This window comes from Pseudomonas sp. P116 (genome assembly GCF_020149425.1).
Lineage (GTDB): Bacteria > Pseudomonadota > Gammaproteobacteria > Pseudomonadales > Pseudomonadaceae > Aquipseudomonas > Aquipseudomonas anatoliensis.
The window spans coordinates 57,672-115,342 of record NZ_JACVHB010000007.1; the positions used below are offsets into that span (position 1 = coordinate 57,672).

The following is a 57,671-nucleotide window of genomic DNA, read 5'->3' on the forward strand; positions in this document are numbered from 1 at the left end:
GTTCAGGGCGTTCTCCACGCGCAACGGCAGTGAGGCGGCGGCCGGGTCATCAAGGCTTACATCATTGGATTGCCCGGATTTGTCATGCCAGCGCGAGACCCGATTTTGCGCATCAAGAGTCATGTGCACCGCATCGGCGCCATCGAGCCACAGCACCAGCCCATCGGTGACCGGCAGCTCGGCGGACGCCTGCGCACTGGCGCTCAACATCAGCCAAAGCATTGCCCGTAAGGTTTGCCTGAACATGGCTAAGTCCTTCCCTGAATCAGACAACCGTTATTTGCCGGCGAATGCCAACATCGGTGCAGGTTGCGGGTGGTAGCCGTCCGGGTTGTTCGACTGCCAGCGCCAACTGTCCGTGAGCATTTGCCCCAGGTTGCGTTGTGCGCTCCAGCCCAGCTCGCGGCTGGCCTTGCTCGCATCGGCCCAATACTGCGCGACATCCCCGGCGCGCCGGGGTGCAAAGCGGTAGGGAATGCTGACCCCGGTGGCGTCCTCGAAACCGCGGATCAGTTGCAGCACGCTGTAACCGATGCCGGTGCCGAGGTTCCAGATGTGAATGCCATGGTCGCCATGAAGTCGTTCGAGGGCCTTGAGGTGACCTTCGGCCAGATCGACCACGTGAATGTAATCGCGCACACAAGTGCCGTCGACGGTCGGGTAATCGTTGCCATACACCATCAATTCACTCATCCGGCCGGTCGCGACCATCGTCAGGCACGGCAGCAGGTTATTCGGTATGCCGTTGGGCGCCTCGCCGATCATTCCGCTTTCGTGGGCACCGATGGGATTGAAGTAGCGCAGCACGGCGATGTTCCAGCGTGAATCGGAACACGTCAGGTCGGTCAGTAACTCTTCGGCCATCAACTTCGAGCGGCCGTAGGGGTTGGACGGTTTGCCGGTACCCAGGTCTTCGCCGATGGGCGTGCACGCCGGTTCGCCATAGACCGTCGCCGAGGAACTGAACACCAGATTGAACACGTGCGCACGCGCCATTGCCTGGCACAGCGTGAGCGTGCCGGTGACGTTGTTGGCGTAATAATCCATGGGTTTGCGCACGCTTTGCGCCACGGCTTTGAGCCCGGCGAAATGCATCACGGCGTCGATGGCGTAGTCGCTGAAAATCTCGTCGAGCAGGCGTGAATCGAGGATGTCGCCTTCGATGAATTCGATCCGCGTGCCGCTCAGTGACTCCAGCCGACGGATCGATTCGACACTGCTGTTGCTCAGGTTATCCAGCACCAGCACGCGGTGGCCGGCCTCCACCAGTCTCAACGCAGTATGGGAACCGATGTAGCCGGCGCCCCCGGTGATCAGGGTAGTTTTGCGCATGACGATGTGCTCCAGAGAGGCAACGGTGCTCACCGGGTGGTGAACACCAACTTGAATTCATGCGGCCAGCGCGGGTGCAACACGCTGTAGGCCAAGGCGTAGGTCAGCCCGCCGGCGGCGATATTGGCGATCAGGTGCAGATAGCCCACCAGCCCCGAATGGCTTGATACCCACATCACGACAGCAGCCATCACCAGCGTGGCGATCACGCTGCGGTAGGCGGATTCGAAGAAGGTGCGCCAGCCATAACCGATCGCGGTGTTCAGGCCGATGACCTGCAACGGTGTGATCGCGACCATACGGATCAACAGCGCAATCGCCGCCGCCATGCCGCCATACACAGGCCCGAGGAGGTAGACCAGCGCCAGCGCCAGCAGGGTGGTGAGCACTTCAGCCTTGAGGGTCAGGTAGGTGCGATTGACGGCGACCAGCGCCGTCGTTGCATAGAGGGCCAGATTGCCCAGCGCGGCGGTGCAGGCCAGCACTTGCAGGAGCCCGACGGCGTCGGCCCATTTGGCGCCGAAGATCAGCAGGATGATGTCTTCGGCGGTCAGCGCGATGCCGACAAACAACGGCGTCAGCAAAAAGCCGCTGATGGCCGTGGTGTCGCCGATCAGCCCGACCAGCCGTGACGGTTCGCCGCTGCGCCGGGCGAAGGCTGGCAGTGCATAGCTCATCAGGCCGTTGTAGATGGCGGATCGCGGCAGGTCGATGATGCGCATCGCCAGGTTGAACATGCCGACCGCGTGCGCGCCGGCGGTGATGCCCAGCACCACGTTGACCCCGCGTTGCAGGGTTTGCGAACTCATGACGTTGATCGCCACCGGCGTGCCCGTGCGCAGTAGATCGAGCAACAACGGCCCGTCGATGGCGAAGGGAATACGCCGCCGATCGCCGCGCATCAACACCACCATCGACACCAGATCCATGATCAGCGCCTGGGCAATCACCGCCCACGGGCCGAAGCCCAGCAGCGCCACGACAATCCCGGCGCCGCCGCCGACGACTTTACCCAGCAGCGTGCGCGAGGCCAGCAATTTGAAGTTACCACTGCGGCGCATCTGCGCGACGTAGACCCGCGCCATCATGGTGAACAGAATCTTCACCGAGGCGATGGCCGTCATCCATTGCAGGGCGGGCAATGGGGTGTACAGCATCACGCCCAGCGAGATGATCAGGATCGACGCCAGGCTGATCAATACGGAGAACCAGAATGCGGTGCTGATGTGCTTGTCTTCCAGGCGTTCGAGCCTGACCAGCGGGTCTTCAAGCACCGAGGAGTAGAGAATGCCGACCACCTCGACGATGGCGATGATGATCGTGCCGATGCCCAATTCGGTCGGCGTGAGCAAATGCGCATATACGACAAAGGTGATCATCGACAGGAAAATCAGGCCGAATTTCTCGGTAAAGATCCAGATCAAGGTAGTCAGGCGCTGGTTGGCCATGGCGGGGCCCCGGACTCAAGCCGTCCTGCGCAGCGTCTTCGCCAAGGCGTAGACGTAGCGCAGGGTCGGTTTGCCGCGGGAGAAAAACAGCGTCTGCCAAGAATGATCGAGCATGTTGCGGAACACATTGATCACATGTGCGTGGTCGCCGCGCCGGGACGAGGCGCAGAGAAAATCGGCGTGGTTGGCCAGGACGAAATCAATGCGCTGCTGCTTGCTCATGTGCGCGCCGTAGCGGGCGAGGTAGAGCTCGATAAATTGCACTTTGTACGGGTAATACTTGCGCGGCTGCGCGGTGATGTTGCCGTTGTTGACGCTGCGCCGCAGCAACACCTCGGGCACGGTGTGGATCTCCCACTGCTCGGCGATCCGCGTCCACAGCAAACGGTCTTCGGCATAGCGCAGCGTCTGATCGAAGCCTTCCAGCGCGATGATTGCGTCACGCAACACCAGCACGCCGGAGGTGCCGTTGATCACGTTCTCGCGCATGAAATCGGCAAAATGATTGCCGCCCTTGCGCCGGTCCTCCAACTGTTGCGTGCCGTCGCTGAATTCGCTCATCTGGTAGCAGTCGATCAGCCCGACCTGACGCCCTTCACGCGTGAGTTGCTCATACAAGGCAAGTTGCTTGTGCAGTTTTTCCGGGTGCCATTGATCATCGGCATCAAGGAACGCGATAAAGCGCTCGGTGGCGCTGAATACGCCGCGATTACGCGCGGCTGCCGGGCCCTGATTGGTCTGTTGCAGCAGGACCAGTTCAAACGGTGCGACGTAATCCGTGACGATTTGCGGGCCCTCGTCGCTTGAGCCGTCGTCGATGACGATCACCTTGTCCGGACGGCGGGTTTGCAGGCTAAGGGAGTCGAGCGCCGGACCGATGCTGGCGGCAGCGTTGTACATCGGGATGATCACGCACACCGATCCTGACGTGGGCACAGAGCTGTTCAACATGATGAGAACTCCTTGGCCCGCGCACGGGAGCGCGGGGCGGCGTAGGCATTGGCGCGCGGCAGTGGCGCAGGGCGTTTGACGTGGTGATGGCGGAACGACAGGGCGAGGGCGCAGAACACCAGAAACTCGGCCGAGCGATAGTTGGGGATCACGTAGGCGACGTAGTTGGTGACCGCGAACAGGCCAATGATCACCAGGGCGCAGGCGTGATAGCGCGCCGAATGCTCGGCGGTAATCGCCCGGTAATGCTTGGTCAACGTCTGCGCGAACAGCAGGATCAGCGCGATCAACTGAATCAGGCCGCCATTGAGCAAAGTCTCGACATAGCCGCTGTGGGCGTTGCCGATGTAGCCCCAACGTTTGATGAATCCGCTCGCGTCGGCACTGCTCCAGAACGCGCCGAAGCCGTAGCCCTTGAGGAAGCGATCATCGATCAGCGGCCCCAGCAGCTCCCAGATAAGGGTGCGGTCGGTGAGTGACGGATCACGGCCGACCAGTTCCAGCAGCAGCGTGTAATTGCCGTACAGAAACACGCAGATCAGCCCGTACACCACGGTCGCGACGAAAAATGCCGTCAGCGAACGGTTGATGCGCAAGCGGATCAAGGTGAGGAAATACCAATAACTCGCGGTGCCGGCGACGATCAGCGCGATGCCGGTGGCAGACTGCGCCAGACAAATGGCGATCAAACAGAACGCGGCGTAGACGATGGCCAGTGGATTGCGCTGACGGATCATCGGCAGCAGTAAAAGAATGGCGATGGCGTTGATCCGCGCGCCGGCATTCTTCTCGGAAAAAATACCCTTGAACGCACCGTCTCGTATGCCGCCGCTGATGAAGGCGATGTCGGGGCGGATCACCGCGAAAATCAGACCCATCAGTGCCGCCGCACCAATCACGCAGCCGAGCATGAAGGCGATTCTTTCAAGGCTGTAGTGCCAGGCGATGAAGCCTGCGAAAAACACCACGCTGATCATCGCGATGAAGCGCTTCAGGCTCAGGGTCGGGTCGTCGGACCAACCGATTGACGCGGCCACGCAGACCAGAAACGCCAGCAGAAAAGCGTTTTGCCGGTAGAAGCTTTTGCTCAGGAACACCTTGTTGCGGATAAAGAAGAACAGCGGCACCAACAGCGTGATCAAGCCGCAGACCTGGTTGGCGACGTTACCTTCCAGATCTTTCTGCGCGTCATCCAGACTCGCGGCGCTGCCCATGCCGAGAAAGAACGTGAGGATCTGCACGTAGAACATCACGCCAAACAGGACGAAGCCGTCACGCAGCGTCGAATAGCGGACTTGAAGTCTGTTCATGGCGCTGGACTCCCGAGCAACGCCGTCAGGTAGGTTTTCACCGCGCGACCACTGACGAAGCGTGCGGCGGCATCGATGCGCCGTTGTCGGTTGAGGTCGCGGGGCAGGGCCAGCTCCAGGCTGATGGCCTGCGCCAGCGCCGCCGGATCATCGACATTGACCAGCGGCGCAACGCTGCCTTCGGCGAGAATCTCTTGTGGCCCATAAGGGCAGCGCGTCGACACCACCGGTGTACCTGTCGAGAGCGCTTCGACCAGCGCATTCGGACTGCCCTCGAAGCGTGACGACAGGACGAAACAATCCGCCGCGCCAATCTGCGCCAGCGCATCGCTGGCATAACCCGGCAGGTCAAAACGCTCGGCGACCCCCAGGGCATTGGCTTGCGCCAGCAGTTCGGCGCGCAGCGAGCCTTCGCCAAAAATGATCAGCCGGGTATTGCGATCGGGCAGTCGGGCGAAGGCATCGAGCAACGTATCGAAACCTTTTTGCCGGGCCAGGCGTCCCACCGCGACGATCACTTGCAAGGTGTTGTCCAGCAGCCAGGGATGGCTGGCGGGCGCCAATGGGCGCTCGCGAAAGTCGTTGTCGAGCACCGGGTTGTCAGCAGTGGTCACATCCCGCATGCGGGCCAGCGTGGTGTCGACCAGATCCTGAGCGACACCGCGCGAGACGCAGATCACCGGGTTGGGAATCAAGCGGTACAACAGTGGAGCCAACAGGTAAGCGAAGCGCACGTGCAGCGCCGGATTCACGTGTTTGTCGCGGGAGAAGGCGTTGCGCTCGCTGACATGCAACCGCGCCAACGTGCCCGACAGCGTGGCGGCGGCGATGGCTATCACGTTGACGTGGGTGAGGGCGGCCAGTTGCGCATCGAAGCGATTGCGCCGCAGGAACCGCGTCAGCGCCGGGACGGCGGCGACGCTGCGAGGGCTGTGCAGCGAGACTTGTTTGACCCGCGAATCGAGCCCCGCCAGATTCACGCCGCCGCCAGTGAGCATCAGCAGCGTCACGTCGTTGCCGGCCTCGACCAGCGCACCGGCCAGACGCGCCATCATTTTCTCGGCGCCGCCCGCACTGAGATCCTGAAGAATGATCAACAGTTTTTTCATTGATTCCACACCTGATAGTAAGCCTGCGCCGCGTGCTGGCTGGTGTAGGGAAGCACCGCGTCCGCGACCGCTTTGCCGAGGGCGGACTTGTTGCTGTTGAGGTTTTGCAGCATGGCCTGCGCCAGCGCCGGCACATCGTTGACCCGCACCAGTTGCCCGACGCGACCGTCGTCGAGCAACTCACGCGGGCCGGTGGGGCAATCGGTGGCCAGCACTGGCGTGCCGAGGGCAAGGGCTTCGACCAGCACGGTCGGCATGCCTTCATGCAACGAGCTGAGGATCAGCAGGCGTGCCTGGCGGATCAGCGGGTATGGATTGGCGAGGTGGCCGGTGAAGTGGACCTGGCGCGCGATGCCCAGGCGTCGCGCCTGTTCTTCGAGTTCGCCACGCAGCGGGCCGTCCCCGGCAATCACCAGATAAGGCACCGTGGCCTGACGCGCTGCCAGCGCATAAGCTTCCAGCATTATGTGGAAGCCTTTGAGTTCCACCAGCCGACCGACGCCCAACCAGTACCGCGCCGGCACATCGGCGGGCAACGGCGCTTGCGCAGCTTTGAGCAATTGCTCGGTGACCACCGCATTTGGGCAATAGCGAATCCGCTGGCGGCCCCAGGGCATCAGGCCGGTCAGCGCCTGACGCAAACCGAGCGACACCGCCACCACTTTGCCGCTGCCGCACAGGTACAGCGCGTACAACAGGCGCAGACTGCGCACGCCGGTGTGTTGTTCGGAACAATCGAGGTCGGTGTGCCGGGTGTAGATGACCTTGCACGGCGTCCCCAGCGTGGCGAGCCAGGTGCACAGGTTGGCCTGCTCCTTGGCGCCGATCAGGTGCGTGACCTTTTCGCGCAGAATCAACCGGCGCAGCAACACCACCGAATGCAGCAGGCCGGTAACACCGCTGCCGCCGCCGGCAATCGTCGGCACCTCGTCGCTGTCCGGTCGTTCGCCGTTCATGATGAAGAAACTGACGCGTCGCCCGTCCTTGAGAAATTGTCCGGCCAGCCGTTGCTGCACGCACTCGACGCCACCACCGGTCTTGAAATCTTTGAGTGTGAAGAGGATATGCATGGTCATTCCCGGCGCTCAGGGCGCAGTGATATCGATCGCGACTTTGTGCCGGACGATCAGCTCGGCCAGCTGCAAGAAGTTGCGTGGGTAGTCGAGCAGGTAGCGTTTGATGGTGTGCGGCTCGCGGTACATGCGATAGAACGCGCGCAGGTGCAGGCGGTTGATGGCGGCGGGGTAGTAGCACTCGCTGGCGCTGGCTTCCTGACGAATGAAACCGCCGCAGGTGAAGGCCACTCCGGCAAAACCGGCGTTCAGCGCATCGATCACGAAGCGCTCCTGCAAACCGGCGCCGAGCCCGACCAACAACAGGTTCGCTGCGCTGGTGCGGATGTCCGCATGCAGGTTCGCCGCTTGCGCCTGATTGAAATAACCGTTGTGCGCGCCGGCAATAATCAACCGCGGATAGCGCCCGCGCAGCTTGACGATGAACGCCTCAAGCTCGGTTTGCGTGGCGCCGACGATGTACACCGTCAACTGCTGCTGTTCGGCATCGCGCAACACCGGGTCGGCAATCGAGGTGAAATCAAAACTGACCCGCTGCACCGGTTGCCCGGTGACCCGCGACATGAATCCCGACATCAGCATGCCGTCGCAGAAGTAGGCGACGGAGGGCGGCGGCTGGCGGATGAAACTGCCAATCGAAGCGAAATTGATAAACGAAAATGCCCGGTTGCCCATCAGCAGATTCGGCGAGTAATGCCCCATCAAGGCGAGCCGGATCATGACGCATCACCCGGTTCAAGCGCCTGCTGGGTCTGGCGGCCGACCGAGATATAGGTGAAGCCGCGCGTGCTCATGCGTTGCGGATCGAACAGATTGCGCCCGTCGAAAACCAGCGGTTGCTTGAGTTGGCGTTTGAGCAGGTCGAAGTCGGGTGCGCGGAACAATGTCCACTCGGTAACGATGATCAGCGCGTCGGCATTTTTCAGCGCCGCTTCCTTGGTGCCGGCGAGGCTGAAGTCATCGCGGGCGCCGTATAAGCGCTGCGCTTCTTCCATGGCTTTGGGATCGTAAGCCTGGACGTTGGCGCCTGCCCGCCACAGCGCTTCCATCAGCACGCGGCTCGGCGCCTCGCGGATGTCATCGGTGTCGGGTTTGAAACTCAGGCCCCACAACGCGAAAGTCTTGCCCTGCAGCGCACCGTTGAAGTGATCGGATATCTTGCGAAACAGCGTGGTTTTCTGTTCGTTGTTGCGCGAGTCGACGGCTTTGAGCAACCGCGCATCGATGTCGACACCCTCGGCGGTGTGGATCAGCGCCTTGACGTCTTTGGGGAAACACGAGCCGCCGTAGCCGATGCCGGGGTAGATGAACTGATAACCGATGCGCGGATCGGAGCCGATGCCGTGACGGACCATCTCGATGTCGGCGCCAAGTTTTTCGGCGAGATTGGCCATCTCGTTCATGAAGCTGATCTTGGTCGCGAGCATGCAATTGGCGGCGTACTTGGTCAGCTCGGCGCTGCGCACATCCATCACGATGATCTTTTCGCGGTTGCGGTTGAACGGCTCGTACAACTCGCGCATTACCTCTTCGGCACGCGGGCTGTCGGTGCCGATGATGATCCGGTCGGGGCGCATGCAGTCGTCGACCGCGCAGCCTTCCTTGAGAAATTCCGGATTGGACACGACATCGAACGTCACGTCGGCGCGGTCGCTTTCTTGCAGTGCCTCGGTGATGCATTCGCGCACCCGGTCTGCGGTGCCGACCGGCACGGTGGACTTGTCGACGATGATCACGTGGCGTTGCAGGTTCAGGCCGATGGTGCGCGCCACGCTCAGCACGTGGCGCAAGTCCGCCGAACCGTCTTCGTCGGGCGGCGTGCCCACGGCGATCAACAGCACGTCGCCGTGGCGCACCGCTGCACCGAGGTCGGTCCCGAAGCGCAGGCGCCCGCCCTGATGGTTGTCTCGCACCAACGTCCTCAGCCCTGGCTCGTAGATCGGCAGCGTGCCGCTTTCGAGGGCTTGCACCTTGGCGGCGTCCACATCCACACACAGCACGTCGTGCCCGACCTGCGCCAACGCGGCGCCCTGAACCAGTCCCACATAGCCGATGCCGAATACGCTCACATTCATGGGTAAACCTCGGTAGGTCGTGTTGACGGCCCGGGAACCGGGCGCGCGCGGTTAGTAGATGTTTTTGGAGAACAGCGAGAGGGGGGTCTTGAGCAGAATCTTGATGTCGAGCCACAGCGACCATTGGTTGATGTAGTTCAGGTCCTGGGCGACCCGCAGCTGCATCTTTTCCAGGGTTTCGGTTTCGCCACGGTGCCCGGTGATCTGCGCCAGCCCGGTGATGCCAGGCTTGAGGCGATGGCGGGCCATGTAGGCGCGCACCTTGCCGGTGTAATAGATGTTGTGGGTGACGGCATGCGGCCGCGGACCGACCAGCGCCATGTGCCCGAACAACACGTTGAACAGTTGCGGCAGTTCGTCGATGGAACTGCGGCGCAGGAAACGTCCCAGTGGCGTCACGCGGTCGTCGTTGCGGCTGGCCTGGCGCACCTCGTGCTCGTCGTGGACGCGCATCGAGCGAAACTTCCAGACCTTGATCACTTCACCGTCGCAGCCGTGGCGGTTTTGCTTGAACAGTACGGGCCCGGGGGATGAGCATTTCACCGCAATCGCCACGCCCAGTAGCAACGGGCTGAGCACCACCAGCGCCATGGCGGCGAGGCTGCGCTCCAGCAAGTCCTTGCAGAACAGACTGCCGGGGTGCGAGGTGATGAGGCTTTCGTTGAGGTAGATCGCCGGCATTCGCTCGATTTCCGAAATCGAGTGGTTGAGCAAGACCATGCTGCCGAAATCGGGAATCCACACCACGTCGACGTTGATGTCGAGCAGGTCGATGTACAGCGCTTCGATGGTGGCGGCGTCGGCCATCGGCAAGACGATGTAGACCCGACGGGCTTCGAGGCGAGTGATGATTTCACGGATGTCGTCGACATGCCCCAGCAGCGGCAGAATGCTCGGTGCCGGGCGCACCAGCGGCGTGGCGGAAACAAAGCCGAGCAACAAAGTACGGTCGGGGTGAATAAGCTTTTTCGCCAATTCATGCGCTGTTGAACACGTACCGATGATCACTGAGCGACGGTCGTTGCGGCTCAGTCGCGTATACAGTCGTACGACGAAATGCAGCGGCAGGAAGCTGCACATCTGCACCACAAATCCGCCGATCGCCCAGACCAGCATCACTTGCCGTGAATACAGGGCGCTGGTCTGCGTGACAAACGCGATGGTGCTCAGCGCCGCCAGCAAAATCAGCCAGCCGGCCAGCAAACGGGTGAGCCCGGCCAGCAACCCATGGCGCTTGTGATAGACCTGCATGAGGCTGTACGTCGGCACCGATCCGAGAATCGTCAGGATCATCAGCACCCGGTATTCGCTGGGCAGGCTGCCGACCCGCCATTGCACCAGCACGATCAGCAACAGGTTGACCAAGGTCATCGCGCACAGCCACTGGCCCCAGAAAGTCAGGCCACGGCGGTGGGCCATTTGAGCGGTATTGAGCGGCGTCATCGACTCGATCTCACAAAAAAAGAACGAACGGGCCCCTGAGGCGAGGGCGCTAGCGCTCTCGCCACCAAGGCTGTGTTAAAAATTCAAGTGTTAGCGGGGGGCGAAGTCGTAGTCGTAGAAGGAGCGCGAATGGCTGTGGCCGTATTTTCGCGCCTTGCGCAAATCGACCTGGTTGAGCACCACGCCGAACACCGGCGCCTGGCTTTGCTGAAGTACCGCGAGGCCTTTTTGCACCTGCGCGACCGGTGTGCTTTCGGCTTTCACCACGTAGATGACGGCGTCCGAATGCTTGGCCAGCAACAGGGCGTCACTGACCATTTCCGCCGGTGGCGAATCGATGATGATGTGTTGATACCGGCCCTTTAGCGCCTCCAACATGCGCCCCAGGCGCGGCGAACTGAGCAGATCCTGCGCCGGCGGCCGGTGAGTGGATCCATATTGCGCACGGGCCGAAGGCAGGCGCGGGGCGTCGAACGGGTCAAGCGGGGAGAGCGTCAGGCTGCCGGCCGGCAACATGTCGAGATTGCCCACGGTACGGATGCAGTCTTCGAGTTTGGCGGTGCCTGCGATCACATTCGCAAGGCCGGGGTTTTCCGGTGGGAAATCGAAGTTCAGCGACAGTGTCGGTTGACGCATGTCGGCGTCGATCAACAGCACCCGCTCAAGCGACGTCAGCGAGCAGGCGAGGTTGTTGGCGATGGTGCTTTTGCCTTCACCGGCCACCGACGACGTGACCAAAACCACCTGCGCCGGCGCCTCGGTGTTTTGCAGCATGAGCCAGGTGCGCAGGTTGCGGATGGTTTCGCAGAATCGCGGGTTGTCGTTGTCTTCGAACAAGCGCGCCAGTTGCCGACGGCTTTTCTTCATCACCAACGGCACCACGCTGAGCAGCGGCACGCCGAGGGTGCTTTCGATGGTTTCATCGCTCTTGAAGGTGTTGCTCAGGGTTTCCAGCAAAAAGGCCAGCGCAATGCCAATGACGGCGGCGACCAGCGCGACAATCGCGATGATCAGGGATTTGCGCGGTTTGCTCGCTTCGGTCGGCGCAATCGCGGCATCGACGATCCGCGCCTTGGCCGAATCCATATCGGAGGTGGCGGCGGTTTCTTTCAGGCGGGTGACGAACGTTTCGTAAAGCGCCCGGGTGCTGTCGACTTCACGCTGGTATTCGCGCAGCTGGAATTCCTTGCGCGAGATGTCCTGGATCTGCGCCTTGTTGGTGTTGAAGGATTGGCGCAACGCGCTTTCGCTGGCGACCGCGAGCTGATACTGGCGCTCAATGCCGGCGACCACTTGCTGCACCTGCAGACGCAGGCTGCTGGCGGCGGTGCGCAATTCGGTCTGGGCCGACACCAGCGACGGGTGTTTCGGCCCGTAGCGTCCGGACAGCTCCTCGACCTTGGCTTGCGCCTTGGCCAGATCCGCCTGGAATTGCTGGATCAAAGGGTTGCTCAGCACCGCCGGCACACTCGAGAGTCGGCTGATATCGCCGTTGCTCAACGACTGCGCCTGACGGAACTGACTCTCGGCCTCGGCACGATTGCGCCGCGCGTCGATCATCCGATTGCCGGTCATTTGCAACTCGTTGGCGCTGATGGTCGCGACGCCGTCGACATCCACCAGACCTTGTTCCTCGCGATAACCCTGCAGTTTGTTTTCAGCGGCGCGCAGGTTATTGCGCAGCTCTACCAGGCGGGTGTTCATCCAACTGGTGTTGTTTTGCGAAGACTTGAGGCTGGTGTCCTGCTGGCTGTCGATAAAGCCCTGAGCCAGTGCATTGGCGGTGGCGGCCGCGAGCGCTGCGTCAGGCAGCTCGACTTCAATTTCGATCAACTGGCTCTTGCCGACGAATTTGACGCTGGTGTGCAGCATCAGGTTTTGCGTGACCTCGTTGAACACGTCCTCTTCGGTCGGCGCTGGCTTGGGCGCCGGCAGGTATTCCAGCCAGGGCAGCCATTCTCCGCGATTGAGCTCGGCCAGCCATTGGCGCGGCGCGAACCATGATTTGGGCTGCTGACGAGGGTCTGTGATCGGGTTGGTAGTCAGCCCAAGCTTCCTCACCGCACGTTCGGCAAGATCGCGCGATTGCAGCAACGCCTGTTGCGTCTGCAAATAATCAGTGGTGGTCGAACCACCGGTATCGGCGTTCTGCTGAAAACTCATCACCGGTGGCGTTTTGTCCTTGATCAGCAAGGTGGTGCTGCCGACGTATTGCGGCGTGACCATGGACAATACGGCCGCTGCCAGCGCGCAACTGAGCAACACCAGCAAGGCGATGTTCCACTTGGCCGCCCAGACGGTTCGCCAGAGCTGAAGCAGGTCCAGGGTGTCCGACTCTTCGTTGTGCGACGCACGCAAGTGCGCCTGGAGGGGACGTTCGACGTAGGTGCTAGGGCTGTTGTCCATGATTAGAAAAAGCCTTGTGCAATGGAAATGGTGTCACCCGGGCTGATGACCGTAGTGCGGCTGATGTCGTCGATTACGGGCGGGCCACCCACGCCGCGCAGGATGGTCACGCGCTTCATAGAAGCGCGTTCGGTCAGGCCACCGCCCAAGGCAATGGCCTTCTCAAGCGTGAGTCCGGGCTGAAACGGATAGCTGCCGGGCTTCTGCACTTCGCCATTGATGTAGAACGGTCGGTATTCGATCTGGCTGAGGCTGACCTTGGGATCGACCAGATAGCCTTGCTTCAAGCCCTCGACGATTTTCTGCTCCACCTGATTGGGCGTCAGGCCCCGGGCGACGACTTCGCCCAGGAACGGATACGAGAACGTTCCGGCATCGTTGAGGCGGATCTTCTTGAAACTCAGCTCCGGTTCGCCGAACACGGTGATGCGCAAGACATCGCCAGCCGCGAGTTTGTAGTCGGTAAGGGTTTCGGCGGCGTGGACTGCGGGAGTCAGCCACACCAGCAACAACAGGAAAACGATGCGCACATTCATGGGCCTGGCCTCTTAGAGACTGACGTCGAAACTGATCTGGAAGACGTTGCGGGTGAAGCTCTCGTTGTCGGCGTCCGAGTCGTTATCGCGAAAGCGATAACCGAGTTCGATATCCAGCCAGCGGCGCATCTTGTAGATCACCGCCAGGTTGTAGTCCTGAAGGTTGTCGCTGCGCGACTGACCCTCGTAGTCGTAGCGGCCCATGCCGGCCTGCGCCACGGTGGTGATGCGTTCCGTCCAGCCGTGGCGCCAGCCGACCTGGGTGAAGGTCGACTTCACGGCGTCAGCGCCGTCGTCACCTTCAGCCATGGCCTGGCGGGCAAGGAAGGTGAAGGTTGAATAGGTGCGCGGTTTCCATTGCAGATCCACTTGCCAGGTGGGATTGCTCAGGTCGCTGGCGCCGCTTTCGTCGAAATTCTTGCGTTCATAACCGAGCTTGAGCTTGCCGGTGGTACGGGCGCTCATGTCCCACTCGGCTCCGCCCAGCAACGCATTGGAACGGCTGCTGCGGGTGCTGCCCGATTGCAGATAATCGAACCGGGTGTGGTCGTATTCGAGCAGGCCGCGGGTGTTGCTGCCGAGGCGGTGATACCAGATGCTGGAAAAGCCGCTGGTGTTGCGCTCTTTGTCGTCGTTGATGCCGTCGGCATTGTCGTAGCGCAGTTGCGCATAACTGGCGCCGAGGTCGATTTGATTGGCGGCAGTTTTCGCGCCGAAGGTGTACACGCCGTTGACTCGGGTACTTTCGATCTTGTCGTTGATGCCGTCGACAGCTGTTGAGGTCGTGCGCTCGTACTTGCGCGCTTCAGCTTCGAGTTTCAGCCGATGGCGATCAGTGAACTCCATGATGCTGTCGGCGCGCAGGCGCTGGGCGGTGTTCGAGGCATCGTCATCCTGGTGATAGATGTAGCGCGTGGGCTCCCAGATCAGCCGCGTCGCACTGTTGCGATCCTCGGCCTTGAGCTCGAAGTAGGGCGCCAGCCGAGTGACCATCGTCGATTGAACATTGTGTTCAAGCTCACGAAAGTTATCGTCGTAGCTTTCCGACAAGCCGAACTTCGGGATGAAGTCGAAGCCGTAGACATTGATCGCTTGTGGCTCCAGGCACCAGGCCACTTCGGGGTACAGAAAGGCCAAGAGCAGGGCAGCGGGGCAGCGGGAATTCAGGGCCATGGTTCTTGGTCCGCAAAGTGGGTATCGGCGTATGGCTGAGGGGGATTGCGGGCGTTACTGTCGTTGTCGCTCAAGCAAGCTCAGCGGTACGCGGACAGGCTGTTGCCGGTTAAGAAACTGCAACAGAATCATCACGCGTTCAGCGCCCAGCGATGACAGGTAGACACCTTCAAGCGGCTCCAGCGAACCTTGAACGATGTGCAAGATTTCACCGGGTTCGAGCGCGTTGGGAGTGGGGGATTCAAGCGACGTTGCACTGCGCTCGCGCAGGTGTTCGATCACCTGATCGTGGACGATGGCGGGCACATGATTGAATTCGACGATGCGGCTGACGCCACGGGTGGAGCGGATCGGGCCCCAGTTGTCATCAGCGCTGAGCTGAATGAACAGGTAACCCGGGAACAACGATTCGATAACGTTGTGCCGTTTGCCCCGCACGATGCGACTACTCATCAGCTCAGGCCGAAAGGTGGCGTAACCCTGTTGAAGCAGATTGAATTGCGCCCGCTCATCCTGGCGAGGTTTGCACTGCAATAAATACCAGTTAGAACCGCTGCGGCGACTCGTTAGCATGCTGGAATACTCCATACATAGCGAAAGTGTAAGCATGCCGAACGCACGCACTTCAGTGCGTATTCATGCTTGCTGGTAGCTAGTAGGCTGATCAAGGCCAAGATGGCGAAGCCAGATGCGTTACATGTTTTTATTGGCAGGGTAAGTGTTTCAGAAATGAATCACTCGGGTCGTGCTCTAGTTGTGGATCGGGCTGTCTTTGGTGCAAAACGCGGTAATTTTCGTTTGGGCAAAGCTACCGCACGGTTTGCACATGCAACCTTTTTGAAATGTTTTTTAGATAGTCGCCTGGCAACTAACGGTGGAGACCTGCAAGGTTCCGGCGTAGGCAAGTCAGGCAGGGAATAGTTATCGGCCAGTCGTGATCGGCTGTCAAATACTAACAGTCAAAAAAAGCGCCATTTATCCATCGGTATTTTTCGTTTTGTTCAAGTCTATGTTTTGTATGTGATTTTATATTTTCAGAAATGTGCAAAACTTTTTCGATTATGCGCGGTCGCGTTCGATTGCAGGGGTTTGTCAAGTCGGTTTAGTTACTAACAATGCTTTCCCCGTTAGTGGGTGAAATAACCCAATTGTAGCTTTTCTGTGGTTTGCATGAAGTTTTGAAGCCTCGCTATCAACTCTGCTATAACCTCACAACTTCCAGTAGTTGTCACTTGCTGTCCGGTTGCATGGATTAGTGGCGTCAAAGAATCGCCATTGTTTGTTTTGATCGCTGAGTCGCTCACAAACCAAGTATTAAAGGGGAAGCATTGCCATGACTATTCTCGTGACCGGTGCTGCCGGGTTTATTGGCTACCACACTGTTAAGCGTTTGATTGAAGGGGGGATTGAAGTTGTCGGGATCGATAACCTCGATGCCTACTATGACGTCACGCTCAAACAGGCGCGACTCGCCGCATTGCAATCTTTGCCAGGCTTTGAATTTCACGAAATGGACATCGTCGACAAACCTGCGCTGATGGCTTTGTTCGAACAGCATCGGTTTGAATACGTCGTTCACTTGGCAGCGCAGGCTGGTGTCAGGTATTCGCTGGATCAACCGGACGTCTACGGGCAATCGAATCTGGTGGGTTTTCTGAATGTGCTTGAAGCCTGTCGGCAGTTTCCTCCAGAGCATCTTATCTACGCGTCAAGCAGTTCGGTGTACGGCGCCAATCACAAGATGCCGTTCCACGAAGACGACCCGGTCGAGCAGCCGGTCTCACTCTATGCCGCGACCAAACGCGCCAATGAATTGCTGGCTTACAGCTATTGCCATCTCTATGGCTTGCGCGCCACCGGGCTGCGTTTTTTCACGGTATACGGACCGTGGGGGCGGCCCGACATGGCGCTGTTCAAGTTTACCCAGGCGATGATCGAGGGGCGCCCCATTGATATCTACAACGAAGGGCAGATGGCACGGGATTTCACCTATATCGATGACATCGTCGAGTCGATCCAGCGCTTGTTGAGCAAGCCCCCTGAGGGCACGCAAGGGCGCGGCGCCAATCGGTTGTTCAATATCGGCCGCGGCAGTCCGGTCGCGCTGCTGGCGTTTGTCGAGTGTCTGGAGCAGGCGCTGGGCATCGAGGCCCAGCGCAATTATCTGCCGCTGCAAGAAGGTGATGTGGTCAAGACCTGGGCTGATGTTTCGGCGCTTGGCGCGTGTATCGACTTCAGCCCCCAAGTGTCGGTTGATGTCGGAGTGGCGGCTTTTGTGCAGTGGTATCGGACTTATTATCGGGTTTGAGCGAGGTAGAGCGAGCCAGTGATCACACCACAGCTTTGGCTTCAGCCTTGATAACCGATCTGCGATACGTCAGCAATACGATGCCGGTGACCACAATCACCCCGCCGAAAACCTGCCCGGTACTGAGCATTTGATCCAGGACAATCCAGCCCATCAACAAAGTCGCCAACGGCTCGATGTTCATGACCGGCGCATTGCGTGGCATGTCCAGCCGAGGCACCGAAATGAACAGCACGATAAAACCGGTGCCGTATAACACCACAAGCGTGGCGAGAGCCAGCCATCCGGTGGAGGTCGCGGGCAGGTTCAGTCCGCTTGGGAAGGCGCCGGTCAGTCCCGCCAGATTAATGCTGCTGAAGACGATAAAAATGGTCAACAGACTGCGCGCCGAGCCACGTACCTGAGACAACTTGTGGTCGGTGATCCATAGCGCGCAGGCGAACACGCTGGCGGCGCAGAACGCGAGCGCGACGCCCAGCCCCCATTCCGGGCCAACGCTGGCCGTCGACGAAAGACGTCCGGGCACGTCCAGCACAAACACCAGCCCCACCAGAATCAAACCCATCAGCGCAGCAGTGCGTGCGGTCGGCCTCGGGCCGCCCATCGCCCAGGTGAGCAACGCCAGCAGGATGGGAAACACGTTGGCCACCAACAGAGCCAGCGCTACCGGAACTCGAGCGACGGCTGAATACAAACACAGGCTTTGCGCGGTAATCAGCAGCCCCAGCAGTAATTGCCAGCGCCAGGCACCTGCGGGCAAGCGCAGACTTTGTCGTTGCCACAGCACCAGAATGGCGAGCACCAGTAAAGTCCCTCCCGAACGCAGCAAAATCGCCAGCAACACCCCCGCGCCATCATCAAAAGCGACCCGCGCCGCCACATGGTTGCCGGCGAACGCACAGCCCATGCACAGAAGAATGATTACGGCGAGATGGCGGGGAAAGGGCGTCGGTGCAGTGTGTGCAAGGTCAGGGCGGGGCATGGCAGATCTCGAACAGTGCTCGGCCATTCGGGATGGCCAGCGGTTTTTATTATGTTGTCGTACAACTGGGGCGTTTTGTACCGCAATTGGATAGGTCGGGCAAGGCGTGCGGCGTCGGAGCCACTTTTCTACTAGGGCTTATACCGGTGGAGTGGCGCAAATGCTGGTGGAAGATCACTGCAGCACATCACCCTGCATCCTCACAGGAATAGGCAAGCATTCAAGAGGAATGCACTAGGGCCCGAGCCGATTGACCGGGAGAATGTGTCGATCTGTTACAGGGGAGTGCTCGTGCGCTCGACAAACCGCTTGAACCCCTGCGCATCACATCAACACGCTGCTTGCACCACAGGTAATTCCCATGACTTTCCCTTCTACAGAAAAACGCGGCTGGAGCGCTGTGCTGGCCATGTCGTTGGCCGCATTCGCCTTGGTCTCTTCAGAATTCATGCCCGTTAGTCTGCTGACGCCTATTGCGGCAGACCTGCACATCACTGAAGGCCAGGCAGGGCAGGGTATTTCCGTGTCCGGTGCCTTTGCGTTGATCACCAGCCTGGTGATTGCATCGATCGCCGCGCGCGTCGAACGCAAGAAGTTGCTGCTGTGCCTCACCTTGCTGATGATCGTGTCCGGCACGATCGTCGCGCTCGCGCCGGGCTACCCGTCATTCATGGCTGGGCGTGCCTTGATCGGCATCGCCATCGGCGGCTTCTGGTCATTGTCGGCGGCAACCGCAATGCGTCTGGTGCCGGCAAATCAAGTCTCCCGAGCGATGGCCATCGTCAACGGCGGTAATGCTCTTGCGACGGTAATCGCCGCCCCGGCGGGTGCCTTCCTGGGTTCGCTGATAGGCTGGCGCGGCGCATTTTTCTGTGTTGTTCCTGTCGCAGCACTGGCGGCCGTGTGGCTGATGATCAGTCTTCCGTCCTTCAAGACCGAGCGCCCAACAGGCAGCGGCAACGCCCTGCAGCTGATGAAGCAGTTGCCGGTTGCAGTGGGAATGGTCGCCGTCAGTGTATTTTTCATGGGGCAGTTCATGCTGTTCACTTACCTGCGCCCGTTTCTTGAGGGGGTGACCGGTGTCAGCGTCTCGACATTGTCTTTCATGCTGCTGGGGTTGGGACTTTCAGGTTTGATCGGAACCTTTCTGATCGAGAAATTCATCCGCAATAGCCTCTACCGCACGCTGACGGTTATCCCTCTGATCATGGCTGCCATCGCGCTGGCTTTAGTGAACTTCGGCGCATCGCCGTGGCTGACCGCGGTATTGCTCGGTCTATGGGGGCTGGTCGCTACGGCCGCTCCCGTTGGATGGTGGACATGGCTGGCGCAAACGCTTCCCGATGATGCGGAAGCTGGAGGCGGCATGCTGGTAGCCATTGTCCAATTGGCTATCGCAGGCGGGGCAATCGTTGGCGGGTTGGCGTTTGATCTGAGCGGATATAAAGCCACGTTCGAGCTCAGTGCAGCCGTGTTGGTTACCGCGTCTGCGCTTGCCTGGCTGGCGGGGCGCAGTGCGACTGAGGTTGATGTTGCCGAGTCGAACGTGACGGCCTGACATTGGCTAGTCCCGCGACGCTATCGACCGCGGCGCGGGTATCTCGGCAGTCGTGAACGTAAGTGCCTACATCCGGTGATGTTCCAGCAAGAAGTCCACGAACAATCGCACCCGCGCCGGCATTGCCGCCCCACCGACGAACACCGCATGAATCGGTTCCTGGTCCCCGGGGTTCCATGCTTTCAACAGCGCAATCAGGTCGCCGCGCTGTAAATCTTCGGTCACGCTGAACTCGCCGATACGTGCAATGCCGGCACCGACCCGCGCGAGTTGTGCCAGTGCTTCACCACTGCTGCATTCGATGTTGCCACTGACCTTCAAAGCAAACTCTTCACCATCGCGGATGAACGGCCAGTTGGGTTCGGCTCGCCTGAAGTTAAAGCGCAGGCAATTGTGCTGTAGCAGGTCTTCCGGTTCCTGGGGGGTGCCATGGCGCTGCAAATACTCGGGCGATGCCACCACCACCTGGCCGGTGTTGCCGATCCTGCGCGCGGTCAGCGGGCTGTCGGGCAGATGACCAAAGCGGATCGCGACGTCGGCCTGCCCGCCGAGAATGTCGACCACTTCGTCGCCGAGCGTGAGGTCGACGACGATGTTGGGGTAACGGGCGCTGAATGCTGCGACCATGGGAACGATGGCGAGCCGCCCATGACCAAGGGCGGCACTGACCCGCAATCGCCCTCTGGGTACGCCTTGGTCGGCGATGGCTTCTTCGACCTCGTCCATGTCGGCCAGGATGCGCCGGGCGCCGCGCAGGAACGCTTCGCCCTCGGCAGTGAAGGTGATCGCTCGCGTGGTGCGCAACAGCAGGCGAGTGCCAAGACGTTGCTCGGTGCGCGCGATGATCCGACTGACTGCCGAGGGCGTCAGGCCCAGTGCACGCGCGGCGGCCGACAGGCTGCCTTCCTGCGCCACGGTGGTGAACACGCTCATCTCACCTGACCTGCCGTTGAAATCCACTTGTGCCTCCTACGCAAAGGTGATTGCCAAAAATGCTATCTACCGCCTGAAAAGACGGGATCGTAGCATTAGCGGCATAGATAAGGAGCTTTCCATGCGTATCAATCCACCACTCGTCGCGCTCGCCATCGGTGCCTTTGGCATCGGCGTAACAGAATTCGCCCCCATGGGCATGTTGCCGGGAATCGCTGCGGATCTGGGCGTTTCCATTCCCGCCGCCGGTTTGCTGGTCAGTGCTTATGCGCTGGGCGTACTGATCGGCGCACCGCTGATGACCCTGACCACCGGCAGGATTCCCCGGCGCTATCTGCTGATCGGGCTCATGGCGATTTTCACCCTGGGTAATCTGATGTCAGCCCTGGCCACCGATTACTACAGTCTCATGGTCGCCAGGGTGGTGACCTCACTGAACCATGGTGCATTTTTTGGCGTTGGCTCCATCGTCGCTGCCAGCGTGGTTGCCCCGGAAAAACGTGCCGGGGCAGTAGCGGCGATGTTCATGGGCCTGACTCTGGCAACTATCGGCGGTGTGCCGCTGGCCGCCTGGTTTGGCGAACTGTTCGGTTGGCGCACTGCTTTCTGGGGCATTACCGGGTTGGGTGTGTTGACCATGGCCGCGTTGTGGTTCGCACTTCCTAACCTGAAGGGGCCGCAAAGCCTCGGTGTAATGGCGGAGATTCGGGTATTGGGGCGCGGCCCGGTGCTGGGCGCGCTGGCCCTGACCGTAGTCGGCTCGAGTGCCATGTTCACAGTTTTCACCTACATCGCGCCGATCCTCAGCAGCGAGACCCATGCATCCACCGCCTTCATCACCGCCATGCTGGTGTTATTCGGTGTCGGGCTGACGCTGGGCAACATGTGGGGCGGCAAGGCTGCTGACCGCTCAATAGATCGCACGCTGATCATCTCGCTGAGCGTGCTTATCATCGTCTTGTTGGCGTTCACCGTACTGATGCGTTGGCCACTGCCGGCTGCCGTAGCCATCCTGATTTGGGGTATCGCCAGCTTTGCCTTGGTCCCGCCGCTACAGATGCGTGTCATGGAAGCCGCGAAGGACGCACCCAATCTGGCCTCGGCGGTGAACATCGGAGCTTTTAACTTCGGCAACGCGATAGGCGCAGTGCTGGGCGGAGCGGTGATCAATGCAGGTCTGGGTTATCCGGCGATTTCCTTGGCCGGAGCGGCAATGGCGGGCCTGGGGCTACTGATGGTGCTAGCTTTTGTCTGGCGCTCAAGAACGATTGAAGCAGCAGTGGTGTGACGAAGAGGAGGGGAGTGATTCGTTACCTTCGATGAGTGGCGGGACGGGTGGGGTTGCGGAAATGGCCGAAAAGATGCGGAACGACCTATAAAGAGAAAAGCCAAATTCCTGAAAGCCAGAAACGACAAAGCCCTGAATAGTCAGGGCTTTGTCGGTACAAATATGGCGGAGGCGACGGGATTCGAACTCATGGACCTGTTACCGTCGACGGTTTTCAAGTCCGAAGATTAATCCTTATATTTCAATATCTTAACTTGTATTCGTTTCCGCTAGGCAGTATTCATTAGTGCTCTGAAATCACGGGGTGGATACTTATTTGCGGAAACGAAGTTGGCCGGTTGTTTGGCGTTCTGGGTAGGCTCATAATCGCCCTAAACTCCATAGCTGCAATCGAGAGACTGCGCTTGATGGGAAGCGACGTTCATCTGAAGTGAGATTTTTGCAGCCAACCTGGTCAGTCGTGACAGGCAGGACACGGGCAAGAGCGGCCGGTCATCTAGTCTCTGGCCAGTGGCTATCTTGACCGCTCCAACTCCTTAGGCTTCAAACCGCCAAAGGAGAAACTCGCATGTCTTGCTGCAATGAAGGTGACGGCCGCGTTGACTATCACCTTCATTCGTTAGCGAGCCTGGGGGAACTCCTCTTTTTAGTCGATCTTTTTTTCGGCGTTGAAGCCGTCGAAGTTTTCGAACACGCCCATGAAGCCCGGAATACTCGCCTCACGCGCCCAGTCGCGCTGTAGTTCGCAGTACATCTGCACGCGACTGATCAGTTTGGCACCCGCCTGCTCCATACGGCGCAATGCTGCATCGTGCGCGGCAAGGGAGGTTCCGCCGACCGCATCGACCGGTATATAGACCTCAAAACCTTCTTGGATCGCGTCGAGTACCGGGAAGGTCAGACAGGCTTCGGTCCACAACGCTGTCATGATCAGTTTGCGGCGCCCGAAGGCTTTAACCGCCTGCTTGAATTCGCTGTCTTCCCAGCTATTAATTGAGGTGCGATCGTAGGTAGGTAAGTGGCCGAGCACGTCTTGCAGTTGCTGAATAGGTGGCCTGTTGCGACCGGTGCCGACGTTGACGGTCGAGTGGATGATGGGCAGATTGAAGTTAACCGCCGCCTTGGCGACGCTTGTGATGTTGAACACTAGTTCCTCGCGCGGCATAGAGCGGATCGAGGACACCTGAACCGGTTGGTAGTCGATGATGATAAAAACCGAGTTATCGGGCGTCAGAAGTTGGTCGGTCTGGGGGTTACGAATTGTTTCGCTCGTCATTGCTTGATCCTCGTTATGGACGTGATCCACGCATGCAGTTGGGCTGGATGTCGCACGTGCTCAGCGACGATTACGGACCTGGTACTGCAGCGAATAGGGGTGGAGCTATGCGTCAGCGGCGACGTTGCCTGTGAACGTCATATTGCTGTTCCCTTAATCGCGCCGGTAGTAGCATTGCTCGACTAGCTGTGTCGCAATAAGAGGAACGCCACGTTGGATATCGAAGATCTGCTGACATTTGTCGAAGTTGCCGATGCCGGAGGCGTTTCGTCTGCTGCGCTTCGGCTTGGAGTAGCCAAGTCGATCGTCAGTCGCAGGCTCGCGCGTCTAGAGAAGGAGCTGGGCGTGCAGCTGCTGACACGCTCCACCCGTGGCGCGCCGGTGACAGAAGCCGGCGCTACATTCCGCGACCATGCTGCCAAGGCGTGTGCCGAGATTGATTTAGCGCGGGAAGCAATTCTACCCACGGGCCCCCTCCGTGGTCGTCTGCGTGTGGCCGCACCGCTGTCTTTCGGACCGACGCATTTTGCACCGGTGGTAGCAGAGATGGCGCGCCGACACCCAGAGCTGAACATCCAGACCTGCTATAGCGATCGCTTTGTAGATCTAATTGCCGAGGGATACGACTGCGGCATACGGGTCGGCTACCTTCATGACTCCAACCTCATCGGCAGACGCGTCGGCCCGATCGGAGTCCGGCTGGTCGCGAGCCCAGGCTATATCAAGACTCATGGCTCACCGCAGCGGCCAGAGGAACTGACCTACCATAAGGCCCTGATGCAGGGCACCGAGGCCTGGCAATTTATGGATGGCGGGAAGGTTATTTCTGTTCGCCCTCAGGGTCGATTCAAGGCAGACAACGGCGTAGCACTTGTTGCCGCAGCCGTAGCAGGCCTGGGCGTTGCTTACCTGCCCGATTGCCTCACCCATGACAGCCTCGCCTCAGAGGCACTGGTGCCGATCATGACGAGTTATCCGCCACCGCCCGCGGGAGCGTATTTAGTTCGCCCTCCAGGTCAGCATCCTGCGCGGAAGATCAGAGTCCTCACCGAACTCCTGATTGAGTACTTCGGAAAGTCTCCACACTTTGCAGGGGCCGCTTCCACCGTCTCACCCGAGTCGGCCCCATGAACGCTTCTGGCCGAAAGCTGCCTGACGCATAGACAGTGCAAAGCCGCCCTATGGCTCCCTCGACGATTCCTGCTCGGCGTCAGGAAACGGCGGACCGCCTCGACTGTCGACTTAATCCAGGCGTCTTGCCCGTAATGCGCTTGAATGCGCGACTGAAAGCGGCCTGAGATGTATAGCCCAAGCGCAGCGCCACCTCTTCAATTGGCAGCCTTTCTAGCGTCAGCCACTGGCTTGCAAGCCGCATTCGCAACTCAGTGACGTAGCGTAACGGGGTCATGCCAATAGTCACTTGGAAACGGTCCGCAAAGACTGAGCGCGAGGTATTGCATTGCTCCGCCAGCTGCGCAACGGTCCAGTTGCGTCCCGGTTGTTGGTGGAGCGCAAGAAGCGCATTTGCCAAGCGTGGATCGCGCAATGCGGCGACCAGGCCTGAGGCATTACCGCAGGCGCACTCCACCCAGCCGCGAACGACCATGGCGGCCACCACGTCGGCCAGTCGCGCGAGGATGCCGGCGAAGCCGATACGTGCGGCACTGACCTCGCGCTCCATGGTGGTCAGGATCGGCACCAGTCCGGGGTAACGCTGGCCGCCGGCATCAATCAGCATCAGGCCGGGCATCAGACTGCCCAGGCCATGGATACTGCCCAACTCAAACTCCATGCAGCTACTGAATAAAATGGTGGTCGGCGTGGAGTTGGCATCGGTTCCGGCATCCACCGCGCTGACGGTTTCACCGAGGGGCGCGCCGTCTAAACGGTCGATGTCCTGAACAGGCACTTCCGCATGGGAAAGCAGTTGATGGGCCGCACCATGGGAGATGAGTACGGCGTTGCCGGCAGACAGCGCATACGTTGTCCCGTCCTCCATCCGTAGCATCGCATTGCCGACCGCCAGGAAGTGGAACCAGGCATGCCCAGGTTTGGCAGCGAAGCCCAGGCCGAAGGCTGGACCGGCTTGGATACGTCGGTGCTCGACGCCACGCAGGCGCATGCCGCGCAACAGCTCGTTGATGAGTTCCGAGGAGAGAGCAAACTGATCTGTAGGCATCGTTAGGTGTTTCAGTCAAAAAATCGAGGTTTTTGATCATAGATCATCCAGATTCTCGCGCCTAGACTGCGGGTCGCAATGAAGATTGGGAGATCCGTGCAATGACTGAACTGGTGTGTAGTGCTGTACCCGACAGCCGTGCCGGCGTCGGGCAGGATGTAGAACCTGCAACCCCCGCGTGGATGGCCGTATTCTCGTTGGCAATGGGCGTGTTTGGCTTGCTGACCGCTGAGTACCTTCCGGCCAGCCTGTTAACACCGATGGCTACCGATTTGGGTGTGTCCGAAGCGCTAGCTGGCCAGGCGGTAACGGTGACCGCAGTGGTGGCCCTGTTCGCCGGCCTGTTGGTGCCAGGCCTGACTCGCAGTATCGATCGCCGTTGGGTGCTGCTGGGGTTTTCCACGCTGATGATCGCATCCAATCTGTTGGTCGCTATTTCGTCCAGTTTCGCGGTGCTGCTGTTGATGCGTATCTTGCTGGGTATCGCCCTTGGCGGGTTCTGGAGCATGGCGGCGGCGGTGGCGATGCGATTAGTACCTGCTGCTTTGTTGCCGCGAGCGCTCTCGATCATTTTCAGCGGCATTGCTATCGGGACGGTGGTTGCGGTCCCGCTGGGCAGTTTTCTGGGAGGGCTATATGGCTGGCGCAGCGCGTTCTTTGCAGCGGCGGCGGTGGGGGGCGTGACCCTGGCTTTCCAGTCGTTTACTCTGCCGCGCCTTGCGCCGCGCCGGCCTGCACGCCTGCGTACGGTGTTTGAGGTGTTGCTGCGCCCGGGCATCGCCATGGGGATGTTCGGTTGCGTGCTGGTGCACAGCGGCCACTTTGCGATGTTCACTTATATTCGGCCATTCCTCGAAGGTACGACCAGCATTGGCCCGCAAGGGCTGTCGCTGATGCTTCTGGGGTTTGGTGTGGCGAACTTTGTCGGCACGCTGGTGGCTGGATGGCTGCTTCCCCGTCACCCGTTGGCCACCCTGGTGTTGATGCCGGTGCTGGTGGGCGTTGCGGCACTGGCGTTGGTTCTTTTGCCGGCCTCGGTGCCGGGTCAGGCCATTTTGCTGGCGGTCTGGGGCTTGGCCTTTGGTGGTGTGCCAGTGGCATGGTCGAACTGGGTCGCCAGCGCCGTACCTGATCAGGCGGAAAGCGCCGGGGGCATGGTAGTGGCGTCTGTGCAGTCGGCCATCGCAACAGGCGCAGCCGCTGGCGGTGCGATGTTCAGCTTCGGTGGTAGCGCAGGCGTATTTGTAGCGGCGGCCGTGTTGATGCTGCTGGCCGCGTTGCTGATTGCGTTGCGTGTCCGGGTTCCTTCCCATGGCGGTGCCCAGGCCAGGCCGGCGCTGCACCTTTGATCCGACTCCCCGGGCGCCCCGATTCTGCCTGTAACCCGGACATAAAATAAGAACAATACGACGTCTCACCAACGACGCCTGAAATCTTTTCGCGCCGCAGGTATAGGCAATGCGCTCGGGTGGTTCGACTGGACGTTGTACGCAACCTTTTCGATGTACCTGGCAGGCAATCTGTTCGACAAGGCCTGTCAATGTATCCGCGCTGATCAAACATTCGACTTGGCCAAGACATCCTGTAGTGAAGAACGGCAGAGAATGGCCGAAAGCTGTCCGTTGAAGACAGCCACATCCTCAGGTGTGTCGAGGTCGAACCAGTGCTGTCGGAAGGGAAGGGTTGCGCAAATGCCCGAAAAGATGCGGAAACGACCTATATAGAGAGAAGCCAAATTCCTGAACGCCAGAAACGACAAAGCCCTGAATAATCAGGGCTTTGTCGGTACCAAATATGGCGGAGGCGATGGGATTCGAACTCATGGACCTGTTACAGTCGACGGTTTTCAAGACCGTTGCCTTAAACCACTCGGCCACACCTCCGTTGCGTTGCGGGCGCCATAATACCTGAATGAAACACACTGTCAAACTCTCTGCATGGCTTGTTACAGAGCGTCTGTTATGATCTTTGCGACTGAACGTTTCAAACCAACAGGAGTGTCGCCATGCGCGAACAGGATTACGCAGTTAATAACAGCGTGCAGGCTGAGCAGCTAGAGGTTAGCCGCGTCCTGCGCAACACTTATGGTCTACTCGCTCTCACCCTCGCATTCAGCGGCGTGATGGCGTTCGTGGCCCAGCAGATGCGTGTTGGCTACCCGAACATTTTCGTGGTGCTGATCGGCTTCTACGGGCTTTTCTTCCTTACCAACAAACTCCGTGATTCCGCGTGGGGCCTGGTGTCCGCCTTTGCGTTGACCGGTTTCATGGGTTTCCTGCTCGGCCCGATCCTCAATCGTTACCTGGGCATGCAGGGCGGCGCTGAAGTGGTCAGCTCCGCGTTCGCGATGACGGCACTGGTGTTCGGCGGTCTGTCGGCTTACGTGCTGATCACCCGCAAGGACATGAGCTTCCTGGGTGGTTTCATCACCGCCGGTTTCTTCGTCCTGCTGGGTGCAACGCTGGCGAGCTTCTTCTTCCAGGTCAGCGGTCTGCAACTGGCGATCAGCGCAGGTTTCGTGCTGTTTTCGTCGGTCTGCATCCTGTTCCAGACCAGCGCCATCATTCACGGCGGCGAGCGTAACTACATCATGGCGACCATCAGCCTGTATGTATCGATCTACAACCTGTTCATCAGCTTGTTGCAGATCTTCGGCATCATGAGCCGCGACGACTGATCGCAGTCCATGAAATAACAAAAAACCCGCCTAGGCGGGTTTTTTGTTGCCTGCAGAAAAGGTGATCAATTGATCACGATGCTGCCATCGGCCTGTTGTTTGTAGATCGTGTAAGGCAACAGCAGTGTGTCCAGCACCCCCGACAATGCGGCATCCACCAGCACACCGGGCGTTGCGTTGTTGTAATTGAACGCATCGACATCATCCGGCTGCTCTGCGTGCAGCAGGCAGAAATCATAGGTCACGCCGCTGTAGATCCGCGGAACGGCGCCGCAGTGGGACTTTATCTCTCTCAGATCGTTCGCCGCGACGTGGTCACTGCGCACCACTGTCTGCACGGTCCCACAACCAGCGAGCATCAGCGTCGCCAACATCATTGCCTGAATTTTCATACCGCCAATCCTTAGCCGCAAAAACCTCAATTTACGCCGAACGCAGGTAAAAAGCATTTATGCCATGGGTGGCAGTCGGCGTTTGACTGGCGTCTTCTTGACGATCGCCGTATTGGTTTCGGCCAGGGTGTTAAGGCGATCGAGCAGGGTGTCCAGCTGTTCCATCGAGCGTACGTGCAGGCGGGCGATGAAGCAGTCCTCGCCGGTAACCTTGTCGCACTCGGTGAATTCGGGAATCGACAGAATCTGCCGCTCCACCTCTTGCAACTGCCCCGGCAGTGGGCGCACGCGGACGATGGCCTGCAATTGATAGCCAAAACATTTGGGGTCGATTTCGACGGTGTAGCCCTTGAGCACGCCGCGTTCTTCCAGTCGGCGCAAGCGTTCGGCCACGCTGGGCGACGACAGGCCGCTGATCTGCGCCAAGGCCTTTAATGAACGTCGCGAATCCTCCATCAAGGCACTGATGAGGATCTGGTCGATGTCATCGGTCATGGTCAATCTCCGGCATTAGGCAATTGGTGAAAACCACCCTCGATAAAAAAGGCAGAAACCGAGTTTAGCCTGCTTTTTGCGCTGGAGTGGCCCTGCGTCCACTTGGCATACTTTTGCCACGCATTCGCCAAACGCTGAGGAGATTGAAGATGGACAACCGGATCCGTCGCGGCTCATTTGAAATGACCGCGGCCATGCTGATATCCGGGACGATCGGCTGGTTCGTACTGGTCTCCGGGCAACCGGTGCTGGACGTAGTGTTCTGGCGCTGTGTGTTCGGGGCCGGCACTTTGTTGCTGATCTGCGCGGTTTTCGGTTTTTTGCGCCCCGGCTTACTGACGCGCACTACATTCTTGCTGGCGGTACTCAGCGGCGGGGCGATTGTCGGCAACTGGGTGCTGCTGTTTGCCTCGTATTCCCGGGCCTCGATCGCGATTGGCACAGCGGTCTATAACGTGCAGCCGTTCATGCTGGTCGGATTGGCGGCGCTGTTTCTCGGCGAGAAAATAACTCTGCAGAAACTGTTTTGGCTGGCGATTTCCTTTATGGGCATGTTGGCGATTGTCAGTGCCCATGGCCAGCAAGGCGAGGGCGGTAGTGAGTATCTGCTGGGCATTGCCCTGGCATTGGGCGCGGCGTTTCTCTATGCGATTGCCGCGTTGATCATCAAGCGCCTGACGGGCACGCCACCACACTTGATCGCGCTGATCCAGGTCTGCACCGGCGTGCTGTTGCTCGCGCCGTTCGAGCATTTTTCTGCACTGCCGCAAGCGCCGAGTGCATGGGCCAGCCTGGTGACGCTGGGCATCGTTCACACTGGCCTGATGTACGTGCTGCTATATGGCGCGATTCAGAAGTTGCCGACAGCGTTGACGGGCGCACTGTCGTTCATCTACCCGATTGCAGCGATTTTCGTCGACTGGTTAGCCTTCGGTCATCGCCTGGAAGTCCTGCAATGGGTGGGCGTGGCGGCGATTCTGCTGGCCGCCGCGGGGATGCAGCAGGGCTGGGGTTTCAAGGCTCGGCGACTGGTTGCGCAGTAAAATTCAAATGTTCCAGTGCGGCGCGGTTTTCGCCAGGCGCTGGCGCATCTCGCCAATGTTCGCGGCGAGTTGCCGGGTCAGCAATCGATAGCCATCCAAAGCACTATAAACCGGTGCGTCAAGGCTGGCGTCCGGCAATTCCGCTGGCCGATCCAGACGCTGCGCCGCGCCGGATTTCAGGGCGCGGGCCATGCCAATCAATTGCACGCGAATCTGCCGGTGCTCGGCCTTCAACGCTGATTGCAGATGGGCCATGGCTTCGGGGTCGTTGGCATCGGGACGTGTATTACCGAGAATCTCCAGTGTGCTGATGCACATGCGCAGGTTGCGCTGGATGGCATCGAGTTCGGTCATGGAAATCTTCACTTCCTTGGACACCGACGGCATCAGCGAACGCAGTTGCACCATCACCGCACCCAGGCGGCCCATCAGTTTCAGATGTTCGTCGGCGCTGACCGGTTGGCCGCTGATGATGCGTCCGTAAACCGTGGCGCAATCGCGCAAGGCATCGGCCAGGTTGTAGCGCCACGAGTACACCGCGTACAGCGGCAGGGCGAAGGAGAACGCCAGCGCCAGGGCAATGCCGATCAGGATGTCGACCCCGCGCCACAGCCCATCCGTGATCGGGTTGTCGCCATGCCCGGCGACAATAAATACGGTGATCGCCGAGAGCAGGGCGGTGTAGCCACCCTTGCCGATGGCGTGATACGAGAAGAAGCCGCACACCACGGCCATGGCAAAGTAGGTCAGCCACGGCATGCCGAGCCACGCCTCCTGCGCCACGAGCAACAAACCGACGCCGGCACCGATCAAGGTGCCGGTGGCGCGTTCGGCGGCTTTTTTGCCGATGTTGCCGTGGTGCTGCAAACCGCCGATGACCACCAGCATGGTCACCGACGCCCACTCGCCGTGGGGCAGGTTGATGCCGGTGGTCAGCAGGATGGTTGCCAGCAACCCCAAAGCCACCCGCACCGCGTGGATCAGTCGGGCGTGGCGGTAGCGCCGGTAAGGGTCCAGCAGCGGACGCAGGATTCGGCGCAACAGCGGTGGCAGTCGGTGGGTGCTGAACGTACTCAGTGCAAGGCCCTCGTCAGAAGATGTAGTCGGTGGTCAGGAAGCTCGAATCGCGTCCGCGAATGATCTCGCTGATCAGATCCTTGTTGCTGTCCTGGAACTTGGTGGCCACCAGCGTGCGGATCGAAAACACCCGCAGCGCATCGTGTACCGACAACGTGCCTTCGGCGGAGTTCTTGCGGCCGTTGAACGGATAAGTGTCCGGGCCACGTTGGCACTGGGCGTTGAGGTTGATCCGGCCGACCTGATTGGCAAACGTGTCGACCAGCCGGCCGACGGCCACCGGGTTGGTGCCGAAGATGCTCAACTGCTGGCCGAAGTCCGATTCCAGCACGTAGTCGATCACCGTATCGAGATGGCGGTACGGCACGATCGGCACCACCGGGCCAAACTGCTCTTCCTGATAGACGCGCATCTGCGGGTTCACCGGGTAGAGCACAGCCGGGTAGAAGAACGACTCGCGCGACTCACCGCCATTCGGGTTGACCACTTCGGCACCCTTGCTGCGCGCATCTGCGACCAAGCCATGCAGATAATCGACCTTGCCCGACTCCGGCAGCGGCGTCAGCGACACTCCGCTGTCCCACGGCATGCCCGGTTTCAGCGTGGCCAGTTTGGTGTTGAATTTTTCGATGAAGCTGTCGACCACATCCTCATGGACGAAGAGAATTTTCAGCGCGGTGCAGCGCTGGCCGTTGAACGACAGTGATCCGGTGACCGCTTCGCTGACGGCGTTGTCCAGATCGACTTCCGGCAGGACGATGCCGGGGTTCTTCGCATCCAGCCCCAGTGCGGCGCGCAAGCGGTGCGGTTTCGGGTGCAGTTTTTTCAGGTCACTGGCGGCCTTGTTGGTGCCGATGAAGGCGAAGATGTCGATTTTGCCGCTGGCCATCAGTGCGCTGACCGTTTCGCGGCCGCTGCCGTAGATGACGTTGATCACGCCGGTCGGGAAGCTGTCGCGGAACGCTTCGAGCAATGGGCGAATCAGCAGCACGCCGAGCTTGGCCGGTTTGAACACCACGGTGTTGCCCATGATCAGCGCCGGAATCAGCGTGGTGAAGGTCTCGTTCAGCGGATAGTTGTAGGGGCCCATGCACAGTGCCACGCCGAGCGGCACGCGGCGAATTTGCCCGAGCGTGTCCTGCTCCAGTTCGAAACGGCTGGAGCGGCGGTCGAGTTCTTTCAACGCATTGATGGTGTCGACGATGTAGTCGCAGGTGCGGTCGAACTCTTTTTCCGAGTCCTTGAGGTTCTTGCCGATTTCCCACATCAGCAGCTTGACCACTGCGTCACGCTGCTGGCGCATGCGCCCGAGGAACGCTTCAACGTGCTGAATGCGTTCGGCCACGCGCATGGTCGGCCACAAGCCCTGACCACGGTCGTAGGCGCGGACGGCGGCGTCCAGCGCGGTGAGGGCAGTGTCGGCGTCGAGCAGGGGTGTGCTGCCGAGAATCACTTGCTCATCGCCATTGTCGCCGTGCAAATAGACCGGGCTGCGAACCGTGGCGAGCGGGCCGTCCCAGCGGCGCAACTGCCCGTCGACCAGGTATTCGCGCTGCTCGACCTGACCGTCGAGGCGGTATTTTTCCGGGATGTCGCTGACAGAAGGGAACAGATTGCCAAGGATGTTTGCTGTGGTCATGTCGCTACCCCGTGTTGATGTCCGCGTGCAGATCAAAAAGTCTGTACAGGTTATACGCCTGAATGCGGCGAAATTTAAACCCGTAAATATCAGGCAAAGGGCCGAAACAGAGAGGGCGGCGCCCATCGAATACCCTGTAGGAGCTGCCGCAGGGGGATGTTTGAAATGGCTGGCCCCGTAAGTCCCCCTCGCTGTCCCGCAATGCCCTCAACCCTCTGGCATCGCTGTCTTAAGGTGTGATCACAACAATAAGTGATGCCACACAAGAGGATCGTTATGCGGGCAATCCGATTCACTTTACTGCTGGTGTTAGCCATGACACTGCACGGATGCGGCGACGATGCCAAACCCCCGGCCACCTCCAGCGTCGCCAGCAGCGCTATCCCGTCTGACCCGGCACTGGCGCAGATCTACGCCAACAGTTGCCAACTCTGTCACGCCAACCCGGCCGCTAATGCGCCGCTCACCGGCGACCGCAAAGCCTGGGAACCGCGGATCCAGCAGGGCGCCGACACGCTGCTCGATCACGCCATCAACGGCTACAACGGCATGCCGCCGATGGGCCAGTGCGTCGAGTGCTCGCAAGAGCAGTTCCTGCAATTGATCGGCTTCATGGCCGACCAGCCTCTTCCACAATAAGGGTGCGCGCATGACGATGGATCTGACACGGCGTCAGTTGTTGCAACGGGCGAGCATTGTTGGCGCGTTCAGTGCGTTGGCGAGCAACCCGGCATTGGGCCAGTTGATGCGCGCGCCACGGCTGATCCCTTGGCGTAACTGGTCGGGCGCGCAAAGTTGCCTGCCGGCGGCGCGTCTGGCGCCAAAAAATCTCGATGAGCTGACGACAGTGATTCGTCAGGCTCAGGGCAAAATTCGCCCGGTCGGTTCAGCGCATTCGTTCAGCGCCTTGGTGCCCACCGACGGCACATTGTTGTCGCTGAGTTACTTCACTGGGCTGCTTGATCACGACCCGAAAACCCTGCAAGCCGAATTCGCCGCCGGCACACCGATGTCGCGCATGGGCATGCCACTGAAGGACGTCGGCCAAGCGCTGCATAACATGGCCGATATCGACTATCAGACCCTCGCCGGCGCGATTGCCACCTCGACTCACGGCACCGGTAAAAACTTTCAGTCCTACTCGGCCCACGTCTGCGGCATGCAGTTGGTGACGGCCAGCGGCGAGGTGCTGGACTGTGACAGTCAGCGCCATCCGGAAGTGTTCAATGCCGCCCGCGTGTCTCTCGGTGCGCTGGGCGTGACGACAAAAATTCGCCTGCAAAACCGCCCGGCCTATCGTCTGCGCGAACGCCAGTGGATCGCCAAAACCGAAGAGCTGCTGGAAGACCTCGACACCAACACCCGCGAGAATCAGCACTGGGAAATGCTCGTGGTCACCCATTCCGACTACGCCTTGTCCATCGCCCTCAATGAAACGGACGACCCGGCCACCCCGCCGATCAGCCCGGAAGAGGAGGGCGGCAACGAGTTCGTCACCCTGATAGAAAAGATCGACAAGTACGCCAGCGATTTTCCCGAGCTGCGCCGCACCATGCTCAACAGCCTGCGGCATCTGGCGAGTTTCGATGACCGGGTCGGCGACTCGTTCGACATCTACGCCAACGTGCGCACCGTGCGCTTCAACGAGATGGAGTACTCGGTGCCAGCCGAACACGGCCCGGCCTGCCTGCGCGAGATTCTCAAGCTGATTCAGGACAAGGATCTGCGCACCTGGTTTCCGATCGAGTATCGCTACGTCAAAGCCGACGACATCCCACTGAGCATGTTCGAGGGCCGCGACAGCTGTTCGATCTCGGTGCACCAGCATTACCAGATGGACCATCACAATCTGTTCGCCGCCGTCGAACCGATCTTCTGGAAGTACAACGGCCGCCCTCACTGGGGCAAGTTGCACACGCTCAACGCGAAAAACCTGCAACCGCTGTACCCGCGCTGGCGTGAGTTTGCCCAGGTGCGCGAGGCGCTTGATCCGAGCGGGCGGTTTCTCAATGCGCATTTGTCGTCGATTCTGGGGGTGAGCTGATGGCGGTCAATCGACGTAACTTTGTGCTGGGCACGTTAGGTGTCGGGGCTTTATTGGTGGGCGTCGGCGCATGGCTAAAACCGGGCGATCGCGGCGGGCCTTACAGCGACTATTTCCTCGCGCTGAATCGCGAACTTAAAGAAAAAGGCCCGATGCGCCCGGTGCTGTTGATTGATCTGGATCGTCTCGATCACAACATCGACGTGGTCATGCAGTCGGTCAAACGTGGCGGCAAGCAGTTGCGATTGGTGGAGAAATCGCTGCCATCGCCGGGGTTGCTCAGCTATATCGCGCAACGTACCGGAACGCAAAAACTGATGTCGTTTCATCAGCCGTTTCTCAATCACGATGCCGTGACGTTTCCGCAGTCGGATATCTTGCTCGGCAAGCCGTTGCCGGTGCGCTCGGCCGAGCTGTTCTATCAAACCCATAAAGGCCCGTTTGATCCTGCCATTCAGTTGCAATGGCTGCTCGACAGCCCTGAGCGTTTGCAGCAGTACCTGGCGCTGGCGCAGGGTTTGGGCACGCGGATGCGCATCAACATCGAGCTGGATGTGGGCCTGCATCGCGGCGGAGTCAGTGACGTGAACGTGCTGGGACAGATGCTCGCGCTGATCAGTGCCAACCCGCAGCATCTGGAGTTCGCCGGGTTCATGGGTTACGACCCGTTCGTGGGCATGGGGGTGCCGGGGATTCTGGGTTCGCCCGAGGAATTGTTTGCCAGGGTCATGGTGATTTATCAGCGCTGCGTTGATTTCACTCGCCAGCAATTTCCGGAGTTGTGGCATGACGGTTTGTGCCTGAACACCGCTGGCAGCCCGAGTTATCGCATCCATGAAAACGAAAAGCTGAGCACGGAAGTCTCGGTCGGTACGGCAATGCTCAAGCCGACGCACTACGACTTGCCGTCACTGGTCGAGCACGTACCGGCCACCTACATCGCCACGCCCGTATTGAAAAGCACTGGCGCGGTGAACATTCCGGCGCTGGACGACAAGTCGAAACTGTTCTCGTGGTGGGACCAGAATCAGCGCCAGACCTTTTTCATCTACGGCGGCAACTGGATGGCCGAGTTCGAATCGCCGCAGGGGCTGCAAAGCAACACTGTTTACGGCCGCAGTTCGAATCAGGAAATGGTCAACGGCTCGAACGCGGTGGGCCTGAAGACTGAGGATCAAGTCTTCCTGCGCCCGACCCAGACAGAGGCCGTCCTCCTGCAATTCGGTGATTTGCTGGCGGTGCGTGGCGGCAAGATCGTCGACACCTGGCCGGTGTATACCTGAGTTCACTTTTAGTCCAGACACTACAAAACCCTGTGGGAGCAGGCTTGCCAGCGATGAGGTCGGCACATTCAACATCATCGGTGACTGACACTCCGCCAACGCTGGCAAGCCAGCTCCCACAGGGTTCTCCATCGGGTTCAGAATATTTTCAAAGTGCTGGACGCCATCAAACAACAAAGATCGACAGGGAGTCATCGATGTCATTCACCGAACCCGTAGGACGACAGGGCAGCGCGATTTCCGCTGGGCGCAGGACCACAGCGAACCGTGACTTGCGCAAGCCGCGAGCATCGATACCGACGTCGCGCAGAACTTTCTGGTCCGCGCCCGCTGCGGTTGCTTCATGCAGGCCGCGCGCAGCCTCAACGTGCGCTCGACCTTGCTGCGCAAACAATTGGCGCAGCTTGAGCAGCAACTCCAGCACACCTTGTTCAGTTTTCAGGGCAGTGCGCTGAGCCTCACCCGTGAAGGCCATGCCTGGCTGGCGGTGAATGCCGACTCGCAAAATGTCAGCGAAGTGCAAACCCTGATCGAACTCATCCACCACACCTTCAGCGAGCGCCAGGAATGATTCCACCCCTGAACCAAACCCCGTATCTCCGTGTAGGAGCTGCCGAAGGCTGCGATCTTTTGATCTTGCTTCTGAAAAACAAAATCAAAAGATCGCCCGATCGCGGCCCGAGCCTTCGGCAGCTCCTACAGTTTGTACGGGATGAGCCGGGCGGTTTAGAGTGGCCAGCCACACATCGATCCAGGAAGGATCCGCCATGCCTGACCACGACCCCACCATTCACCTCGAGCGCTTCAACGAATCCCACGTCGAGGGCGTCACCGCGCTGTACAACGATGCCGCCGTCGCCCGGCAGGTGTTGCAGATGCCGTTTCAGTCCGCCGAGGTTTGGCGCCAGCGGATACAAGCCGATAACGAGCGGGCGGTGAAACTGGTGGCGCTGCATCAGGGCGTAGTGATCGGTCACTTGGGCCTGGAGCATTATTCGCGGATTCGCCGCAGCCACGCTGGCAGCTTCGGCATGGGTGTCGCGACGGCTTGGCAGGGCAAGGGCGTCGGTTCGAAATTGTTGGCGGCGGCGCTGGATGTGGCCGACAACTGGATGAATCTGCACCGCGTCGAGCTGTCGGTGTACGCCGACAACGAGGCGGCTATCGGTCTCTACCGCAAGTTCGGTTTCGAGACCGAAGGCCTGTTTCGTGATTACGCGGTACGCGACGGGCGATGGGTCGATACCCTGAGCATGGCCCGCCTGCGCAATCGTCCGAAAACCTGAATCAGTCGCCCAGCGCGAATGCCACCGCCGACTGCGCATGCAGCTCGGTGGTGTCGAGCAGGGGCAGGGCGCTGTGTTCGGGTTTGATCAACATGCCGATTTCCGTGCAGCCCAGAATGATCGCCTGAGCGCCGCGAGCGGTCAGGGATTCAATTACCTGCTGGTAGATCTTGCGCGACGCCTCGCTGATCACGCCAACGCAGAGTTCGTCGTAGATGATCCGGTGCACTTCTTTGCGCTCAGCGTCGTCCGGCACCAATACCGTCAAGCCTTGGGCGATCAAGCGCTGCTTGAGAAAATCCTGCTCCATGGTGAACGCCGTGCCCAACAGCCCGACCGTTCGCGCATCAATCTTCAAAGCCGCTTGCGCCGCTGGTTCGGCAATATGCAAAAACGGAATGCTGATTGCCGCCTGAATCTGTTCGGCCACCTTGTGCATGGTGTTGGTACACAGCACCACACATTCGGCGCCGCCGGCTTCGAGCCTGCGTGCGGCGTCCACCAGAATCGCTGCCGCATCGTCCCAGCGCCCGGCATGCTGGGCCTGTTCGACCGGGCCGAAGTCGACGCTGTACATCAGCATCTGCGCCGACCGCAGCGGGCCGAGCTGATCACGGACTTGCTGATTGATGAGGCGATAGTATTCGGCGCTGGATTCCCAGCTCATGCCGCCGATCAGGCCGATAGTGCGCATTCGATGTCCCCAGGCAGGTGCCCAGACGAAAGGCCGGGCCGGAGCCGAGTGTCTATTTGTTCACCGACGTGCGCCAGCGCAAATTAACTGTACCGATCATCCAGCTGCAAAGTGTCACGGTGGTCGCTTTCGAGGTTAAACGTACGCCAGTGCTTCGATCTGTCACTATCAGGTATCGCAGGCTCCTCAGAGGAATGTACCCATGAACGACGTACAACAACTGGGCGAAATGCTTCGTCACTATGCCGAGAGTGAGGCGCACAAGAAGCAACTGTTCGAAACGCAGTCGCAGGCATGGACGACGCGGATTACCGAACTGTTCGGGCAGATCCAGCAATGGCTTGAACCGGTGCAGGCACCGAATTTGCTGGAGGTCAGCCGTGAGGCGTATGTCGCGTTCGGCCCTAGCACACCGGTCGATACTTCAACCTTCAAGACCGAAAAACTGACCATTGTGATTGCCGGCAAACCGGTGGAGTTTGTGCCCGATGTGATGGGCAGCTCGGGGCAGATTTCGTTGGCGGTGATGGGTTTGACAGCGGCGCGCTACGGCAGTATTTCGCTGGTGGGCCTGCCGGGTGGGGAGTGGCAGTGGCGCAAGACCAACGGCTTGAAAGACCCCGACACGTTTGCGTTTGATGCGGATTTTCTGGCGTTGCAGTTGCAGAGTCTTATTCCTCGAGACCGCACCTGAGCCCCCAAGGAAACACGCATTCCCCCTGTAGGAGCTGCCGCAGGCTGCGATCTTTTGATCTGTTTTTTAAACGCAAGATCAAAAGATCGCAGCCTGCGGCAGCTCCTACAGGAGGTTACATATCCAGATTGACCCAACCTGGCTTCGCCACCTCCGGCGCCACCGCCTTCACCGCCTTGCCCGTCGCCAGCTCAACCCTGCGTGCCACCTCCGGGTCATCGGCAAACGGCACCATGCTCGCCTCATCCAGACTGTCTGCGGTCTCACGGCGCAAGCAGTACTCCACCGCCAGCCACAGAAACACCACGCCCAACCCATTCAAGAAAAATTCAAACATGACCCGGCTCCCTGCCTCAGGCGATTTGCGCTTCACGGTGGGCCATTGCCACGTCCGCAACCCGCACAGTGCGCCAGACGTTGTAAGCCATCAGCAACATCCCGGTCAGGAAAAACACCCCACCAGCAAAGCGCACGATGAACCCCGGATGGCTGGCCTGCAGCGCCTCGACAAACGAATAGGTCAGCGTGCCGTCTTCGTTGATCGCCCGCCACATCAGGCCCTGGGTGATGCCGTTCACCCACATCGAGGCGATATAAAGCACCGTGCCGATGGTCGCCAGCCAGAAGTGCAGGTTGATCAGCGGCGTGCTGTACATCTGCTCGCGGCCAAACACTTTCGGCACCATGTGATACGTCGCGCCGAAGGTGATCATCGCTACCCAGCCGAGTGCGCCGGCGTGCACGTGGCCGATGGTCCAGTCGGTGTAATGGGAGAGGGCGTTGACGGTTTTGATCGCCATCATCGGACCTTCAAAGGTCGACATCCCGTAGAACGCCAGCGACAGCACCAGAAAGCGCAGGATCGGATCGGTACGCAACTTATGCCACGCACCGGACAAGGTCATCATGCCGTTGATCATCCCGCCCCAGCTCGGCGCCAGCAGGATCAGCGACATCGCCATGCCCAGCGACTGCGCCCAGTCCGGTAGCGCGGTGTAGTGCAAGTGGTGCGGGCCGGCCCAGATGTACAGGGTGATCAGCGCCCAGAAATGCACGATCGACAACCGGTACGAATACACCGGCCGATTGACCTGTTTCGGCACGAAGTAATACATCATCCCCAGGAAACCCGTGGTCAGGAAGAAACCCACCGCGTTGTGCCCGTACCACCACTGCACCATGGCATCGGTGGCGCCGGAATACACCGGATAGGATTTGAACCAGTCGACCGGAATCGACAGGTGATTGACCACGTGCAGCATCGCGATCACCAGAATGAACGCGCCGAAGAACCAGTTGCCGACGTAGATGTGCTTGGTCTTGCGCTGCACGACGGTAGTGAAGAACACCACTGCGTAAGCCACCCAGACCACCGCCATCCACACGGCACCGGAGAACTCGATTTCGGCGTATTCCTTGGTGGTGGTGTAGCCCAGCGGCAGGGTGATCAGCATGATCACGATCACCGATTGCCAGCCCCAGAATGTGAACGCGGCGAGCTTGTCCGAATACAGCCGCACCTGACAGGTACGTTGCACGGCGTAGTAACTGGCGGCGAATTGCGCGCTGCCGGCGAAACCGAAAATCACCAGGCTGGTGTGCAACGGTCGCAAGCGGCCGAAGGTGGTCCACGGCAGGTCCAGATTCATCTCTGGCCATACCAGTTGCGAGGCGATCCATACCCCCATCGCCATGCCCACGACACCCCAGAAAACAGTCGCGATGACGAATTGGCGGACGACCTTGTAGTTATAAGCCTGTCCGATTGTTGCTGTGCTCATGGTCAGTTCATCCACGGTTGCAAAGTCTTGCCAGGCCACCCGGTCTGGCATGGGTTGCACTGTAGAAACCCCACCGGAAACAAAACAGGCTCAGGAATCTTTCATTTATGCGGATCAGATTGAAGTGCTGCCTGCGGACATCTGCCACGCCCTGATACGGTTTTTATGCGTTCAGGTGAATCTGTAACGCGCTGCGCCGTTCGGCCATAGTCTGGGAAAATCTGTAGGAATTGTGTGCGTCCTGATGAGGTGGCAGTGGCATGTATCAATACGATGATTACGACCGGGCGCTGGTGTTCGAGCGTGTTGCGCAGTTTCGCGATCAGGTCGAGCGCTTCATGGCCGGGGAATTGAGTGAGGAGGAGTTTCTGCCGCTGCGTCTGCAAAACGGTCTGTACCTGCAAAAGCACGCTTACATGCTGCGTGTGGCGATTCCCTACGGCACGCTCAGCGCCGCACAAATGCGCACGCTGGCGAGCATTGCGGCTGACTATGATCGTGGTTACGGACACTTCACCACGCGGCAAAACATGCAGTTCAACTGGATCGAGTTGGCCGAAGTGCCGGATATTCTCGAACGGCTGGCGCAGGTCAACATGCATGCGATCCAGACCTCCGGCAACTGCGTGCGCAACATCACCACCGAAGCCTTCGCCGGGGTTGCGGCAGATGAGTTGATCGACCCGCGACCACTGGCGGAAATTCTCCGGCAATGGTCGACGATCAACCCGGAATTCCTCTTTCTGCCGCGCAAGTTCAAGATCGCCATCTGCTCGGCGAAGCAGGATCGCGCGGCAATCATGATGCACGACATCGGCCTGTATCTTTACCCCGGCCGCGATGGGCAAATGCTCTTGCGAGTGATCGTTGGTGGTGGTCTGGGGCGCACGCCAATCCTCGGTTTGCAGATCCGTGACGGCTTGCCGTGGCAGCACTTGCTGTCCTACGTCGAGGCGGTGCTGCGCGTGTACAACCGCTATGGCCGGCGCGACAACAAATACAAGGCGCGGATCAAGATTCTGGTCAAGGCACTGGGCATCGAAGCCTTCGCCAAAGAAGTCGAAGAAGAATGGCAACACCTCAAGGACGGCCCGGCGCAGTTGACCGAGGCCGAATATCAGCGGGTCGCCAGTGCCTTCGTGCCGCCGACTTATCACACGCTGCCCGACACCGATCTGGACTACGGCACGCGGCTGGCCGATAGCCCGGCGTTTGCCCGCTGGGTCGCGCGCAACGTGCAGCCGCACAAAGTGGCGGGTTACACCAGCGTAGTGCTGTCGACCAAACCCGGTCAGGCCGCGCCGCCGGGAGACGTGACGGAGTTGCAGATGCTGGCGGTCGCCGACTGGTCCGAGCGCTTCGGTTTCGGCGAGATTCGCATTGCCCATGAGCAGAACATCGTCCTGCCCGATGTGCCGAAAGCCCATCTGTATGCGCTGTGGCAACTGGCGTGCGAGCTCAATCTGGGGACGGCCAACGTCGGTTTGTTGACCGACATCATTGCCTGCCCGGGCGGGGATTTTTGCGCACTGGCCAACGCCAAATCGATCCCGATCACCCAGGCGATTCAGGCGCGCTTCGACAATCTCGACTACCTGCACGATCTGGGTGATATCAGCCTGAACATCTCCGGCTGCATGAATGCCTGCGGCCATCACCACATCGGCAATATCGGCATCCTCGGCGTCGACAAGAACGGCAGCGAGTGGTACCAGATCACCCTCGGCGGCGCGCAGGGCAAAAACAGCGCGCTGGGCAAGGTCATCGGTCCGTCGTTCAGCGCAGCAGAGGTGCCGCAGGTGATCGAGCGGATCATCGGCACCTTTGTGCGTTATCGCGAGAGTGAAGAATTGTTTGTCGACACTTTGGCGCGGATCGGACTGGAGCCGTTCAAGGAACGGGTGTATCCGAAAGCGCTGGAGGTGTCGGCATGAACAATCTGCTGCGGTTGCAGGAGGGGGTCGCGCAAATAGTCACGGACGATCCGTGGACGCTGGTTCGCGAGCCTGCGTTGGCCAGTGCTTCGGGATTGCTGATTCTGCCTTTGACCCATTGGCTGGAACGGCCCTCGACCCACGCCGTGTGGCTCGGCCCGGATGACGACGCCGAAAGCCTCGTGCCCTGGCTGGCGTCATTGCCACTGATTGCGCTGGATTTCCCGAGTTTCCGTGACGGCCGCGCCTACAGCCAAGCCTATTTGCTGCGCAGCCGTTTTGGCTGGGCAGGGGAATTGCGCGCGATTGGCGATGTGTTGCGCGATCAGCTCAGCCATATGCGCCAGTGCGGGTTCGACAGTTTTGCTGTGCGCGAGGACAAATCGGCTGAGGATGCGCTGAAGGGACTGGCGGGAATGAGCGTGCTGTATGGCCGCTCAGTCATCGAGCCGCGGCCATTGTTTCGTAGACGCTAATGAATCAAAAGATCGCAGCCTGCGGCAGCTCCTACATGGGAATGCAGCTCCTGTAGGAGCTGCCGCAGGCTGCGATCTTTTGATCTTGGCCATACCGGGGAAACCCCTAGAACCCTGACCAATTCGGGATTTTTCCTTGGGTCGATGCTGGCCTTTTGGTAGAGTCGCCGTCGCCAGCGGGTTTTCGGCTGGACGGTGGAATCGAAGAAGGGAGTCTGATCAGTGAGTCCGGGCAAGAAAATCCTGGGCCTCACCGCGTTGCTTTTGATGCTGACGCTGTGGGCCAGTTACTTTTATGTATTCAATCAAAACCGCGACGGCCAACTCGGCGGTGTCGGCGAAAGCACCGCGTGGTGTGGCACGCCGCCGTCCACTGAAGCAGCGCTGCTGGGCAAGGATCAACTGACCTTGCGCGTCACCAACAACCTGCGTGGCGAGTTCATGCTCAGCGGTTCACTGGTGGTCTCCGAACGCACGTTCAACCGCTACGACCTTGGCCGCAACGAACTGCGTCTGCGTCTGGAACCGCTGCAGTGGTCCTACGGCGTGACGCCGATCTTCCTCGAGCAGGTCAAGTTGCAGCCCCTGAGCCGCAACCTCTCAGCGACTAACAAAAGCGCGTTTGCCGAACTTGAACCGCGCCCGATTGGCGTGCAGGGGCAGGTCACCGCGTTTCCGTTCGACACCTACCGTTACGGCTACAAACCGGTGCTGTATTACCTCAAGGGCAGCGAGCGCGTCGACCTGCGCTTCAAGAACATCACCACGCTGATGGAGATGTCCAACACCTTCACGCCGATCCAGAAGTACAACCGCGTCGACTACATCGCCGAGCAAAACTCGATGATCCGCGACGAGGATTACAAGGCCTACGGCCCGCACGAATGCGCGTTCAGCGTTGAGCGCAAGGGCTCGTTCAAAGCCGTGGTGCTGTTGTTTCTGCTGGTGCTGTGTCTGCCGCTGTTGCTGGTGTTCTATCGCGAAGAACCGGGGATCGACTTCCTCGCCACGCTGGTGGGGGTTGCGCTGGTGCGGGTGCTGCTGATCGGGCCGGTGGAGGACTTCCGGTTGTACAACATCGACTTCCTGTTTGGCGCGGCGATTTTGCTGGTGGGCACGGTGTCGTTGTACAAGGCGATGCGGGCTAATACCCGGCGGGAGATAGCGCTGAGGAGTGGGGAAACTTCTTCCTGGTGAATCTGCGCTGAACCTGTAGGAGCTGCCGCAGGCTGCGATCTTTTGATCTTGATCTCTAAAGTCAAAAGATTGCAGCCTGCGGCAGCTCCTACATTGGAGTCATTGCGGCCCGAAGGGGTTATTTCAGGGCCGGATCGCCCATGTTCATCTTCTTCCACCCTTGCAACAGCACCTGCGCCTTCGGCTCCTGCCCGCTGTCGAGGTAGTACTGAATCAGCGACAGCCGCGCGTTGCGATTCGTTGGCTGGACCTTGATCAACCCTTCCAATACTTCACACGCCTCATCGACCTTGCCACTTTCGTGCAGTGCCACGGCCAGCACGTAACCGTACTGCGCGTTCTGCGGCTCCAGTTGTGCGGCTTTTTTCAGCGGTGACATGGCTTCGGCGGTCTTGCCGGCGCGGATCAGCGATAGCCCGCGAGTGTGTTGCAATAGAGCAGCGTCCGGATGCGCCTTAAGGCTGTCATCGAGCAACGTCTGCGCTTCCTGACCGCGGCCATTGCCCTCCAGCCATTGCACCAGCGTCACCAGTGCCGGGAAGAAATCCGGATCGCGTTTGAGCGCGCTGCGCAGCAGGGCTTCAACTTCTGAACTGCGGCCACTGGCCTGATACAGCATCGCCAGATTCAAATTGGCTTCGGCACGTTCCAGCAGACTCTTCTGTACGGCTTCGTACTCGGCAATCGCCGCATCCCAATTCCCCTGCGCAGCGCCCAGACCATTGCGCGCAACGCTGAGCAGATCCCGCGCGGCAACGATGCGTACCGCTTTCACCGGATCACCCAACATAGGCGTCAGCAGCGGGGCACGTTCCGGTGGCGGCAGGAACGCGCTGATCGCCCGCACGGCACTTTCGCGAACCTGCGGCGCCGGATTTTTCAGATCCTGCGTTGCCAGCTTCAATGCCTGCTCACTCGGATACAGCGGCAGTTCTGCCAGCAACGTCGCGCGCTGGATCGCCGGCAGGTTGCTGCGCTGCAATTGTTCATACAGTGCGTTGGCGGCGCCGGGCTGGCCATTGCGGATCAGCCACAGGTTTTCGTCGTAACGCGGCGGCTCGGATGCGGTCGACGCGCTCCACAGCTTGAACTGCGCGGTGATCTTGTCGCCAGCCTTACTCTGGTGGCAGGTGAGGCAGGCATCTGGGGTGCCGAGTTTTTGCGCACGCTCAGGGTTGGGAATACTGAAACTGTGGTCATGCCGAAAATCATTGCCCATATAAAACTTGCCGGGCATGTGGCAGTCCACGCATTGCGAGCCAGGCTGGCCCATGGTGTGGCGGGTGTGCTCGATGGAATCGTAGTTCTTCGCTTGCAGCCCCTTGCCGTCGACGCCTTCGATCGAGGTCTTGCCGGCGGTGTTGTGGCATTGCAGGCAGACCGCGTTGCCCGGTGCTTTCAGCTCATTGCTGTGCGGGTTGTGGCAGTTGCTACAACGCACACCCTTGTCGAACATCTTGCTTTGCAGGAACGAGCCGTGTTCGAACACTTCATCCTTGATCTTGCCGTCCAGCGCATACAGTTCGCGGGTGAGGGGGTTGGGCAGGTAGTCATCCATCAAGCGTTTACCGACCGTGAAGCCATCGCCCAGCGGCGCGCGTCGCGAATGACAGCGGGCGCAGGTTTCGATCTCGACAGTGGCGTTCTTGTCCTTAAGGTCGACGGCAAACCCTTGATGAATCAGGTCGCCTTTCTTCTGCGTCCATTCAAGGTGACTGGATGCCGGGCCATGGCAGGCCTGACAACCGACGCCGAGGCTGTTCCATTGACTGTTGAAGGTGTTGCTGGCCGCATCGAAATTACGCTTGAAACCGGTGGTGTGGCACTCGACGCACATGAAGTTGGCGTTCTGGCTCGGCTTGCTCCAGTGCAGCGGATTCTTGAAGTTCACGCCTTGGCCGGGGTAGAGGTGGAACCAGCGATTTTTCTCGGTATCCCACGCCACACCCAGCGCCTGCAATCGGCCCTCACCGGCTTCGATCAGGTATTGCTGCAGCGGCGCGATGCCGAAGGTGTAGGCCACCTTGAAGTCGGCATTCTTGCCGTCGATGCCCGGGGTGTTGACCCAGAATTCATCGCCCTTGCGCGAGAATCGCGTGGTCTCTTTTTCGGCCTTGAAAGTGATGTTGTTGAAATCGCCGAGCATGGTGTCGGCGTTCGCCGGTTGCATCGCCAATTGGTGATGCGACCCTTGCCAATCCTTGACTTGCTCGGTGTGGCAGCCTTGGCATAGTTGCTCGTCGACCATCGTCGCCGGTTTCAACGCGACAGGTTGTGGCTTGGCTGTAACAGGTGCGGGGGCACTGATCGGCGGCGCTTTGAGCGGCGCGGGTGCCGGGCTGAACAGAAACCAGCCGATGCCCGCCACGGTTGCCAGCAGCACAGCGATGGTGATCGGGAACAAGAGTTTTGAAATGGAAGATTGCGACGAATCAGGGTCAGGTTGCACTGCTTTATTTTTATGCTTGGGCATTGCGACTTCCGTAGTCCAGGTGCTTTTGCTGTCTGGCGTGCGTTCAAGCTGGGTGCAGCTTTGCTGTCTGTAGCGAGCCTGTCAAATGACGGCTGTGATCCGCCGCGCAGGCTTGCGTGAATTTTCTGATTTCCAAGCGCAATTGCTGAGGCTTTAGCTATACCTGTACTTCCCCTATATAAAAAGTTTTCGGCCGTCTGACAGGAGTTACAGCATGAAGCTAGCAGTAATGATGGGCACGCTGTGCATTGCTACCCTCGGCGTGGTGGGCTGCTCAAGCAAAACCGTCGCTCCCGATGAATATTCGGGGTTTCTCAAGGATTACAGCCAACTCAAAGAGGCCAAGTCGCCGTCCGGTGCCGAGGTGATGCGCTGGATGGACCCGAAACTCGACATCAAGAAATTCACCAGCTTTTACGTCGAACCGAGCCAGCTCTATCCGAAACCGCAAGCGACAGCGAAAGTCCCGCAACAGACGCTCAACGGCATCACCAGCTACTACGATCAAGCGCTCAAGCGTGAACTCGGCAAGTCGTTGCCACTCGCCACCGGTCCTGGACCAGGGGTGTTTGTGGTGCGTCCGGCGATCACTGCAGTCAGCAGCAAGACAGAAGGCCTGAAAGTTTATGAGGTGATTCCGATTGCACTGGTGGCGGCGGCGGTGAGCACTGCCACCGGGATCCGCGATCAGGAAACTACCCTGGCCACTGAAGCGGTGTTCATTGATGGCGGCAACAACAAGGTTGTTGCTCAGGTCGTGCGTAAAGGGACTGGCAAACCGCTGGAGAACGACTCGCAAGTAATGCAGGCCAATGACGTCAAAGCCGTGATCGATGGCTGGGCTTCGGATGTGCATCAGTCCTTTCTCAAGCTGAAAGCTGAAGCCAAATAATCGCGCACCCCTGTAGGAGCTGCCGCAGGCTGCGATCTTTTGATCTTGTTTTAAACAACCAGAGTCAAAAGATCGCAGCCTTCGGCAGCTCCTACAGTAGTTCGCGTTCACGGAGGACTGTTCAGGGCTTTTTCGCTTGCTCGCGAATGCGTTCTTCCTGCTCCCGCAATTCAGGCGTGAATTCTGCGCCGAAATCCTCGGCGGAGAATATCTGCCGAATCTCGATATCAGAGTCGCAGCCCGGCATCGGGTTGGGGCAGCGCTTGACCCATTCGATGGCTTCCTCTTTCGACTTCACGTCCCAGATCCAGTAGCCGGCTACCAGTTCCTTGGTTTCAATGAAGGGCCCGTCGGTCACTGTGCGTTTATCTCCCGAGAACCGCACGCGGGCGCCTTTGCTGCTCGGGTGCAGGCCGTCGGCTGCGACGAGGATGCCGGCCTTGGTGAGTTCTTCGTTGAAATTGCCCATGGCGGTCAGCAGCTCTTCGCTGGGCATGATGCCGGCCTCGGAGTCGGCGCTGGCTTTGACAAGGATCATGAATCGCATGGTGAGTACTCCGTGGAGTGTGGGGGGATTCACTGATAGTCGAACGGGGTTGGAGCGAATCGACAGATGCATTTATAAAGATGCCAGCCCGAAACTGACAACTGTAGTGACCCGAGCCCATGTAGGAGCTGCCGAAGGCTGCGATCTTTTGACTTTGCTGTTTCAGATCAAAAGATCGCGGCGTTGCGCAGCTCCTACAGGGAGAACGCATTTCAAATGTAGGAGCTGCCGAAGGCTGCGATCTTTTGACTTTGCTGTTTCAGATCAAAAGATCGCAGCGTTCCGCAGCTCCTACAGGGAGAACGCATTTCAAATGTAGGAGCTGCCGAAGGCTGCGATCTTTTGATCTTGCTGTTTAAAGATCACGAGATCGCAGCGTTGCGCAGCTCCTACAGGGGGTGTGAGTTGTATGCAGTTTGCGTTTCAGAACATGACAATTTCAGCGCGGGCATAGGTTGTCGAACAATTTCGTGGTTAACTTCGGCCCCTGCGTGATTTTCTAAAACAACGTTCAGAAGGACTCAAGTCATGGCTCAAGTCACCCTCAAAGGCAACCCGGTTCAAGTCAACGGCCAGTTGCCACAAGCCGGTTCCAAGGCGCCAGCCTTTTCTCTGGTTGCCGGCAATCTGTCCGACGTCACCCTGAAAGACTTCGCCGGCAAGCGCAAAGTGCTGAACATCTTCCCAAGCGTCGACACCCCGACCTGCGCCACCTCCGTGCGCAAGTTCAACGCTCAGGCCAACGACATCAGCAACACCGTGGTGCTGTGCATCTCGGCTGACCTGCCGTTCGCCCAAGCGCGTTTCTGCGGTGCCGAAGGTCTGGAAAACGTCCAGAACCTGTCGACCCTGCGCGGCACCGAGTTCATCGAGAACTACGGTGTGGCCATCGCTGACGGCCCGCTGAAAGGCCTGACCGCTCGTGCCGTGGTTGTACTGGACGAAAACGACAACGTCCTGCACAGCGAACTGGTCAAGGAAATCGCTGAAGAGCCTAATTACGAAGCGGCGCTGGCCGTTCTGAAATAAGCGTTCTGAAACAAACGCTTTACAATTGTTAACGGCCTGGCCCTGTCCAGGCCGTTTTCATTTGTGTATCAGTGTTTTGCCTCACACCTTGAAACGTAAGTTGAAGGTAAATTGCCGGTAAAGCTGCTTTGCTTAATCCCCATCAGTGCTTATCGTTCAGCCTCCCGTAAAAGAAGCCCACGCGCCCAATGGTTAATCACTCCATGCAATCGTCCCCCCGCAACTCCCGTCGCTGGCTGATCAGCCTGCTTGTCTTGTTGGTTATCGCCGTGCTGTGCTGGAAATTCTGGCCCGCCGGCTCAGCCGACAAGGAGGGCGGCGAGAAGGCTGCAGCCGGACATGCCGGGCGTTCCGGGATGATGCGCCCGGGCTTCGGTGGCGGCGCCGGGCCGATTCCTGTGCGCGTGGCGCCGGCGGTCACAGGTGACTTCCCGCTGTATTACAAGGCGCTGGGCACCGTCACCGCGCTCAACACCATCAATGTGCGCAGCCGGGTGGGCGGCGAGCTGGTGAAGATCAATTTCGAAGAGGGCCAGATGGTCAAGGCTGGCGACTTGCTGGCAGAGATCGATCCGCGCCCGTACCAGAACGCCTTGCTTCAGGCTGAAGGCACCTTGCTGCAGAATCAGGCGCAACTGAAAAACGCACAGGTGGATGTCGAGCGTTATCGCGGCCTGTTCAAGGAAGACAGCATCGCCAAACAGACGCTGGACACCGCCGAAGCGCTGGTCGGCCAGTACCTGGGCACGGTCAAGACGAACCAGGCGGCGGTCAACGACGCCAAGCTCAATCTCGAATTCACCAGGATCCGCGCACCAATTGCCGGTCGCGTCGGTCTGCGTCAAGTTGACGTCGGCAACCTCGTTGCGGCCAATGACACCACGTTCCTCGCGGTGATCACTCAGACTCAGCCGATCAGCGTCGCTTTCACCCTCCCGGAAAACAACCTCGAAACCGTGCTCGCCCGCTACCGCAGCGGCGCAAAGTTGCCGGCTGAAGCGTGGGATCGCGGCGACACCAAACTGCAAGCCACCGGCGTGTTGCAAAGCCTCGACAACCAGATCGACGTGGCCACCGGCACCCTGAAGTTCAAGGCCCGTTACGAAAACCGAGATCAGTCGCTGTTCCCCAATCAGTTCGTCAACGTGCATTTGCTGGCCGACACCCTGAAAAACGTCGTGCTGGCACCGTCCGCCGCGATTCAGTTCGGCACCAACGGCACCTTCGTCTACGCACTGGACGGCGACAAGAAGGTCACTATCCGTCAGTTGAAGATCGGCGCCAGTGACGGGGAAAACACCGTGATCACTGAAGGCCTGGCTGCTGGCGACCGCGTAGTGCTGGAAGGCACCGACCGCCTCAAGGAAGGCAGCGAAGTGGAAGTGGTCAACGACAGCAATCAAGTACCGACCACACCGACCGAACATCTGCAAGGCAAGTCCGCCGCCACCCCGACTGATGCCGCTGTGACCGACAAGGCCAAGAAGGGCGCATGAACATTTCGCGGCTGTTCATCCTCCGACCGGTAGCCACCACCCTGAGCATGCTGGCCATTGTACTGGCCGGTCTGATCGCTTATCGCCTTCTGCCAGTGTCGGCGCTGCCGCAGGTCGATTACCCGACCATCCGCGTCATGACCCTGTATCCCGGCGCCAGTCCGGATGTGATGACCAGCGCGGTCACCGCTCCGCTTGAACGTCAATTCGGGCAGATGCCGGGCCTGACGCAAATGGCTTCGACCAGCTCCGGCGGCGCCTCGGTGCTGACCCTGCGTTTCAGCCTCGACATCAACATGGACGTCGCCGAACAACAGGTGCAGGCCGCGATCAACGCTGCGACCAACCTGCTGCCGACCGACTTGCCGGCGCCTCCGGTGTACAACAAGGTCAACCCTGCGGACACCCCGGTGCTGACCCTGGCCATCACCTCGAAAACCATGCTGCTGCCCAAACTCAATGACCTGGTCGATACGCGCATGGCGCAGAAAATCGCCCAGATCAGCGGCGTCGGCATGGTCAGCATCGCTGGCGGCCAGCGTCAGGCCGTGCGGATCAAGGTCAACCCGGAGGCGTTGGCCGCCAATGGCCTGAACCTGTCGGACGTGCGCACCTTGATCGGCGCCTCCAACGTCAACCAGCCGAAAGGTAACTTCGACGGCCCGACCCGGGTGTCGATGCTCGATGCCAATGACCAACTGACGTCGCCCAAGGATTACGCCAACCTGATCCTCGCTTACAAGAACGGCGCGCCGTTGCGGCTCAAGGATGTCGCGGAAATTGTCGACGGCGCCGAGAACGAGCGTCTGGCCGCGTGGGCCAACCTGAATCAGGCAGTGCTGCTGAACATCCAGCGGCAACCGGGCGCCAACGTGATCGAGGTGGTCGACCGGATCAAGGCCTTGCTGCCAAGCATCACCGACAATTTGCCGGCCGGCCTCGAGGTCACTGTTCTGACCGACCGTACCCAGACCATTCGCGCTGCGGTGACGGACGTGCAGCACGAACTGCTGATCGCCGTTGCGCTGGTGGTAATGGTGACGTTCCTGTTTCTGCGCCGTTTCAGCGCAACGATCATTCCATCGGTGGCCGTGCCGTTGTCGCTGATCGGTACGTTCGGCGTGATGTACCTCGCCGGATTCTCGGTGAATAACCTGACCCTGATGGCGCTGACTATTGCCACCGGTTTCGTGGTCGACGATGCCATCGTGATGCTGGAAAACATCTCGCGTTACATCGAGGAGGGCGACAGCCCGATGCAGGCCGCGCTCAAAGGCGCGAAGCAGATCGGCTTCACCCTGATTTCCCTGACCCTGTCGCTGATCGCAGTATTGATTCCACTGCTGTTCATGGCCGACGTGGTCGGGCGGCTGTTCCGCGAATTCGCCATCACCCTGGCGGTGGCGATCCTGATTTCCCTCGTGGTCTCGCTGACCCTGACGCCAATGATGTGCGCGCGTCTGCTCAAGCGCGAACCCGAGGAACACGAGCAGGGCCGGTTCTACCGGGCCAGCGGCGCGTGTATTGACTGGATGATCGCCGAGTACGGCCGGATGCTGCGCTGGGTGCTCAAGCATCAGCCTCTGACTTTGCTGGTCGCTATCGGCACTCTGGCATTGACTGTGTTCCTCTATATGGTCGTGCCGAAGGGCTTCTTCCCGGTGCAGGACACCGGGGTGATTCAGGGTATTTCCGAAGCGCCGCAGTCGATTTCCTTCGCCGCGATGGGCGAGCGTCAGCAGGCATTGGCCAAAGTCATTCTTGAAGACCCGGCGGTGCAGAGCCTGTCCTCCTACATTGGCGTCGATGGCGATAACGCCACGCTCAACAGCGGCCGGTTGTTGATCAATCTCAAGCCACACAGCGAGCGTGATCTCACCGCTACCGAAATCATCGCGCGCCTGCAACCGCAACTGGACAAACTGGTCGGCATTCGTCTGTACATGCAACCGGTGCAGGACCTGACCATCGAAGACCGTGTCAGCCGCACGCAGTACCAGTTCAGCATGTCCTCGCCGGATTCCGAACTGCTCAGCCAATGGAGCGGCCGACTGGTCGAAGCCCTGGCGCAACGTCCGGAGCTGACCGACGTCGCCAGTGACTTGCAGGACAAGGGCTTGCAGGTTTATCTGGTGATCGATCGCGATGCGGCGTCGCGCCTCGGTGTGTCGGTGGCGAACATCACCGATGCGCTGTACGACGCCTTCGGCCAGCGGCAGATCTCGACCATTTACACTCAGGCCAGCCAGTACCGCGTGGTGCTGCAAGCGCAGGCCGGGGAAAGGATCGGGCCGCAGGCGCTGGATCAGATTCACGTCAAGACCACTGACGGCGCGCAGGTGCGCCTGTCGAGTCTGGCCCATGTCGAGGAACGCCAGGCGCAACTGGCGATCACCCATATCGGCCAGTTTCCGGCGGTGATGATGTCGTTCAACCTGGCACCGGGCGTAGCGCTGGGGCATGCGGTGGACGTCATCGAACAAGTGCAGAAAGACATCGGCATGCCGGTCGGCGTGCAGACCCAGTTCCAGGGCGCGGCCGAAGCGTTCCAGGCATCGCTGTCGAGCACCTTGCTGCTGATTCTGGCGGCGGTGGTGACGATGTACATCGTGCTTGGCGTGCTTTACGAGAGCTACATCCACCCGATCACCATTCTCTCGACCCTGCCGTCAGCGGCGGTCGGTGCATTGTTGGCGTTGCTGCTCAGTGGCAATGACCTGGGCATGATCGCGATCATCGGCATCATCCTGCTGATCGGCATCGTCAAGAAGAACGCGATCATGATGATCGACTTCGCCCTCGACGCTGAACGCAATCAGGGCATGGCACCGCAGGAGGCGATCTATCAAGCGGCGCTGCTGCGTTTCCGACCGATCCTGATGACCACGCTGGCGGCACTTTTCGGCGCTGTACCGTTGATGCTGGCCACCGGTTCCGGGGCTGAGCTGCGCCAGCCTTTGGGTCTGGTGATGGTGGGTGGCTTGCTGGTAAGTCAGGTGCTGACGCTGTTCACCACACCGGTGATCTACCTGTATTTCGACCGTCTGGGCCGACGCTTTGGCAAAATCAATGCCGACACCGAAGAGGTGGCGGTATGACTGAGCACAAAACCTGTAGGAGTGAGCCTGCTCGCGATAGCGTCGGCACATCCAATATCAATGTAAGCAGACATACCGCTATCGCGAGCAGGCTCACTCCTACAGGGGTGCGGCGTGAAGCAGGGGACTGCGCTCGATGAACCTCTCCGGTCCTTTCATCAAGCGCCCGGTGGCCACCATGCTTCTTTGCCTGGCGATCATGCTGCTGGGCGGTGTCAGCTTCGGCTTGCTGCCAGTGTCGCCACTGCCGCAAATGGACTTCCCGGTGATCGTCGTGCAGGCGAGCCTGCCCGGCGCCAGTCCGGAAGTCATGGCGTCCACCGTGGCGACGCCGCTGGAGCGTTCGTTCGGTGCCATTGCCGGCGTCAACACCATGAGCAGCCGTTCGAGTCAGGGCTCGACCCGGGTCATTCTGCAATTCGATCTCGACCGCGACATCAACGGCGCGGCGCGGGAAGTGCAGGCCGCGATCAATGCTTCGCGCAATCTGTTGCCGAGCGGGATGCGCAGCATGCCGACCTATAAAAAGGTCAACCCGTCGCAGGCACCGATCATGGTGCTGTCGCTGACCTCGGATGTGCTGGAAAAAGGCCAGCTCTACGATCTGGCGTCGACCATCCTCTCGCAGAGCCTGTCGCAGGTGCAGGGTGTCGGTGAGGTGCAAATCGGCGGCAGTTCGCTCCCGGCCGTGCGCATCGAACTCGAACCGCAGGCACTCAACCAATATGGTGTGGCGCTCGACGATGTGCGTAAAACCATCGCCGATGCCAACGTGCGCCGCCCGAAAGGCTCGGTCGAGGACGGTCAGCGGCTGTGGCAGATCCAGGCCAACGATCAGTTAGAGAAAGCCAAGGATTACGAGTCGCTGATCATCCACTACGCCGACGGCGCCGCGCTGCGCCTCAAAGACGTGGCCAAGGTCAGCGATGGTGTCGAAGACCGATACAACAGCGGTTTCTTCAACGATGACGCGGCGGTCCTGCTGGTGATCAACCGCCAGGCCGGTGCCAACATCATCGAGACGGTCAACGAAATCAAGGCACAGTTGCCGGCGCTGCAGGCGGTGTTGCCGGCCAGTGTGAAGCTGAATCTGGCGATGGACCGCTCGCCAGTGATCAAGGCAACCCTGCACGAAGCCGAGATGACGCTATTGATCGCCGTGGGGCTGGTGATCCTGGTGGTGTTCCTGTTTCTGGGCAACTTCCGCGCCTCGCTGATTCCGAGCCTGGCCGTGCCGGTGTCGCTGGTCGGCACGTTTGCGGTGATGTACCTCTATGGCTTCTCGCTGAACAACCTGTCGCTGATGGCGCTGATTCTCGCCACCGGGCTGGTGGTGGACGATGCCATCGTGGTGCTGGAAAACATTTCCCGGCACATCGACGAAGGCGTCAAACCGATGCAGGCGGCGTATCTGGGCGCCAAGGAAGTCGGGTTTACCTTGCTGTCGATGAACGTGTCGCTGGTCGCAGTGTTCCTGTCGATCCTGTTCATGGGCGGGATTGTCGAGAGCCTGTTTCGCGAGTTTTCCATCACTTTGGCCGCGGCCATTGTGGTGTCGCTGGTGGTGTCCCTGACGTTGACGCCGATGCTCTGCGCGCGCTGGCTCAAACCGCACACGCCGGGGCAGGAAAACCGCCTGCAACGCTGGAGCCGCCGCACCAACGATTGGATGGTCGCCAGGTACGCCACCAGCCTCGACTGGGTGCTGCGCCACCGTCGCCTGACATTGCTCAGCCTGTTTATTACCGTAGGCGTCAATGTCGCGCTGTACGTGGTGGTGCCGAAAACCTTCATGCCGCAGCAGGACACGGGTCAGTTGATTGGTTTCGTGCGCGGTGACGACGGTCTGTCGTTCAGCGTCATGCAGCCGAAAATGGAGATCTTCCGCCGCGCCGTGCTCAAGGACGAGGCGGTGGAGAGTGTTGCCGGGTTCATCGGTGGCAGCAACGGCACCAACAACGCCTTCATGCTGGTGCGCTTGAAGCCAATCAAGGATCGCCAGTTGTCGGCGCAGAAGGTCATCGAGCGCCTGCGCAAGGAAATGCCCAAGGTGCCCGGCGCACAACTGATGCTGATGGCGGATCAGGATCTGCAATTTGGCGGTGGCCGCGAACAGACCTCGTCGCAGTACAGCTACATCCTGCAAAGCGGCGATCTCGGTGAATTGCGTGAGTGGTATCCGAAAGTGGTCGCCGCGCTGCGCGCCTTGCCGGAGCTGACGGCGATTGACGCCCGCGAAGGCAAGGGCGCACAACAGGTGACGTTGATCGTCGATCGTGATCAGGCCAAACGCCTTGGCATCGACATGGACATGGTCACCTCGGTGCTCAACAACGCTTACAGCCAACGGCAGATTTCGACGATCTACGACAGCCTCAACCAGTATCAAGTGGTGATGGAGGTCAATCAGAAATACGCCCAGGACCCGGTGACGCTCAAGCAAGTGCAGGTCATCACCGCTGACGGTGCGCGGGTGCCGCTGTCGACTTTTGCGCACTATGAAAACAGCCTCGAAGACGATCGCGTCAGCCACGAAGGCCAGTTCGCTTCCGAAGATATTTCCTTCGACATGGCCGAAGGCGTGACGGTGGAGCAGGGCAGTGCCGCCATCGAACGGGCGGTTGCCAAGGTGGGCTTGCCGGAAGATGTCATCGCGAAAATGGCCGGCACCGCCGATGCCTTTGCCGCGACCCAGAAGAGCCAGCCGTTCATGATTCTTGGCGCGCTTCTGGCGGTGTATCTGGTGCTGGGCGTGCTTTATGAAAGCTATATCCATCCGCTGACGATTCTGTCGACGCTGCCCTCGGCCGGGGTTGGCGCGTTGCTGTCGATCTATGCGCTGGGGGGGGAATTCAGCCTGATATCGTTGCTCGGATTGTTCCTGTTGATCGGCGTGGTGAAGAAAAACGCGATCCTGATGATCGACCTCGCGCTGCAACTGGAACGGCATCAGGGCATGACTCCGCTGGAGTCGATTCGCAGCGCCTGTTTGCAACGGCTGCGACCTATCCTGATGACCACGCTGGCGGCGATCCTCGGCGCCTTGCCGTTGCTGCTCAGCCGCGCCGAAGGTGCCGAAATGCGCCAGCCATTGGGCCTGACCATCATCGGCGGGCTGATTTTCAGCCAGGTGCTGACGCTTTACACCACGCCTGTGGTTTACCTCTATCTCGACAAGCTGCGCCATCGCTTCAACAAATGGCGTGGCGTGCGTACTGATGCTGCTCTGGAAACTCCGCTATGACCGACCGTTCGCTTTTAAATCTGGCCACTGCTCGCGGCTCGCGCCTGTTGAGCCTGTCATTGTGTGTGGCAATGCTCAGTGCCTGCGCCGTCGGCCCGGACTACCAGCGCCCGCAGACAGCGGAAATCGCTCAATACAAGGAAGCCGAAGGCTGGCGCCAGGCCAACCCGAGCGATTCGCTGGCCCGTGGCGCCTGGTGGGAGCTGTACGGCGATCAGCAACTCAACGGGCTGGTCGAGAAACTCAACAGCGCCAACCAGACGGTCGCGCAATCAGAAGCCCAATACCGTCAAGCCCAGGCCTTGGTCCGTAGCGCGCGCGGAGCGTTTTACCCAAGTGTCGACCTCAGCCTTGGCAAGACCCGCTCCAGTCAGGGCACCGGCAGCAGCAGTTCGAGCCTGAGCAGTTCCTCCAGCGGTATTCGCGATACCTACAACGCGCAGTTGGGCGTCAGTTGGGAAGCCGACATCTGGGGCAAGCTGCGCCGCGGGCTGCAAGCCGACGAAGCCAGTGCGCAGGCGAGCTTTGCCGATCTGGCGGCGATGCGTTTGAGCCAGCAGTCGGAGTTGGTGCAGAACTACCTGCAACTGCGGGTGATCGATCAGCAGAAGCGTTTGCTCGAAGCGACGGTTGCGGCGTATGAGCGCTCGCTGAAAATGACCCAGAACCAATACCGCGCGGGCGTTTCCGGGCGTGATGCGGTCGCCCAGGCGCAGACGCAACTGAAAAGTACCCAGGCTGATCTGGTCGATCTGATCTGGCAGCGGGCGCAGTTCGAAAACGCCATTGCCGTGCTCACC

Annotated in this window: 48 protein-coding genes, 1 tRNA gene and 1 pseudogene (2 of these 50 cut by a window edge); 22 read left to right on the top strand and 28 right to left on the bottom strand. The window is 59.8% G+C overall.

The window, feature by feature from the left end; all coding sequences use genetic code 11:
* From ICA15_RS22225 to rfaH, 14 genes are all read right to left on the bottom strand, one after another.
* A protein-coding gene (locus ICA15_RS22225; protein WP_224450904.1) for a family 16 glycosylhydrolase crosses the window boundary here: on the bottom strand, positions 1-246 show its 5' portion. 1,230 nt of this gene lie to the left of the window's left edge; 246 of the gene's 1,476 nt are visible here — the first part of the coding sequence; the start codon lies at positions 244-246; its stop codon lies beyond the left edge, outside the window.
* A 30-nt stretch (positions 247-276) separates the two neighbouring features.
* A complete protein-coding gene (gene galE / locus ICA15_RS22230) occupies positions 277-1,332 on the bottom strand; it encodes a UDP-glucose 4-epimerase GalE (RefSeq protein ID WP_210554640.1) in 1,056 nt (351 codons plus the stop codon).
* Positions 1,333-1,361: 29 nt separating this feature from the next.
* Positions 1,362-2,780 carry an oligosaccharide flippase family protein gene (locus ICA15_RS22235; protein WP_210554641.1) on the bottom strand — a complete coding sequence of 473 codons (1,419 nt, stop codon included), beginning with the start codon at positions 2,778-2,780 and terminating at the stop codon, positions 1,362-1,364.
* A 15-nt stretch (positions 2,781-2,795) separates the two neighbouring features.
* Positions 2,796-3,731 carry a glycosyltransferase family 2 protein gene (locus tag ICA15_RS22240; protein ID WP_150615796.1) on the bottom strand — a complete coding sequence of 312 codons (936 nt, stop codon included), beginning with the start codon at positions 3,729-3,731 and terminating at the stop codon, positions 2,796-2,798.
* Positions 3,725-5,041, bottom strand: coding sequence for an O-antigen ligase family protein (locus ICA15_RS22245; RefSeq protein ID WP_210554642.1), 1,317 nt, complete (start codon positions 5,039-5,041; stop codon positions 3,725-3,727). The genes ICA15_RS22240 and ICA15_RS22245 overlap by 7 nt, the downstream gene beginning before the upstream one ends.
* Entirely contained in the window at positions 5,038-6,150 is a 1,113-nt protein-coding gene (locus ICA15_RS22250) for a glycosyltransferase (protein ID WP_210554643.1), read from the bottom strand. Before ICA15_RS22250 ends, ICA15_RS22245 begins: the two co-directional genes overlap by 4 nt.
* Positions 6,147-7,220, bottom strand: a complete 1,074-nt coding sequence (locus ICA15_RS22255; protein WP_210554644.1) for a glycosyltransferase — start codon at positions 7,218-7,220, stop codon at positions 6,147-6,149. Before ICA15_RS22255 ends, ICA15_RS22250 begins: the two co-directional genes overlap by 4 nt.
* A 15-nt stretch (positions 7,221-7,235) precedes the next feature.
* Positions 7,236-7,943 (bottom strand): WecB/TagA/CpsF family glycosyltransferase, encoded by a 708-nt coding sequence (locus ICA15_RS22260; protein ID WP_210554645.1) that lies wholly within the window; start codon positions 7,941-7,943, stop codon positions 7,236-7,238.
* Positions 7,940-9,298 carry a UDP-glucose dehydrogenase family protein gene (locus ICA15_RS22265; RefSeq protein ID WP_210554646.1) on the bottom strand — a complete coding sequence of 453 codons (1,359 nt, stop codon included), beginning with the start codon at positions 9,296-9,298 and terminating at the stop codon, positions 7,940-7,942. Before ICA15_RS22265 ends, ICA15_RS22260 begins: the two co-directional genes overlap by 4 nt.
* A 51-nt stretch (positions 9,299-9,349) precedes the next feature.
* Positions 9,350-10,741 (bottom strand): undecaprenyl-phosphate glucose phosphotransferase, encoded by a 1,392-nt coding sequence (locus ICA15_RS22270; protein WP_210554647.1) that lies wholly within the window; start codon positions 10,739-10,741, stop codon positions 9,350-9,352.
* A 90-nt stretch (positions 10,742-10,831) separates the two neighbouring features.
* On the bottom strand, positions 10,832-13,147 hold the full coding sequence (locus ICA15_RS22275) for a GumC family protein (protein WP_210554648.1): 2,316 nt from the start codon (positions 13,145-13,147) through the stop codon (positions 10,832-10,834).
* 2 nt (positions 13,148-13,149) lie between these two features.
* Entirely contained in the window at positions 13,150-13,683 is a 534-nt protein-coding gene (locus ICA15_RS22280) for a polysaccharide biosynthesis/export family protein (RefSeq protein WP_150603213.1), read from the bottom strand.
* Between the two features lie 12 nt (positions 13,684-13,695).
* Complete coding sequence (locus ICA15_RS22285; protein WP_150615789.1) at positions 13,696-14,856, bottom strand: outer membrane beta-barrel protein; 1,161 nt, start codon at positions 14,854-14,856, stop codon at positions 13,696-13,698.
* A gap of 54 nt (positions 14,857-14,910) precedes the next feature.
* Positions 14,911-15,429: a transcription/translation regulatory transformer protein RfaH gene (gene rfaH, locus ICA15_RS22290; protein ID WP_150591668.1), complete on the bottom strand. Its 519-nt coding sequence runs from the start codon at positions 15,427-15,429 to the stop codon at positions 14,911-14,913.
* Between the two features lie 760 nt (positions 15,430-16,189).
* On the opposite strand from rfaH, the gene ICA15_RS22295 reads away from it, so the two are divergent.
* Positions 16,190-17,164: an NAD-dependent epimerase/dehydratase family protein gene (locus ICA15_RS22295; RefSeq protein ID WP_210554649.1), complete on the top strand. Its 975-nt coding sequence runs from the start codon at positions 16,190-16,192 to the stop codon at positions 17,162-17,164.
* Positions 17,165-17,186: 22 nt separating this feature from the next.
* Here ICA15_RS22295 and ICA15_RS22300 read toward each other — a convergent pair whose 3' ends face one another.
* Positions 17,187-18,146 carry an EamA family transporter gene (locus ICA15_RS22300; RefSeq protein ID WP_210554650.1) on the bottom strand — a complete coding sequence of 320 codons (960 nt, stop codon included), beginning with the start codon at positions 18,144-18,146 and terminating at the stop codon, positions 17,187-17,189.
* Positions 18,147-18,507: 361 nt separating this feature from the next.
* Here ICA15_RS22300 and ICA15_RS22305 point away from each other — a divergent pair, with 361 nt between their 5' ends.
* Positions 18,508-19,704, top strand: coding sequence for an MFS transporter (locus ICA15_RS22305; protein WP_210554651.1), 1,197 nt, complete (start codon positions 18,508-18,510; stop codon positions 19,702-19,704).
* A gap of 66 nt (positions 19,705-19,770) precedes the next feature.
* Here ICA15_RS22305 and ICA15_RS22310 read toward each other — a convergent pair whose 3' ends face one another.
* Positions 19,771-20,664: a LysR family transcriptional regulator gene (locus tag ICA15_RS22310; RefSeq protein WP_210554652.1), complete on the bottom strand. Its 894-nt coding sequence runs from the start codon at positions 20,662-20,664 to the stop codon at positions 19,771-19,773.
* 94 nt (positions 20,665-20,758) lie between these two features.
* Between ICA15_RS22310 and ICA15_RS22315 the strand changes: the two genes are divergently transcribed.
* Complete coding sequence (locus ICA15_RS22315) at positions 20,759-21,925, top strand: MFS transporter (protein WP_210554653.1); 1,167 nt, start codon at positions 20,759-20,761, stop codon at positions 21,923-21,925.
* A gap of 646 nt (positions 21,926-22,571) precedes the next feature.
* Here ICA15_RS22315 and ICA15_RS22320 read toward each other — a convergent pair.
* Positions 22,572-23,201, bottom strand: coding sequence for a hydrolase (locus ICA15_RS22320; protein ID WP_210554654.1), 630 nt, complete (start codon positions 23,199-23,201; stop codon positions 22,572-22,574).
* Between the two features lie 213 nt (positions 23,202-23,414).
* On the opposite strand from ICA15_RS22320, the gene ICA15_RS22325 reads away from it, so the two are divergent.
* A complete protein-coding gene (locus ICA15_RS22325) occupies positions 23,415-24,332 on the top strand; it encodes a LysR family transcriptional regulator (RefSeq protein WP_210554655.1) in 918 nt (305 codons plus the stop codon).
* A 79-nt stretch (positions 24,333-24,411) separates the two neighbouring features.
* Here the strand turns inward: ICA15_RS22325 and ICA15_RS22330 are convergent, their stop codons facing one another.
* A complete protein-coding gene (locus tag ICA15_RS22330; RefSeq protein WP_210554656.1) occupies positions 24,412-25,380 on the bottom strand; it encodes an AraC family transcriptional regulator in 969 nt (322 codons plus the stop codon).
* A gap of 101 nt (positions 25,381-25,481) precedes the next feature.
* On the opposite strand from ICA15_RS22330, the gene ICA15_RS22335 reads away from it, so the two are divergent.
* Positions 25,482-26,729, top strand: a complete 1,248-nt coding sequence (locus ICA15_RS22335; protein WP_210554657.1) for an MFS transporter — start codon at positions 25,482-25,484, stop codon at positions 26,727-26,729.
* A gap of 446 nt (positions 26,730-27,175) precedes the next feature.
* On the opposite strand, the gene ICA15_RS22340 is transcribed toward ICA15_RS22335, so the two are convergent.
* A tRNA-Ser gene (locus tag ICA15_RS22340) sits at positions 27,176-27,263 on the bottom strand.
* 122 nt (positions 27,264-27,385) lie between these two features.
* Between ICA15_RS22340 and ICA15_RS22345 the strand changes: the two genes are divergently transcribed.
* Positions 27,386-28,057, top strand: a complete 672-nt coding sequence (locus ICA15_RS22345; protein ID WP_007915443.1) for a Bax inhibitor-1/YccA family protein — start codon at positions 27,386-27,388, stop codon at positions 28,055-28,057.
* A 65-nt stretch (positions 28,058-28,122) separates the two neighbouring features.
* Here the strand turns inward: ICA15_RS22345 and ICA15_RS22350 are convergent, their stop codons facing one another.
* Positions 28,123-28,449 carry a YceK/YidQ family lipoprotein gene (locus ICA15_RS22350; RefSeq protein ID WP_210554658.1) on the bottom strand — a complete coding sequence of 109 codons (327 nt, stop codon included), beginning with the start codon at positions 28,447-28,449 and terminating at the stop codon, positions 28,123-28,125.
* A 57-nt stretch (positions 28,450-28,506) separates the two neighbouring features.
* Entirely contained in the window at positions 28,507-28,944 is a 438-nt protein-coding gene (locus tag ICA15_RS22355; protein WP_007915449.1) for an Lrp/AsnC family transcriptional regulator, read from the bottom strand.
* 149 nt (positions 28,945-29,093) lie between these two features.
* Here ICA15_RS22355 and ICA15_RS22360 point away from each other — a divergent pair, with 149 nt between their 5' ends.
* Entirely contained in the window at positions 29,094-29,987 is an 894-nt protein-coding gene (locus ICA15_RS22360; protein WP_210554659.1) for a DMT family transporter, read from the top strand.
* Positions 29,988-29,990: 3 nt separating this feature from the next.
* Here the strand turns inward: ICA15_RS22360 and ICA15_RS22365 are convergent, their stop codons facing one another.
* Both ICA15_RS22365 and ICA15_RS22370 read right to left on the bottom strand, forming a co-directional pair.
* The gene (locus ICA15_RS22365; RefSeq protein ID WP_191626443.1) at positions 29,991-31,031 is read right to left on the bottom strand and encodes an FUSC family protein; all 1,041 of its coding nucleotides are present in this window, start codon (positions 31,029-31,031) and stop codon (positions 29,991-29,993) included.
* Positions 31,032-31,077: 46 nt separating this feature from the next.
* Positions 31,078-32,703, bottom strand: a complete 1,626-nt coding sequence (locus ICA15_RS22370) for an NADP-dependent glyceraldehyde-3-phosphate dehydrogenase (RefSeq protein WP_150603200.1) — start codon at positions 32,701-32,703, stop codon at positions 31,078-31,080.
* Between the two features lie 276 nt (positions 32,704-32,979).
* Between ICA15_RS22370 and ICA15_RS22375 the strand changes: the two genes are divergently transcribed.
* The 5 genes and pseudogenes from ICA15_RS22375 (at position 32,980) to ICA15_RS22395 (ending at position 37,316) form a co-directional block, all read left to right on the top strand.
* The gene (locus ICA15_RS22375; protein WP_210554660.1) at positions 32,980-33,342 is read left to right on the top strand and encodes a c-type cytochrome; all 363 of its coding nucleotides are present in this window, start codon (positions 32,980-32,982) and stop codon (positions 33,340-33,342) included.
* Between the two features lie 76 nt (positions 33,343-33,418).
* On the top strand, positions 33,419-34,747 hold the full coding sequence (locus tag ICA15_RS22380; protein ID WP_210554805.1) for a D-arabinono-1,4-lactone oxidase: 1,329 nt from the start codon (positions 33,419-33,421) through the stop codon (positions 34,745-34,747).
* Entirely contained in the window at positions 34,747-36,030 is a 1,284-nt protein-coding gene (locus tag ICA15_RS22385; RefSeq protein ID WP_224450905.1) for a DSD1 family PLP-dependent enzyme, read from the top strand. Before ICA15_RS22380 ends, ICA15_RS22385 begins: the two co-directional genes overlap by 1 nt.
* Before the next feature lie 197 nt (positions 36,031-36,227).
* A pseudogene (locus ICA15_RS22390) lies at positions 36,228-36,502 on the top strand (LysR family transcriptional regulator); the annotation flags it as partial.
* 295 nt (positions 36,503-36,797) lie between these two features.
* Positions 36,798-37,316 (top strand): GNAT family N-acetyltransferase, encoded by a 519-nt coding sequence (locus tag ICA15_RS22395; protein ID WP_210554661.1) that lies wholly within the window; start codon positions 36,798-36,800, stop codon positions 37,314-37,316.
* 1 nt (position 37,317) lies between these two features.
* On the opposite strand, the gene ICA15_RS22400 is transcribed toward ICA15_RS22395, so the two are convergent.
* Positions 37,318-38,010 carry an aspartate/glutamate racemase family protein gene (locus ICA15_RS22400; protein ID WP_210554662.1) on the bottom strand — a complete coding sequence of 231 codons (693 nt, stop codon included), beginning with the start codon at positions 38,008-38,010 and terminating at the stop codon, positions 37,318-37,320.
* A gap of 202 nt (positions 38,011-38,212) precedes the next feature.
* Here ICA15_RS22400 and ICA15_RS22405 point away from each other — a divergent pair, with 202 nt between their 5' ends.
* On the top strand, positions 38,213-38,704 hold the full coding sequence (locus ICA15_RS22405) for a hypothetical protein (RefSeq protein ID WP_150615773.1): 492 nt from the start codon (positions 38,213-38,215) through the stop codon (positions 38,702-38,704).
* 115 nt (positions 38,705-38,819) lie between these two features.
* On the opposite strand, the gene ICA15_RS22410 is transcribed toward ICA15_RS22405, so the two are convergent.
* The gene (locus tag ICA15_RS22410) at positions 38,820-39,041 is read right to left on the bottom strand and encodes a hypothetical protein (RefSeq protein ID WP_042558980.1); all 222 of its coding nucleotides are present in this window, start codon (positions 39,039-39,041) and stop codon (positions 38,820-38,822) included.
* 16 nt (positions 39,042-39,057) lie between these two features.
* A complete protein-coding gene (gene ccoN, locus ICA15_RS22415; RefSeq protein ID WP_210554663.1) occupies positions 39,058-40,485 on the bottom strand; it encodes a cytochrome-c oxidase, cbb3-type subunit I in 1,428 nt (475 codons plus the stop codon).
* A 260-nt stretch (positions 40,486-40,745) separates the two neighbouring features.
* On the opposite strand from ccoN, the gene ICA15_RS22420 reads away from it, so the two are divergent.
* The 3 genes from ICA15_RS22420 (at position 40,746) to ICA15_RS22430 (ending at position 44,092) form a co-directional block, all read left to right on the top strand.
* A complete protein-coding gene (locus tag ICA15_RS22420) occupies positions 40,746-42,419 on the top strand; it encodes a nitrite/sulfite reductase (protein WP_210554664.1) in 1,674 nt (557 codons plus the stop codon).
* Positions 42,416-42,895, top strand: a complete 480-nt coding sequence (locus ICA15_RS22425) for a DUF934 domain-containing protein (RefSeq protein ID WP_150615769.1) — start codon at positions 42,416-42,418, stop codon at positions 42,893-42,895. The genes ICA15_RS22420 and ICA15_RS22425 overlap by 4 nt, the downstream gene beginning before the upstream one ends.
* A gap of 222 nt (positions 42,896-43,117) precedes the next feature.
* Positions 43,118-44,092 carry a hypothetical protein gene (locus tag ICA15_RS22430; protein WP_210554665.1) on the top strand — a complete coding sequence of 325 codons (975 nt, stop codon included), beginning with the start codon at positions 43,118-43,120 and terminating at the stop codon, positions 44,090-44,092.
* 118 nt (positions 44,093-44,210) lie between these two features.
* On the opposite strand, the gene ICA15_RS22435 is transcribed toward ICA15_RS22430, so the two are convergent.
* The gene (locus ICA15_RS22435) at positions 44,211-46,565 is read right to left on the bottom strand and encodes a tetratricopeptide repeat protein (RefSeq protein ID WP_210554666.1); all 2,355 of its coding nucleotides are present in this window, start codon (positions 46,563-46,565) and stop codon (positions 44,211-44,213) included.
* A 214-nt stretch (positions 46,566-46,779) separates the two neighbouring features.
* Between ICA15_RS22435 and ICA15_RS22440 the strand changes: the two genes are divergently transcribed.
* Positions 46,780-47,457, top strand: coding sequence for a DUF3313 domain-containing protein (locus tag ICA15_RS22440; RefSeq protein WP_210554667.1), 678 nt, complete (start codon positions 46,780-46,782; stop codon positions 47,455-47,457).
* A 121-nt stretch (positions 47,458-47,578) separates the two neighbouring features.
* Here the strand turns inward: ICA15_RS22440 and ICA15_RS22445 are convergent, their stop codons facing one another.
* Positions 47,579-48,004: a YciI family protein gene (locus ICA15_RS22445; RefSeq protein WP_210554668.1), complete on the bottom strand. Its 426-nt coding sequence runs from the start codon at positions 48,002-48,004 to the stop codon at positions 47,579-47,581.
* A gap of 528 nt (positions 48,005-48,532) precedes the next feature.
* On the opposite strand from ICA15_RS22445, the gene tpx reads away from it, so the two are divergent.
* The 5 genes from tpx to ICA15_RS22470 all read left to right on the top strand — a co-directional run.
* A complete protein-coding gene (tpx, locus tag ICA15_RS22450; RefSeq protein WP_150603175.1) occupies positions 48,533-49,033 on the top strand; it encodes a thiol peroxidase in 501 nt (166 codons plus the stop codon).
* 188 nt (positions 49,034-49,221) lie between these two features.
* The gene (locus tag ICA15_RS22455; RefSeq protein WP_210554669.1) at positions 49,222-50,529 is read left to right on the top strand and encodes an MdtA/MuxA family multidrug efflux RND transporter periplasmic adaptor subunit; all 1,308 of its coding nucleotides are present in this window, start codon (positions 49,222-49,224) and stop codon (positions 50,527-50,529) included.
* Positions 50,526-53,627, top strand: a complete 3,102-nt coding sequence (locus ICA15_RS22460) for an MdtB/MuxB family multidrug efflux RND transporter permease subunit (protein ID WP_210554670.1) — start codon at positions 50,526-50,528, stop codon at positions 53,625-53,627. Before ICA15_RS22455 ends, ICA15_RS22460 begins: the two co-directional genes overlap by 4 nt.
* A gap of 136 nt (positions 53,628-53,763) precedes the next feature.
* Positions 53,764-56,871: an efflux RND transporter permease subunit gene (locus ICA15_RS22465; protein WP_210554671.1), complete on the top strand. Its 3,108-nt coding sequence runs from the start codon at positions 53,764-53,766 to the stop codon at positions 56,869-56,871.
* A protein-coding gene (locus ICA15_RS22470) for an efflux transporter outer membrane subunit (protein ID WP_210554672.1) crosses the window boundary here: on the top strand, positions 56,868-57,671 show its 5' portion. The gene runs 657 nt beyond the window's last position; the window shows 804 of its 1,461 coding nt (coding positions 1-804); the start codon lies at positions 56,868-56,870; its stop codon lies off the right edge, out of view. Before ICA15_RS22465 ends, ICA15_RS22470 begins: the two co-directional genes overlap by 4 nt.

Bases quoted from the DNA above. Each gene is read 5' to 3' on its own strand.
- ICA15_RS22360 (WP_210554659.1), top strand. From the start codon at position 29,094: ATGGACAACCGGATCCGTCGCGGCTCATTTGAAATGACCGCGGCCATG.
- ICA15_RS22420 (WP_210554664.1), top strand. From the start codon at position 40,746: ATGTATCAATACGATGATTACGACCGGGCGCTGGTGTTCGAGCGTGTT.
- ICA15_RS22445 (WP_210554668.1), bottom strand. From the start codon at position 48,004: ATGCGATTCATGATCCTTGTCAAAGCCAGCGCCGACTCCGAGGCCGGC.
- ICA15_RS22285 (WP_150615789.1), bottom strand. From the start codon at position 14,856: ATGGCCCTGAATTCCCGCTGCCCCGCTGCCCTGCTCTTGGCCTTTCTG.
- ICA15_RS22260 (WP_210554645.1), bottom strand. From the start codon at position 7,943: ATGATCCGGCTCGCCTTGATGGGGCATTACTCGCCGAATCTGCTGATG.
- ICA15_RS22395 (WP_210554661.1), top strand. From the start codon at position 36,798: ATGCCTGACCACGACCCCACCATTCACCTCGAGCGCTTCAACGAATCC.
- ICA15_RS22335 (WP_210554657.1), top strand. From the start codon at position 25,482: ATGACTGAACTGGTGTGTAGTGCTGTACCCGACAGCCGTGCCGGCGTC.
- ICA15_RS22300 (WP_210554650.1), bottom strand. From the start codon at position 18,146: ATGCCCCGCCCTGACCTTGCACACACTGCACCGACGCCCTTTCCCCGC.
- ICA15_RS22280 (WP_150603213.1), bottom strand. From the start codon at position 13,683: ATGAATGTGCGCATCGTTTTCCTGTTGTTGCTGGTGTGGCTGACTCCC.
- ICA15_RS22265 (WP_210554646.1), bottom strand. From the start codon at position 9,298: ATGAATGTGAGCGTATTCGGCATCGGCTATGTGGGACTGGTTCAGGGC.
- ICA15_RS22295 (WP_210554649.1), top strand. From the start codon at position 16,190: ATGACTATTCTCGTGACCGGTGCTGCCGGGTTTATTGGCTACCACACT.
- ICA15_RS22455 (WP_210554669.1), top strand. From the start codon at position 49,222: ATGGTTAATCACTCCATGCAATCGTCCCCCCGCAACTCCCGTCGCTGG.
- ICA15_RS22375 (WP_210554660.1), top strand. From the start codon at position 32,980: ATGCGGGCAATCCGATTCACTTTACTGCTGGTGTTAGCCATGACACTG.
- ICA15_RS22425 (WP_150615769.1), top strand. From the start codon at position 42,416: ATGAACAATCTGCTGCGGTTGCAGGAGGGGGTCGCGCAAATAGTCACG.
- ICA15_RS22315 (WP_210554653.1), top strand. From the start codon at position 20,759: ATGCGTATCAATCCACCACTCGTCGCGCTCGCCATCGGTGCCTTTGGC.
- ICA15_RS22330 (WP_210554656.1), bottom strand. From the start codon at position 25,380: ATGCCTACAGATCAGTTTGCTCTCTCCTCGGAACTCATCAACGAGCTG.
- ICA15_RS22255 (WP_210554644.1), bottom strand. From the start codon at position 7,220: ATGCATATCCTCTTCACACTCAAAGATTTCAAGACCGGTGGTGGCGTC.
- galE (WP_210554640.1), bottom strand. From the start codon at position 1,332: ATGCGCAAAACTACCCTGATCACCGGGGGCGCCGGCTACATCGGTTCC.
- ICA15_RS22405 (WP_150615773.1), top strand. From the start codon at position 38,213: ATGAACGACGTACAACAACTGGGCGAAATGCTTCGTCACTATGCCGAG.
- ccoN (WP_210554663.1), bottom strand. From the start codon at position 40,485: ATGAGCACAGCAACAATCGGACAGGCTTATAACTACAAGGTCGTCCGC.
- ICA15_RS22270 (WP_210554647.1), bottom strand. From the start codon at position 10,741: ATGACGCCGCTCAATACCGCTCAAATGGCCCACCGCCGTGGCCTGACT.
- ICA15_RS22440 (WP_210554667.1), top strand. From the start codon at position 46,780: ATGAAGCTAGCAGTAATGATGGGCACGCTGTGCATTGCTACCCTCGGC.
- ICA15_RS22250 (WP_210554643.1), bottom strand. From the start codon at position 6,150: ATGAAAAAACTGTTGATCATTCTTCAGGATCTCAGTGCGGGCGGCGCC.
- ICA15_RS22355 (WP_007915449.1), bottom strand. From the start codon at position 28,944: ATGACCGATGACATCGACCAGATCCTCATCAGTGCCTTGATGGAGGAT.
- ICA15_RS22350 (WP_210554658.1), bottom strand. From the start codon at position 28,449: ATGAAAATTCAGGCAATGATGTTGGCGACGCTGATGCTCGCTGGTTGT.
- rfaH (WP_150591668.1), bottom strand. From the start codon at position 15,429: ATGCTAACGAGTCGCCGCAGCGGTTCTAACTGGTATTTATTGCAGTGC.
- ICA15_RS22465 (WP_210554671.1), top strand. From the start codon at position 53,764: ATGAACCTCTCCGGTCCTTTCATCAAGCGCCCGGTGGCCACCATGCTT.
- ICA15_RS22385 (WP_224450905.1), top strand. From the start codon at position 34,747: ATGGCGGTCAATCGACGTAACTTTGTGCTGGGCACGTTAGGTGTCGGG.
- ICA15_RS22410 (WP_042558980.1), bottom strand. From the start codon at position 39,041: ATGTTTGAATTTTTCTTGAATGGGTTGGGCGTGGTGTTTCTGTGGCTG.
- ICA15_RS22320 (WP_210554654.1), bottom strand. From the start codon at position 23,201: ATGACGAGCGAAACAATTCGTAACCCCCAGACCGACCAACTTCTGACG.
- tpx (WP_150603175.1), top strand. From the start codon at position 48,533: ATGGCTCAAGTCACCCTCAAAGGCAACCCGGTTCAAGTCAACGGCCAG.
- ICA15_RS22345 (WP_007915443.1), top strand. From the start codon at position 27,386: ATGCGCGAACAGGATTACGCAGTTAATAACAGCGTGCAGGCTGAGCAG.
- ICA15_RS22245 (WP_210554642.1), bottom strand. From the start codon at position 5,041: ATGAACAGACTTCAAGTCCGCTATTCGACGCTGCGTGACGGCTTCGTC.
- ICA15_RS22370 (WP_150603200.1), bottom strand. From the start codon at position 32,703: ATGACCACAGCAAACATCCTTGGCAATCTGTTCCCTTCTGTCAGCGAC.
- ICA15_RS22275 (WP_210554648.1), bottom strand. From the start codon at position 13,147: ATGGACAACAGCCCTAGCACCTACGTCGAACGTCCCCTCCAGGCGCAC.
- ICA15_RS22435 (WP_210554666.1), bottom strand. From the start codon at position 46,565: ATGCCCAAGCATAAAAATAAAGCAGTGCAACCTGACCCTGATTCGTCG.
- ICA15_RS22460 (WP_210554670.1), top strand. From the start codon at position 50,526: ATGAACATTTCGCGGCTGTTCATCCTCCGACCGGTAGCCACCACCCTG.
- ICA15_RS22305 (WP_210554651.1), top strand. From the start codon at position 18,508: ATGACTTTCCCTTCTACAGAAAAACGCGGCTGGAGCGCTGTGCTGGCC.
- ICA15_RS22240 (WP_150615796.1), bottom strand. From the start codon at position 3,731: ATGTTGAACAGCTCTGTGCCCACGTCAGGATCGGTGTGCGTGATCATC.
- ICA15_RS22235 (WP_210554641.1), bottom strand. From the start codon at position 2,780: ATGGCCAACCAGCGCCTGACTACCTTGATCTGGATCTTTACCGAGAAA.
- ICA15_RS22400 (WP_210554662.1), bottom strand. From the start codon at position 38,010: ATGCGCACTATCGGCCTGATCGGCGGCATGAGCTGGGAATCCAGCGCC.